This is a genomic window from Streptomyces sp. NPDC107550, from assembly GCF_055639095.1.
The window spans coordinates 1-54,983 of sequence record NZ_JBVKBC010000038.1 but is presented as its reverse complement, the minus strand read 5'-3'; the positions used below and the strand labels follow the sequence as shown (position 1 = coordinate 54,983).

The following is a 54,983-nucleotide window of genomic DNA, read 5'->3' as shown; positions in this document are numbered from 1 at the left end:
GACATCAGGGAGACGCAACCTCAGCCGGTGGGCACGACGGGACAAGGGGGACAGGGGCCTGGAAGGGGTGACCGGGTGGGACAGGCCCGAAACTGACGATGCGTGAGCCGGGCTACACGGCCATGCCGTACACGATGGTGAAGAGGGTGCCGAGGGAGCCGATGATGAAGACGCCGGTCAGACCCGCGATGATCAGGCCCTTGCCCTGCTCGGCGCTGAAGGTGTCGCGCAGGGCCGTCGCCCCGATCCGTTGTTTCGCGGCGCCCCAGATGGCGATGCCGAGGCAGAGGAGGATGGCCACGGCCATCACCACCTCGATCATCACGCGCGCCTCGTTGCCCAGGGTCCCGAACGGGCCCCAGTCCGGGGCGATCCCGCCGATGATGGTCGAGATGTCGCCCTTTTCCGCTGCCAGCAGCATGTGTAACTCACCGCCCCATGTGGGTAGTTCTGTCGCCCCCGCCGCAGCGCAGAGGTCAGGCTCATTCTTCCTCAGAACGGCGGCCGTGCCCGCACAGTTGGCGCCATTCCTTGGCCGAGTTCATTTGGTTACTCTGTGTATCACGGACAGTAACCGGGAGCAATGAGCCGCTCGACGGCTCTCGCGCGCCGTTCCGTCGTGTCTCGCGCGCCGTTCCGCCGTGGCGGTGTCGTCCGGCGTGCTCCCGCGCGGGCCCGCCCCGACCGTAAACTGCCCGGGGTTCTCCTCCGACGGGTGCGTGGCGAGAGGCGGTTGACGGTGCGTAAGGCGTGGATCGTCGCGGGTTCGGCCCTCGCGGGCGGCACCGGGTTCGTCATGCTGCTCGTGGTCGGTACGTACATGACGGCCGGGAGTATCGCGGGCGGCGTCGGCCAGGGCGCCGTAGGTCTGGCCAAGGGTGCGGTGCCCGCCGCCTACCAGCCGCTGGTCCAGAAGTGGGGCAACCTCTGCCCGGCGATCAACCCCGCGCTGCTCGCCGCCCAGCTCTACCAGGAGAGCGGCTTCAACCCGCGCGCGAAGTCCCCGGCCAAGGCGTACGGGATCGCGCAGTTCATCGCGGGCACCTGGGCGGCGAACGCGGTGGACGGCGACGGCGACGGCGACCGGGACATCTGGGACCCGAACGACGCGATCCCCTCGGCCGCCGCCTACGACTGCAAGCTCGCCTCGTACGTCAAGGACGTCCCCGGCGACGCCACGGCCAATATGCTGGCGTCGTACAACGCGGGCTCCTACGCCGTCATCAAGTACGGCGGCGTCCCCCCGTACCGCGAGACGCAGAACTACGTGAAGACCATCAAGACGCTCGCCAAGTCCTTCGCGCGGCCCGTAGGCCGGGTGCAGCCCTCGCAGCAGGCCGCCGCCGCGATCTACTACGCGCAGAAGAAGCTCGGCACCGAATATCTGTGGGGCGGGAACGGGACGGCGGAGCAGAACGGCCGGTTCGACTGTTCGGGGCTGACGAAGGCCGCGTACGAGACGGTCGGGGTGAAGCTGCCGCGTGTCGCCAACGACCAGTACAACGCGGGGCCGCACCCGAGGAGGGACGAGCTGCTCCCCGGTGACCTGGTGTTCTTCTCCGACGACCTGACCAACAGCCGGGCCATCCGGCACGTCGGCCTCTATGTCGGCGGCGGCTACATGATCGACGCGCCGCGCCCGGGCGCCGTGATCCGGTTCGACCCGATCGACACCCCGGACTACTTCGGGGCGACGCGGGTCACCGAAGATGGCGCGAAAGCGCTGCCGAGCACGTCGCCCGAGGTGTGATCTGGCTGGAACCCAGCGTGAGGCCCTGGCCCTGAGCTGCGGATTCGTGTCTCTCTTCGATAACGTCTGCGTGATCATTCGGTGGAGTACGGAACGGGGAGGGCGGCGCCGTGCGTTCCTCTTCTAGAACCGAATCACGTCCACGGGGGTGGCTGACGGCTGACGCGACGAAAGGGCCGCTGAACTATGGCTGGACTCCAGGCAGTCCAAGCGCTCGGGACTTCCGGGTCCAACCCCGACGTCACGCTGCTCTACGACATCAACGGGCTGTCGCAGGACGCCCCCGGCTGGTTCGACCGGACCATGGAGTTCGTCGGGGAGTACGGCATCCTCCTCGCGCTCGTGCTGCTGGTCCTGTGGGCGTGGTGGGGTGCGCGGCGCCGCGGCGCGCTCGATGACGCCGCCTCGTCCGTCGCCGCCGTCGTGTGGGCGCCGCTCGCCGCGGGCATCGCCGTCCTGGTCAACGTGCCGATCCGCGGCTTCGTGGAGCGCCCGCGCCCCTTCCGCGACCACGACGGTCTTAACGTGCTGGTCGCCGGGAAGACCGACTTCTCGTTCGTCAGCGACCACGCCACGCTCGCCATGGCCATGGGCGTCGCCCTCTTCGTCGCGCACCGCAAGCTCGGGCTCGTCGGCATCGGCCTCGCCGTCCTCGAAGGGTTCTGCCGCGTCTTCATGGGCGTGCACTACCCGACGGACGTCATCGGCGGCTTCGCCCTCGGCACCGCCGTCGCGCTGCTCCTGTCGCCGCTCGCCTCCGCGCTGCTGACCCCGCTGGCCCGTGCCGTCGCCCGCTCCCGCGCCGCCCGGCTCGTGTGGGCGCCCCGCGCGCTCGCCCCCGCGACCGACGCCGTCGAGCTGCCCGGCGGGCGCGGTGCCGCCGAGGAGCGCGACCTGGCCGCGTAGGGCCGCGAGGGGCGTCGGCGGCGTCAGAGGGACTGCGGGAAGCTGAAGAAGCCGGTCGGGTCGTACTGGCGCTTCACCGCCGTCAGACGGCTCGCGGCCGGCCCGTAGTAGGCCCGCTTCCAGTCGGTCAGCGTCGGGTCAGTGTAATTCTGGTACGCCGCTCCCGACGCGTACGGGCCCATCGCGGTGTGCGCCCGCTTCAGCCACGCCCGCTCGGCCGTCCCCGAGGTGCCCGCCCGCCACGACACGAGGTACTGGGCGAGCATCCGCGAGCGGCGGTGCACGAACGCGGTCGCCGTCGGGTCCACCCGGTTGACCGCGCCGCCCAGGGCCGTCAGCGCCACCGAGCCCGCGCCCGCCGCGACCGTCTCCACCTGCCGCAGCAGCGCCCGCACGCCCGCGTCCGACAGATTCCGGTCGAAGAAGTCGGAGTGCGCGGCGTACGTCTCACGGTGCAGCGCGCCCGAGGGGGCCCGGCCCGGGGTGGTGCCCGGCAGATGACACTGGGCGTCCGTGGCGAACGACGAGCAGCCCGCGTACACCTCCATCGACTCCTCGTACGAGCGGCGCCGCAGCGACACCGACGAGGCCGGGCCCGGGCCGCCCGCCCCGTCGGCGAGCCGGTCGACCGCGTGCTGCAACTCGCCGTACGTGCCCAGCGAGAACACGGCGACGGAGACCGTGGGGCGGCCGCCCGGCACGTTCGCCAAGTGCAGCGAGGACCAGATCTCGTCGGGCTGCGCGGGCCCCCACTTCTGCCACGCCTTCAGCACCTTCGCCGCCTTCGCCCACGGCCACGTCATGTACGCGGACACCGCCTGCGGCGCCGGATGGGTACGGAACTGAAGCTCCGTCACCACCCCGAACTGGCCGTTGCCCGCGCCCCGCAGCGCCCAGAACAGGTCCGGGTGGGTGCGGGCGTCGGCGGTGAGCTGCTTGCCGTCGGCGGTGATCAGGGTGGCCCGGGTGAGGCTGTCGCAGGTCAGCCCGTACGCGCGGGAGACCACGCCGTGGCCGCCGCCCAGGGTGAGGCCCGATATGCCGACCGTGGGACAGGAGCCCGCCGGTATGGTCACGCCCCGGGCGGCGAGCGCGCGGTAGACGTCGATGAGTTTGGCGCCGCCGCCGATGACCGCCGTGCCCCCGGAGACGCGGACCGAGCGCAGCCGCGACACGTCGACGACGAGCCGCCCGTCACCGGAGGACCAGCCCGCGTACGAGTGGCCGCCGTTGCGTATCGCCACGGGGACGCGGCGGGCGCGGGCGTAGGCCAGGGTCGTGCGTATGTCGTCGGCGTGGGAGACGTACGCGACGGCCGAGGGACGCAGGCTGTCGTAGCGGGTGTTGTACAGCTGGCGGGCGCTCGCCCAGGCCGCCTGGCCGGGGCGGACCAGCGTGCCGTCGAGGTCGCGGGCGAGGCCGGCGAGGTCGGCGGCGGCGCGGGCCGTGCCGATCGGCACCGAGGCACCGGCGCGGGCCGAACGGACGGGGAACGAGGTGCGGGCGGTGCCCGAGGTGCCGCCGCCCGTCGAACAGGCGCTCGCGCCGAGTGCGGCGACCGAGGCCGCCATGAACGTACGCCGCTGCATGCCGTACCTCCCCTGTGCGCCGGACCGCCCGTCGCCTCCCGCTCAACGAGACGGGATGTACGGGGCCCGGGTTCCCGGGGCCGGGGATCGCCGGGGCGAGTGAGCGCGGGGGCACGGTATCGCCGGGGCGCGGGTCAGGGCGCCTCGCGGTGTTCGTCGGCGTCGGTGCGGGCCTTGCTGCGGGCGCGGCGGGCGGGCCCGCGCCAGCCGCAGGTGCAGCGGGCGAGGCAGAAGCGGCCCTGTTCCACGATCGACGTCGTGTGCGCGTGCTGTTCCTGTGCCACATGGTCACGGTAGCGGGCCCATGTAAACCCCCCGTTCGCGTGACGGGCGTCCCTACTCGTCGTTAACCGGACGACAAGGGGCCGCACACCCACGGACGGGCTTGGGGGTAGACAAGCGATGGTGGTGCAGCAGCACGGGCGCCCGGTGGCTTCGGCCGGGCAGGCGAGACGCGGGGCCGCCGCCGCGGGCGTCGTGGCCCTGCTCGCGCTCGTCAGCGGGTGCGGGGGCGGCGCCGAGGCCGGGGACCGGGGGCCCGATCCGGCCGTCGCGGTGCGTGGGGCGGCCGACCGGCTGATCCGCGAGGGCAGCTCCCAGGCCCGTACGTCCATGGAGATGGCGAGCGGCGGGACCCGCGTGACCATCCGCGGCACCGGTGTCTACGACTACCGGGCGGGGCTCGGCGAGCTGACGCTGCGGCTGCCGCGCGACCCGGCCGGCCAGGCGGAGCACCGGCCCATCACGGAACTGCTCGCGCCGGGCGCGCTGTTCATGAAGAACCGGGGCGCGGGCGTGCCCGCCGACAAGTGGGTGCGGGTGGACACGGCCGCGCTGCGCGACGGGAACCTGGTGACGGGCGGCGCCACCGACCCGCTCGCCGCCGCCGAACTGCTGCGCGGGGCGCGGGAAGTGACGTACGTCGGGGAGAGCGAGGTGGGCGGGGTGCGGACGCGGCACTACCGGGGCAGCCTCGACCTGGCCGCCGCGGCGCAGGCGGCGTCGGCGGCGAGCCGGGGGCCGCTGGGCGCGGCGGCGAAAGGGTTCGGCAGCCGGGCGGTGCCGTTCGACGCGTACCTCGACGAGGGCGGGCTGCTGCGTGAGGTACGTCACCGCTTCACCTACCGGGCCGGGCGCGAGGCGAAGCAGGTGGTCTCCGTCACGCGCTGGTACGGGTTCGGGCGGCGGGCCTCGGTGCGGCTGCCGGACAAGGGCGACATCTACGCCGGGAAGGTGGCCGGGAACTAGCGTGTCCTGACCCCCGGAAATGGTTCTTCCGTGCCATGTGCGCCCCCGTGTGCGCTCCCTACGCTGGAAGCCGCAGGCGGCTTCGAGGCGGAGGAAGGGGTGGAGGAACGTGGCTCCGGTGGGCACGGCGGTGCACGACCACGTCGCCCTCGCCGAGATCGAGCTGTGCGGTGAGCTGATCATCGCGGCGTCCGCCGTCTCGGGGGAGCGGCTGAGCGCCGACCGGATCGACGAGGTGCTGCGGGTCGCGGAGACGGCCCGCCCCGGCGACCGCGACGAGCGGCGCTGACCCGGGGCGGACGGCGCTGACCTGGGACTGACGGCGGGAGGGCGGGCCCGGGCCGGTCAGGTGCGGAGCATGCGGGCGATGGCCTTGGTGGCCTCCTCGACCTTCTCGTCGATCTCCGCGCCGCCCTTGAGGGCCGCGTCGGCGACGCAGTGCCGCAGGTGCTCCTCCAGGAGCTGGAGCGCGAAGGACTGGAGCGCCTTCGTGGAGGCGGACACCTGCGTGAGTATGTCGATGCAGTAGACGTCCTCGTCGACCATCCGCTGCAGGCCCCTGATCTGGCCCTCGATGCGGCGCAGACGCTTGAGGTGCTCGTCCTTCTGGTGGTGGTAGCCGTGGATGCCGCGGTCGTGGTCGGTCACGATCTCGGCCGTGGGCTCCGCCGGCGTGGCGTCCGTGGTCTCGGTGGTCATCGTGCCCGGCCTCCCGTTGTCATCTGTATACCCCCTGTGGGTATATGGTACCGGATTTCCCTCGGTAACAGGCGGTTCGCGGGACCCAGTGCTGATCACTGTGCCTGATGGGCGACACTGGGGGAACGCCGGTTAGCCGTGGCCGGATGATGCGCCTAGCATCAGCCTGACCGAATCCAAAGCACCCCGAGGACCCCACGTGCGCTTTCGTCTGACCCCCAGGGAGACGAGCTTCTACGACATGTTCGCCGCGTCCGCGGACAACATCGTCACGGGCTCGAAGCTCCTGATGGAACTGCTCGGGGCGGATTCCTCCGCCCGGGCCGAGATCGCGGAGCGGATGCGGGCAGCCGAACACGCCGGTGACGACGCCACCCACGCGATCTTCCACCAGCTCAACTCCTCGTTCATCACGCCCTTCGACCGCGAGGACATCTACAACCTCGCCTCGTCCCTCGACGACATCATGGACTTCATGGAGGAGGCCGTCGACCTCGTCGTCCTCTATCAGGTCGAGGAACTCCCCAAGGGCGTCGAGCAGCAGATCGAGGTCCTGGCCCGGGCGGCCGAGCTGACCGCCGAGGCCATGCCGAACCTGCGCACGATGGACAACCTCACCGAGTACTGGATCGAGGTCAACCGCCTGGAGAACCAGGCCGACCAGATCCACCGCAAGCTGCTCGCGACGCTCTTCAACGGCAAGTACGACGCCATCGAGGTGCTGAAGCTCAAGCAGATCGTCGATGTGCTGGAAGAGGCGGCCGACGCCTTCGAGCACGTGGCCAACACGGTGGAGACCATCGCCGTGAAGGAGTCCTGAGGCCGGCTCATGGACACCTTCACCCTGATCGTGACGATCGCCGTCGCGCTCGGATTCACGTACACGAACGGCTTCCACGACTCCGCGAACGCCATCGCCACCTCGGTCTCGACGCGGGCGCTGACCCCGCGGGCCGCGCTCGCCATGGCCGCCGTGATGAACCTCGCCGGTGCCTTCCTCGGCAGCGGCGTCGCCAAGACCGTCAGTGAGGGCATCATCGCGACGCCCGAGGGCGACAAGGGCATGGGCATCCTGTTCGCCGCCCTCGCAGGCGCGATCGTGTGGAACCTCATCACCTGGTATTTCGGGCTGCCCTCGTCGTCCTCGCACGCCTTGTTCGGCGGCATGGTCGGCGCGGCGCTCGCCGGTGGCACGACCGTGTACTGGTCCGGCGTCCTCGACAAGATCGTCATCCCGATGTTCACGTCGCCGGTGATCGGTCTCGTCGTCGGTTACCTCGTGATGACGCTCATCATGTGGCTGTTCCGGCGTTCCAACCCGCACAAGGCCAAGCGCGGTTTCCGTATCGCGCAGACCGTCTCGGCGGCCGGCATGGCGCTCGGCCACGGCCTCCAGGACGCGCAGAAGACGATGGGTATCGTCGTGATGGCGCTGGTCATCGGCGGTCACGAGACCTACAACGACCCGATCCCCGTCTGGGTCAAGATCGTGTGCGCGGTCATGCTCTCGCTCGGTACGTACGCGGGTGGCTGGCGGATCATGCGGACGCTCGGGCGCAAGATCATCGAGCTGGATCCGCCGCAGGGGTTCGCGGCGGAGACGACGGGGGCGTCGATCATGTTCGGGTCGGCGTTCCTGTTCCACGCGCCCATCTCCACGACGCATGTGATCACCTCGGCGATCATGGGTGTGGGGGCCACCAAGCGGGTGAACGCTGTCCGCTGGGGGGTCGCCAAGAACATCATCCTCGGGTGGTTCATCACGATGCCTGCGGCTGCGGTGGTCGCTGCGGCGTCCTACGGGGTTGTGTGGCTGGCGTTCGGGTGAGCGGCCTTTCCTTGACCTGAGGGTCGTCCTTGTCGCGGTCGCGTCTGCGGGGTTCCGCGTGGCGCGGCCGCGGCTTTTGTTGTGGCTGGTCGCGCAGTTCCCCGCGCCCCTTCGGGCGCTCAGTTAGCCGGGGCTGGGGGTGTGGAAAGGCCCGCCCCTTTTGGGGGCGGGCCTTTTGCCTCGTGGTGGCACCGCCATGCAGCACCACGAGGGGTCGGGGTCAGCCGAAGCGGCCGGAGATGTAGTCCTCCGTGGCCTGGACCGACGGGTTGGAGAAGATGCGTTCCGTCTCGTCGATCTCCACGAGCTTGCCGGGCTGGCCGACCGCCGCGAGGTTGAAGAACGCGGTGCGGTCGGAGACGCGGGCCGCCTGCTGCATGTTGTGCGTCACGATGACGATCGTGAAGCGTTCCTTCAGCTCGCCGATCAGGTCCTCGATGGCGAGGGTCGAGATCGGGTCGAGCGCGGAGCAGGGCTCGTCCATGAGCAGGACGTCCGGCTCGACCGCGATGGCGCGGGCGATGCACAGGCGCTGCTGCTGGCCGCCGGAGAGGCCCGAGCCGGGCTTGTTCAGGCGGTCCTTGACCTCGTTCCAGAGGTTGGCGCCCTTGAGGGACTTCTCGACGACGTCGTTCAGTTCGGACTTCTTGTACTTGCCGTTGAGCCGCAGGCCCGCCGCCACGTTGTCGAAGATCGACATGGTGGGGAAGGGGTTCGGGCGCTGGAAGACCATGCCGACCGTGCGGCGCACCGCGACGGGGTCGACGTGGGAGCCGTACAGGTCCTCGTCGTCGAGCAGGACCTTGCCCTCGACGCGGCCGCCGGGGGTGACCTCGTGCATGCGGTTGAGGGTGCGCAGGAACGTCGACTTGCCGCAGCCCGAGGGGCCGATGAAGGCCGTCACCGAGCGGGGCTCGACGGTCATGGAGATGTCGTCGATCGCCTTGTGGGACCCGTAGTAGGCGGTGAGTCCGCTTACGTCGATTCGCTTGGCCATAACTAGTTCACTACTTCCGGGGTCGAGTCGCTGATGCTTCTGGTTTGCCGCGTCAGCGGCTCGTCTTCGGAGCCTTCCAGCGGGCTATGCCGCGGGCCACGAGGTTGAGGATCATGATGAAGGCGATGAGGACCAGGGCCGCGGCCCAGGCGCGGTCGTACGCCGCCTGGCTGCCGCCGCTTCCCGCGTACTGCTGGTAGATGTACAGCGGCAGCGACGCCTGCGGGTCCTGGAACGGGTTGCCGTTGATCAGCGGGTTGCCGAAGACCAGCAGCAGCACCGGGGCGGTCTCGCCGGCGATGCGGGCGACGGCGAGCATGACGCCGGTCGTGATGCCGCCGATCGAGGTCGGCAGGACCACCTTGAGGATCGTGCGCCACTTCGGGACGCCGAGGGCGAGGGAGGCCTCGCGCAGCTCGTTCGGGACGAGCTTGAGCATCTCCTCGGTGGAGCGGACCACGACCGGGATCATCAGGATGGACAGCGCCATCGCGCCGGCGAAGCCGGAGTAGCCGAAGCCGAGGATGAGGATCCAGAAGGACAGGACGAACAGGCCCGCGACGATGGACGGGATGCCCGTCATGACGTCGACGAAGAAGGTGACGGCCTTGGCGAGCCGGCCCCGGCCGTACTCCACGAGGTAGATCGCGGTGAGCAGGCCGATCGGGACCGAGATCAGCGTGGCGAGGCCGACCTGCTCCAGCGTGCCGAGGATGGCGTGGTAGATGCCGCCGCCGGGCTCGTAACTGGTGACGAAGCCCATCGAGTGCGTCAGGAAGTACGGGTCGAGGACCTTGATGCCGCGCTGGACGGTCTCGTACACGAGGGACGCGAGCGGGACCACGGCGAGGATGAACGCGACCCAGACGACGCTGGTCGCCACGCGGTCCTTGGCCTGGCGTGTGCCCTCGACCTTCGCGGCGAGCGCGAAGGTGCCGGCGACGAACAGGAGCGCGGCCAGCAGGCCCCACTGGATCTTGCTGTGCAGGCCGGCGCCGAGGCCGATCGCGCAGCCGGCGGCGACCGAGCCGAGGGCGATGGCCCACGGGGACCAGCGCGGCAGGCGGGCGGCGCTCAGCGAGGAGGGGCGCTTGACGGGGGAGGCGTTCACGGCGTGGCTCATGCGTTGGCCCCCGAGTACTCCTTGCGGCGGGCGATGATCAGCCGGGCGGCGCCGTTGACCAGCAGGGTGATGACGAAGAGGACCAGACCCGAGGCGATCAGGGCGTCCCGGCCCTGGTCGTTGGCCTCGGAGAACTTCGCGGCGATGTTCTGCGCGAACGTGCCGCCGCCCGGGTCGAGCAGGCTCGTGTGGATCAGGAAGTCGGGGGAGAGGACCGTGGCGACGGCCATCGTCTCGCCGAGGGCGCGGCCGAGGCCGAGCATCGACGCGGAGATCACGCCCGAGCGGCCGAAGGGGATCACCGACATGCGGATGACCTCCCAGCGGGTGGCTCCGAGGGCGAGGGCCGCCTCCTGGTGCATCAGGGGGGCCTGCTTGAAGACCTCGCGGGAGACGTTCGTGATGATCGGCAGGATCATGATGGCCAGCAGCACGCCGACCGTGAGCAGGGTGCGCGGGGCGCCGCCCTGGTAGGAGAAGATCCCGGTCCAGCCGAAGTAGTCGTCGAGCCAGCTGAACAGGCCCTCCATGTGCGGCACCAGGAAGAGGGCGCCCCACAGGCCGTACACGATGGACGGTACGGCGGCCAGCAGGTCGATGACGTACGCGATGAGGCCGCCGAGCTTCTTCGGCGCGTAGTGCGTGAGGAACAGGGCGATGCCGACGGCGACCGGGACCGCGATGGCCATGGCGATGACCGAGGTGACGACCGTGCCGAAGGCGAGGACGGCGATGCCGAAGACGGGCGGGGTCGCGGTCGCGTTCCACTCGAAGGTGGTGAGGAAGTCGCCCTGGTTCTTGGAGAGGACCAGCGAGGCGCGGTAGGTGAGGAAGACCGCGATGGCGGCCATGATCACCAGGAGCAGGATGCCGGAGCCGCGCGACAGACCGAGGAAGATCCGGTCGCCGGGGCGGGTGGCGCCGCGCGCGGCGCGCTTGCTCTGAGCGGGCGTCGGGCGGTCCGTGGGCGCCGGTGGCGCGGGTGATTGCGTGGTTATGTCCATGAGGTTCTCCGGTCTGCGAAGCCCCCTGCCGGTCGGGCGTACGGGCTTCTGGCGGCGGTGCACCGGACGGTGCGGGCCACCCCGGCTCGGGGTGGCCCGCACACTGGGCTAGCTGATGCTGGCGACGGTCTCGCGGACCTTGCTGTTGATCTCGGTGGGGATCGGGGCGTAGCCGAGCTCGGCGAGCGCGGCCTGGCCCTCCTGCGAGGCGGTGTACGTCAGGAAGGACTTGGTGGCGGCCAGGGTGTCGGCCTTGTTGCCCTTGTCGCAGACGATCTCGTACGTGACGAGGGTGATCGGGTAGGCGCCGTCGGCCTTGGTGGCGTAGTTCAGCTCGAGGGCGAGGTCCTTGCCCGAGCCGACGATCTTGGCGTCGGCGATGGCCTTGGACGCGTTGTCCGTGGTGGCCTTGACCGGGGCGGAGGCGCCGGTGTCGATGTCGACCGTCTTCAGGCCGTCCTTGGCGTAGGACAGCTCGACGTACGTGATCGAGCCGGAGGTCTGCTTGACCTGCTGGGCGAGGCCGGAGGAGCCCTGCGCGGACTGGCCGCCCTTGGCCTGCCACGCCTTACCGCCCTCGTACTTCCAGTCCGCCGGGGCGGTGGCCTTGAGGTACTTGGTGAAGTTGTCGGTGGTGCCCGACTCGTCCGAGCGGTGGAACGCCTGGATCTTCGTGGACGGCAGCTTCGCGTCCGGGTTCAGCTTCTTGATCGCCGGGTCGTTCCACTTGGTGATCTTCGAGTCGAAGATCTGGGCCAGCGTCTTGCCGTCCAGGACGAGGTTGTCGACGCCCTCGACGTTGTACGCGACGGCGATCGGGCCGCCGACCATCGGCAGGTCGATGCCCTGGCCGCCCTTGCAGACCTTCTTGGAGGCGGTGACCTCTTCGGGCTTGAGCGCCGAGTCGGAGCCGGCGAAGGCGACCTGGCCCTGGTTGAACGCGGTGACACCGGCGCCGGAACCGTCGGGCTTGTAGTTGATCTGGACGCCCGAGCAGGCCTGCGAGTACGCCTTGCGCCAGGCCTCGATGGCGTTGGCCTGGGCGGAGGAACCGATGCCGAGGAGCTGGCCCTTGGCGTCGTCGCACTTGATGTTCTTGGCGTTCGCCGAGGCGGAGGCGTTGTTGCCGCTGCCGTTGTCGCCCGTGTTGTCGGAGCCGCACGCCGTGAGGGCCAGGGCGCCGGAGACGGCGAGAGCGCCGAGGGAGAGGGCGCGGAGCCGGTTCTTGCGCTGAAGCTTCACCTTCGGATGTTCCTTCCAGGAGCCGCCGGCCTCTTCGTCTTCTGTGGCGGCGTGCGAAGTCTGCGGATGTATCGGGTGAACGGAGAGGCTCGTCGCCGGGGGGTTTCCCGGGGCCGGGGCTCACCGCGTAAGGCCGAAATTAGGCAGATCAGGTGAAGCGGCCGATGGGCATGAGTGAACGGAGGGTGAACCTCAGCGGGCGGTGCGGTGAGGTCACGGAGCGGTCACGTGACGTCGCGTTCGGGAGGCGCCCGCGGGGGCTTCGGCAGGGGCTTGGCAGAGGCTTCGGCAGGGGCGTGATCAGGCCGGGCGCAGGGCGTCGAGCAGCGCGTCGACGAGCTCCCGGTCGCGGGGCCGGGTCAGGCGGGCGCGGGCCCGGTCGGGCGACAGCCACAGCAGGCGGTCCACCTCGTGGTTCGGGGTGAAGGCGCCCGCGCCGGCCTGGGCGGCCCAGTACTCCACCTGCTTGAGCCGCCCGCCGGTGACATAGCGGACGGTCGGCAGGGCCGTGCCGGGCAGGCAGGTGTGGCCGGTCTCCTCGCGGACCTCGCGCAGCGCGCCGGACAGCGCGTCCTCGCCGCGCTTCAGCTTGCCCTTGGGGTGCGACCAGTCGTCGTACTTGGGCCTGTGCACGAGGCAGACCTCGATGCCGCCGCCGGCCGCGCGGCGCCACAGCACGCAGCCCGCCGCGCGGACGAGGTGGTCGTCGGCCCGCTCGTCGGCCCGGTGGCCGGCCTGGTCGTCGGCCCGGCTCATGGCGCGGGCACCGCCTCCCGCTGCCAGGCCGCCGTGAACGCCTCGCGGGCCGCCTGCACCTGGTGGCGCTGGTCGGCGTGGAGGACGCCGAGCGCGTACGCCGTGGCGGGCGCGATGCGCGGGGTGCGGGCCGCGTGGGCGGCGGCGGAGGCGGCCTCGGCGGCGTCCCGGTGCGCGTTCAGGGCGTGCGCGGCCTCCGTCAGGCGCAGGCCGTCGGCGGGCGGGCCGTCGGCGGCGACCTCCTGCGCGTACCGGTGCAGCCGCAGCAGCAGCCGTACGTGGTGCCAGGGCGTGTCCGCGTCCGCGTTGTACGGGTGGCCGGGGGTGTGGCGCAGGGCGGCCACCGCCTCGTCCAGCCGCGCCGCGGCGGCCGCGGCGAGCTTGGCCGGAGCCACGTCCGCGGGCGCCAGCGGGACCTCGCTGGCCAGCACGGCGACCTGGTCGGCGACCGCGTGGAACCGGCCGCTGCCCAGCGCCTGGAGCGCCGTGCTGTGCGCCCGCGTCTTGGCGAGCGTGAGCTGCCGCTCCAGCAGGGCCGCGGCCTTGGCGGCGCCGAGCGCGAGGCCCGCCGCGCCGGGCGCCTGCTGCGGCAGCCGGCCCGTGCCGCGCCCGGCGGGGGCGGCCGTCAGCCGCTGGAGCGCGTCCGCGAGCCGCTCCAGCCGGTCCCCGTACGCGTGTTCCTGCGCGAGCGTGCCGGACAGCCAGGCCAGCTCGGGGCGGAGCGCGTCCGACCACTCCGCGTCCAGCAGCGGGCGGAACGTGTGCAGGGTGCCGCTGATGCGGCGGCTGGCCCGGCGCAGGGCGCGGGCCGCCGCCGCGGTCTCGGCGACGTCGGTGCCGGCGCCGCTCTCGCGGTGCCGGCGCAGCGAGCGCAGGAAGTCGGTCGCCTGGGCCCGCAGATAGGACCCGAGCACGTCGTGCCGCTCGGCGGTGGTCTCAAGGTGTCGCTGTGCCACGCCGGCGCCTCCGGGCGTCAATGAGCATCTCCTGAACGTTGCGCAGGGGGCGCCCGTCCGCGTCCGCGGCGTGCCGGGTCCAGTTGCCGTCCGGGCCCAGGTGCCAGGACGAGGTGGAGTCGGACATCCCCGTTTCGAGCAGCCGGTTCAGGGCCGCCCGGTGGGCCGGGTCCTCGACGCGGACCAGGGCCTCGATCCGGCGGTCGAGGTTGCGGTGCATCATGTCGGCGCTGCCGATCCACACCTCCGGCTCGCCGCCGTTGCCGAAGGCGAAGACCCGGGAGTGTTCGAGGAAGCGGCCGAGGACCGAACGGACCCGGATGTTCTCCGACAGGCCCGTGACGCCCGGCCGTACGGCGCAGATCCCGCGCACCCACACATCCACCGGCACGCCCGCCCGCGACGCCCGGTACAGGGCGTCGATGACGGCCTCGTCGACCATCGAGTTCACCTTGATACGGACGTAGGCGGGGCGGCCCGCGCGGTGGTGCTGGACCTCCTTCTCGATCCGCGTCACGAGGCCCGTACGCAGGGACTTCGGCGCGACGAGGAGGCGGCGGTAGGTCTCGCGGCGGCTGTACCCCGACAGCCGGTTGAACAGGTCGGACAGGTCGGCGCCGACCTCCTGGTTCGCGGTCAGCAGGCCGAGGTCCTCGTACAGCCGGGCCGTCTTCGGGTGGTAGTTGCCGGTGCCGACGTGGCTGTAGCGGACCAGGGCGTCGCCCTCCTGGCGCACCACCAGCGACAGCTTGCAGTGCGTCTTCAGGCCGACCAGGCCGTACACGACGTGGCAGCCGGCCTCCTCCAGCTTGCGGGCCCACTTGATGTTGGCCTGCTCGTCGAAGCGGGCCTTGATCTCGACGAGGACCAGGACCTGCTTGCCGGCCTCCGCCGCCTCTATCAGCGCGTCCACGATCGGGGAGTCGCCCGAGGTGCGGTACAGCGTCTGCTTGATCGCCAGGACGTCCGGGTCCTGCGCCGCCTGCTCCAGGAACGCCTGGACGGACGTGGAGAACGAGTCGTACGGGTGGTGCAGCAGCACGTCGTGATTGCGCAGCGCGGCGAAGATGTCGGGCGCCGACGCGGACTCCACCTCGGCGAGGTCGCGGTGGGTGCCCGCCACGAACTTGGGGTACTTCAGCTCCGGCCGGTCGAGACCCGCTATGGCGAACAGGCCGGTCAGGTCCAGCGGGCCGGGCAGCGGATAGACCTCCGCCTCGCTGACCTTCAGCTCCCGTACGAGAAGGCTGAGGACCTCCGAGTCGATGGTCTCCTCGACCTCCAGGCGCACCGGCGGGCCGAAGCGGCGCCGCATCAGCTCCTTCTCCAGCGCCTTCAGGAGGTTCTCCGCGTCGTCCTCCTCTACCTCCAGGTCCTCGTTGCGCGTGACGCGGAACATGTGGTGTTCCTCGATCGTCATGCCCGGGAACAGCTCGCCCAGGTGCCGGGGCGCGGAGATCACGTCCTCGATCGGCACATAGCGCTGCGGGGACGCCTCCAGGAAGCGGGAGAGCAGTGGCGGGACCTTCACCCGGGCGAAGTGGCGGTGGCCGCTGACCGGGTTGCTGACGACGACCGCGAGGTTCAGGGACAGGCCCGAGATGTACGGGAAGGGGTGCGCGGGGTCGACGGCCAGCGGGGTCAGCACCGGGAAGATCTGCTGCATGAACAGCGTGTACAGCCGGGCCTGCTCCTTGTCGGTCAGCTCGTTCCAGCGCACGACGTGGATGCCCTCGTCGGCGAGTCCGGGGGCGACCTCGTCCTGGTAGCAGGCGGCGTGCCGGGCCATCAGCTCGCGCGAGCGGTTCCAGATCAGCTCCAGGACCTCGCGGGGCTGGAGGCCTGAGGCCGAACGGGTGGCGACGCCGGTGGCGATGCGGCGCTTGAGGCCGGCGACGCGGACCATGAAGAACTCGTCCAGGTTCGACGCGAAGATCGCCAGGAAGTTCGCGCGCTCCAGGAGCGGGGTGTCCGGGTCCTCGGCCAGCTCCAGGACCCGCTCGTTGAACGCCAGCCAGCTTCGCTCGCGGTCCAGGAAGCGGCCCTGCGGCAGCTCCGCGCCGTCCTCGAGCGGGTCGTAGCCGTCCTCGTAGTCGTCCGGGTCGGCGTCGATGTCCGCGACGATGCCGCCGAGCTTGCTGCCGAAGTCCGCGGGGGCCACCGGGTGCGGGCGGTGCGCCGTGAGCGAGCCGACGGAGGGCTGCGGCGCGGGGTTGTCCTGGGCCGGCTTGTCCTGGGCGGGCCTGTCCTGGGCCGGCTTGCCCTGAGTCGGCTTGTCCGGGGTGGTGGCGGGGGTGGCCTGCGTGGGCTCGGCGGCGGCTGCGGCTGCGTTCGGCTGGCTCATGACCCCATTGTTCCGTGAGGGGGCGGGGCGGGGCGCGCCGACGCGGGCCGCGGCCGCTGCCGCTCGGGGCTGGGGGTCGGGCGCGGGGGGGTGCATTCCGTGAGGGTGGCAAGGTCGTCTGAATCCGTGGTTACGGGTACATGACGTGCCGGTGGCCTCCGGCTTGGGGCGGGATTTTTGGTTCCGGGGTTGGTCGGGGCCCCTGGGGGCGGGTTCTTCGTCTGACGGTCGCGTCGTGGCTGGTCGCGCAGTTCCTCGCGCCCCTGGGGGGTTCTCCGGGTGAGGTCCGCTGACCTGAACGTTGCGCAGTTCCCCGCGCCCCTGGGGAGTTTTCCGGGTGAGGTCCGCTGGCCTGGACGTTGCGCAGTTCCCCGCGCCCCTGAGGAGCGGGGCTGCGCCCCAGCTCCCCAGGGGAGGAGGTGGCGACGCAGTCGCCCCTCCAGGGGCGCGGGGAACTGCGCGACCAGCCCCCACCGGCCGGTGGATGGTCGACTGCCTAGGGGCGCGGGGAACTGCGCGAGACGCCCCACCGGGCCGCAGGTGGTCGACTGCCCAGGGGCGCGGGGAACTGCGTGATCGGGGCGTCTCGTGGTCAGCGGGCGGCTTTGCGGCCCAGGACGCGGAACGCCAGGAGCGTGATGGCGCCCGTCACTCCGAGGAGGAGCGCCGTTTCGGCCAGTTGGAGGGGCCAGAAGTGGGAGAGGGGGTGGTACTCGCGGTAGTAGCCCGTGATGTTGTCCTCGGTGAGGCAGGCTCGGTCCCCGGCACAGATCGGGTCCGAGACATGCGCACCGGAGCCGGTCACCGCCCCCTCGTCGAGGAGCGCGCCGGTGAAGCCGGGATAGCCCTCCTTGAGGCTGCCGAGGACGGTCTTCGTGGGCCACAGGCGCAGGTGGACGGCGTCGATGAACCCCGTGAGGACGACCATCGCGCCGAGCGAGACACCCGCGCTCGCCAGCGGACGGCGCACGAGGAACGCCGTGAGCGTGCCCACCGCGAGCCCGAGCAGCGGCAGCGCGATCAGCACCGGGCCGAGCCGGTCGAAGGTGCCGGAGCCGAGGAACCACTGGTTGACGGGGAGCTGCGGGGTCCGCGCGGCGACGGCCCGGCGCAGCAGGAGCAGCACGGCCGTACCGGCGGTGAGCGCGAGCGCGGGCAGGGCCAGCTTGGTGGCGAGCCAGCGCGCGGGGGAGACGGACTGGGTCCAGGCGAGATGCGCGGTGCCGCGATCGAGTTCGCCGCCGATGAGCGTGCCGGCGGCGAACACCGCGACGGCGGCCGGCAGCAGCGCCAGGAAGGTGTCGGCGCTCATCAGCACGTAGTGGTACGTGCCCGCGCCCGGGCCGTCCGCCGTGCAGGAGTTGACGACCCCGGGCACGCAGTGGCCGGTGATGTGCAGGGCGGAGGCGCCCGGCCCCCAGGCCCACAGGAGCACGCCCGAGACGAGGACCACGTACGCGGTCCACAGCCACAGGGCGCCCCGGTGCAGACGCAGGACCGAGCGGGTCAGGCCCGCCGTGGGGGAAAGGGTGAGCGTGGCCATGGTTCAGGCTCCCTTGACGGGCTGGTGACGGCGGATCACCAGGTACGCGGCGACGACGGCGAGCGCGGTGAGGCCGAGCAGGACGCCGGTCTCGGTGAGCTGGCGGGGCCAGAAGTCGGGGGAGGGCAGGTAGTGCCGGTCGAAGCCGGTGATGTCGTGCCGGTCGAGGCAGCGCCGGGTCAGGCACTCCGGGTCGGTGATCTCGGCGCCGGTGGAGGTGACGGCCTTGCTGTGCACCGGGAGTTCGGGCTGCTGGTACAGGCCCTGGAACGGCCAGGAGTTGGCGCGGAAGAGGCCGATGAGGGCCTGGACGCCCCCGGCGAGGACGACGGCGGGCAGCGTGCGCCGGATCAGGAGCGCGGCGAGGACGCCGAAGGCGAGCCCGAACAGGGCGTCGGCCACGGTCGCCGGGCCGATGGAGAAGACGAAGTCGCGCGGTCCGATGCCGGCCACGAGGAGATGGCCGCGGGCGTGGAACACCGCCCAGTACAGGGTGACGACGAGGGCCGAGCCGACGGCGACGCACAGCGCGGGCAGCGCCAGCTTGGCGGTGAGCCAGCGGGTCGGCGTCACCGACTGCGTCCAGGCCAGCTTGACCGTGCCCAGTTCGAACTCACGGGAGATCAGCGGCCCGGCGGCGAACACGGCGACGGCGACGGCGATGATCCGGGTCAGCGTCAGCGGCTCGTAGAAGAGGGTGTCGAAGGAGCTGCCGACGAACGGCAGGAACGCGGCGGCGCCCCGGTAGGCGTCGTCGTGGGCGCCGTAGTAGCCGAAGGAGGCGAACGCGGCGCGGGCCGACGAGGAGCCGGGGCCCCACAGCCACAGCAGCAGGCCCGCGCTGAGCGCCACGTACGCCACCCAGATCCACAGGGCGGTGCGGTGCAGGCGCAGGACGGTCCACACGAGGCCGTCGGCGCCGGGCAGGGTGCGGCGCACCGGGGTCGTCGCGGGGGTCTTGTCGAGGGTCGGGGCGCTCACGCGGTCACCGCCGTCCGGTCGGCGCGGACGGCCGTGCTCGGGGTGAGCAGGGCGGGCGCGTCGGGGGAGCGCAGATGGGCCAGGAGCAGTTCCTCCAGGGAGGGTTCCTGGACCTGCCAGCCCTCGCCGACCGGCCCGTCGCGGCGGATCAGGGCGGTGACCCCGCGGCCGGAGGCGCGGGACTCGACGACGGTGTGCCCGGCGAGGTCGCCGCGCCCGGTGACGAGGCTGTGCGCGCCGATCAGGTCGTCGATGCCGCCGCCGAGGCGGATGCGGCCGTCGCCGAGGAGCAGCAGGTGGTCGCAGGCGTCGGCCAGCTCGGCGACGATGTGCGAGGACATCAGGACGGTCGTGCCGTGCTCGGCGGCGTCGGCCATCAGGGTGCCCATCAGCTCGTGCCGGGCGAGCGGGTCGAGGTCGGCCATCGGCTCGTCCAGGAGCATCAGCTCGGGCCGCTTGCCGAGGGCGAGGGCGAGCGCGACGCGGGTGCGCTGCCCGCCGGAGAGCGCCCGGACGCGGGTCTTCGGGTCGAGGGAGCCCTGCTCCACGATGCCCGCCGCGTACGCCGCGTCCCAGCGGCCGGGGTTCAGCTCGGCGCCCATGCGCAGGGTGTCCGCGATGGTCAACTGCGGGTACAGCGGCTTGTCCTGGGAGAGGTAGGACACCTTGGCGCGGTGGACGCCGGGGGCGGCGCCGAGCACCTCGACGCGGCCGGTGCCGGGCCGCAGCAGGCCCGCCGCGATCGACAGCAGCGTCGACTTGCCGGCGCCGTTGGGCCCGACGAGCGCGCTGATCCGGCCCGCGGGCAGCCGGAAGGAGCAGCCGTCGAGGGCCGCCGTGCCGTGCCGTCCGTAGCGCTTGCCGAGGCCGGTCGCCTCGATGGCCGTGCTCATGCGTTCCCCTTGGTGGTGGTGCTGTAGTGGGCTTCCAGGGCGCCCGCGAACAGGGCGGCGACGTCCTCGCGGTCGAGGCCGGCCTCCCGCGCGCGGCGCGCCCAGTCGTCCAGTTCGATGCTCAGTGGCGAGCCGGCGGCGGCGGAGCCGAGCGTCTTGCGCACGAAGGTGCCAAGCCCCCGGCGGGCCTCGACGAGCCCGGAGCGCTCCAGCTCGCGGTACGCCTTGAGCACCGTGTTCGGGTTGATGGCGGTGGCCTCGACGACCTCGCGGGCCGTCGGCAGCTTGTCGCCGGGCTCCAGCAGACCCAGGCGCAGGGCCTGCTCGGTCTGGTGGACGATCTGGACGTAGGTGGCGACGCCGCTGTGGCGGTCGATACGGAACTCGATCACCGGCTCATGCTCGGCCACAGGCTCACCCCCCTTTCACTAATCAAGTAGTGAAAGGGTGATGCAAGAGAGGGGGTCACGTCAAGCGACGCGACCCCCTCCTGGAGAAAACGCAGGTCAGACCGGGTGCGGTCAGGACTCCGTGCGGTACATCAGGTCCGTCTCGTACGTGGTGAAACCCATCCGCTCGTACACGCTGACCGCCGCCTTGTTGTCGGCGTCCACGTAGAGCATCGCCGTCGGCAGGCCGGCCGCCGCCAGATGGCGCAGGCCCGTCGCCGTGAGCGCCTTGCCGAGCCCGCCGCCCTGCCGGCCCGGGGCGACACCGACCACGTACACCTCGCCGATCCGCTCCTGCGCGTGCACCTTCGTCCAGTGGAAGCCGACCAGCTCCTCGCCCCGGAACGCGAGGAAGAAGCCCGCCGGGTCGAACCACGGCTCCGCCCTGCGGTCGTCCAGGTCGCGCTGGGTCAGCGCGCCCTGCTCGGGGTGGTGCGCGAACGCCGCCGCGTTGACCGCGAGCCACGCCGCGTCGTCCTGCCCCGGCACGAACGTCCGTACGCGCACGCCCTCGGGCAGCACCGGCTCCGGCAGCGGCGGCCCGTCCAGCGGGCGGCGCATCTGGCGCAGCTCACGAAAGAGCGTCAGACCGAGGACCTGCGCGAGATGGCGCGCCGCGCTGTGCCCGCCGTGCGCCCACACCCGCAGCCGCTTGCCCGACGCCGCGAGCAGCGCCGCGCCGAGCGCCCGCCCGTGCCCCCGCCCGCGCAGCCCGGGCCGCACGACCAGCTCGGCGGCCGGCGCCTCCACCGGGTCGGTGTCCTCCAACTGCGCGTACCCGGCCAGTTCCCCGTCGACGCTCAGCAGCAGATGCGTGATGCCCTCGCGCTCGCCGCCGCGCAACTGGAGCCTGCCCTGCTCCGAGACGGCCTGCTGGCCGTCCGTCCGGGCGGCCTCGGACAGCAGCGCGAGCACCTCGGCGGACTGCTCGGCGGACAGGGCGCTCAGGGTGTCGATCCGGCGGCCCGGGGCGGTCGGGCCGGTGGCGGTGGCGGGGTCCGTGGTCATGGCTACGAGGGTACGGCGCGGCCCCCGCCCCGGGACGGCAACCAGCTCGTAACCACCGAACCCCTGTCGCGCTACGCGCGTTGACCTTAGGCTTCCCGCGTCACCGCAGCCCGCAGCGACCTCCTAGGGGACACCCATGCCCGTACGCAAGAACCGACCCGGACGCCGGCTCAGAGCCGCCCTCGCCGCCGCGGCGACCCTGACCACCGCGGGCGCGCTCGTCGCCGCCCTGCCGGCCGGGGCCGCGCCCGCCAAGGACCAGAGCCACGGCCGGTACCAGGACGTGCAGTTGCTGTCCTTCAACGACTTCCACGGCAACCTGGAGCCCCCGGCCGGTTCCTCCGGGCAGGTCACCGAGGTTCAGCCGGACGGTACGCAGAAGAAGATCGACGCCGGCGGTGTCGAGTACCTGGCGACCTCCCTGCGCAACGCGCGCGCGGGTCACGCGTACAGCGTGACGGCCGCCGCCGGTGACCTCGTCGGCGCGAGCCCGCTGCTGTCGGGCCTCTTCCACGACGAGCCGACCGTGGAGGCGATGAACAAGCTGGACCTGGACGTCACCTCCGTCGGCAACCACGAGTTCGACGAGGGCGCCAAGGAGCTGGCCCGCCTGCAGAACGGCGGCTGCCACCCCACCGACGGCTGCTACGACAAGAGCCGCGGCTTCCAGGGCGCCGACTACCCCTACCTCGCGGCCAACGTGACGGACGAGAAGACCGGCAAGCCGATCCTCAAGCCGTACTGGGTGTGGGAGCACAAGGGCGTCAAGATCGGCTTCATCGGCGTCACGCTCGAAGGCACCCCGGACATCGTCTCCGCGGACGGCGTCAAGGGCCTGAAGTTCCACGACGAGATCGAGACGGTCAACAAGTACGCGGACATCCTCGACAAGCAGGGCGTGAAGTCCATCGTCACGCTCATCCACGAGGGCGGCCTGCCCGCGTCCGGCGCCTACAACTACGACTGCGACGCGAACGGCGGCGGCTCCGGCGTCTCCGGCCCGATCGTCGACATCGCCAAGGGCATCACGCCGAAGGTCGACGCGCTCGTCACCGGCCACACGCACAACGCGTACGTGTGCACGATCCCCGACCCGTCCGGCAAGCCCCGCATGGTCACCTCGGCGTCCTCGTACGGGAAGCTGTTCACGGACACCTCGCTGACGTACGACCGCGCCACCAAGGACATCGTCCGCACCTCGGTGAAGTCCGCGAACCATGTCGTGTCGCGCACGCAGCCCAAGGCCGCCGACATGACGGACCTCATCGGCCGCTGGAACAAGCTGGCCGCGCCGGTGGCGAACCAGCCCGTCGGCTACATCTCCGGTGACATCCCCGGCCGCGGCGCCGGTACGCCCGAGGAGCCGCTCGGCGACCTCATCGCCGACGCCCAGCTCGCGCACGGCAAGTCCCTCGACCCGAAGACCAGCCTCGCCCTGATGAACCCGGGCGGGGTCCGCTCCGACCTCGTGTACAAGGCGAGCGGCAGCGAGGGCGACGGCGTCGTCACCTACGGCGAGGCGTTCGCCGTGCAGCCCTTCAGCAACACCGTCAACCTCGTGGACCTGACCGGCGCCCAGCTCATCCAGGGTCTCCAGCAGCAGGTCAGCGGCCCCAACGCGGCGTCCCCGAAGATCCTCCAGCCCTCGCAGGGCCTCACGTACACGCTCGACATGACGAAGTCCGGCGCGGCCCGCGTCCTCGTCGACACGATCCGCCTGAACGGCGCGCCCCTCGACCCGGCCGCCACCTACCGCGTCGCCATGAACGTCTTCCTCGCGGGCGGCGGCGACGGCTTCACGGCGCTCGGGCAGGGCAAGAACCCGCTGGTCGGCGCCGACGACCTCAAGGCGTTCAACGACTACCTGACCGCCAACTCCTCGGCGCAGAACCCGATCGCGCCGCCGAAGGCGGACCGCATCACGATCGTGAAGTGACCCGCGCGCCCACCGGCGTGAAGTAGCGCACGTGCGCCGCGCCCCGGGGCGCGGCGGGCGGTGGCCTACGGTTGGACTCCGGTCCAGCCGTGGGCCACTTGTCGTTCACCTAGTCGTTCACCGGGTGAACAGCGGTGCCGCTGTGGCCAGTTGTGAAGGTTGTTTGCCTGAAGGGTGGGGGTGTGTGGTGGAATCACCCGATGCGTACCCCCCACCGCATAGCCAACGACCGCATACCGTCTGATGGTTGGCCGCCGGAATCGGTTCCACCACCCGCGCCCGGCCGCCCCAGCCCCTACGACGAACTGGCCGCCCTCGCCGGCAACCCCCTGGACGACGTGCTGCGCGAGGACCCCGGCGGGCCCGAGCCGGAGGAGGACTGGGCACCGCCCAACCACCGGCGCGGCAGCCGCCGCCGCAACCGCTTCGCCGGGCTGTCCGTGCTCGCCAAGGGCGTCGTCGCCCTCCTCGTCCTCGCCGCGTTCCTCACCCTCGGCGACCGCTGGGCCGTCCTGTACGCCGAACACCGCACCGCCCAGCAGCTCAAGAAGCAGTTGAAGCTGACGGCCGCGCCCGAGGTGGAGATCGCCGGGTTCCCGTTCCTGACGCAGCTCGCGGACCGGCGCGTGGACGAGATGCGGATCACCGTGCCGGACGTCGCCGCCGACCGCGTCACCCTCGCCAAGATCCAGGCCACCGCCCGCGACGTCCGTATCCACGGCTCGGGCCCCACCGACGTCACCGGCGCCTCCGCGACCCGGATGGACGGCGAGGTGCTGCTCAGCTTCGCCGACATGAACCGCGAACTCGGCGCCTCCCAGGTCACGTTCACCGGCCACGGCCGTGACCGGGTCCTCGCGCGCGGCACGCTGCCCGTCGCCGGGCACGACGTGAAGGTCCGCGCCGACGCCACCATCCGGCGACTCGGCGCGACCGGTGTCGCCACCGACATCGACGGCATGCGCCTGGACATCGGCGACCTCGCCACCTACCGCCCCGGCACGGGACCCCGCGACGGCCTCCACCTCACCCGCAAGTCCGTCGCCCGGCTGACCGCCGAGGCGGACAAGGCCCGCCGTCTGCTCTCCGTCCCCGCGCTCGTCCACCGCGCCGGAGTACCCGACAGCGCCGTACGGCAGGCGCTGCGCAGCGACGCGCGGCTCAGCGAGGTCACCGGGGCGCCCCGGTTCGTGAAGTCGCTCATGGGCATGAACCTCGTGGACATCGCCCTCGACCACCCCTGGCTCCTGAAGCGGCTCGGCCTCGACCCGGCGCTCCTGTCGGGCCTGACCCGGCTCACCCGCCCCCAGCTCGCCGACCGCCTCTCCCTCTCGTTCCGCCTGCCGAAGCTCCCCGGCGACAGCGGGTACGTACGGCTGCGGGACGTGCGCGTCGAGAAGGACGGCATCCGCGTCGACCTCTCCGGCGCGGGCCTCGGCTTCGGCCGCTAGGGCCTGTACCGAAAGACAGACCCTAGGGCTGCTCCTCCTCCGGGCCGGGCGGGGTCGTCGCCGCCCCCGGGAGGTCCGGGGGCGGGGTCGGGGCGCCCGGCAGGGAGAGCGTGGCGAGGGTGCCGCCGCCGTCCGCCGCCGCGAGCGCCACCTCGCCGCCGTACGCGTGCACGGTCCGCGCCACGATCGACAGACCGAGCCCCGACCCCGGCAGCGCGCGGGCCGTCGGGGAGCGCCAGAACCGGTCGAAGACGTACGGCAGTTCGTCCTCGGCCACCCCCGGCCCGTGGTCCCGTACCGTCAGCGTGCCGCGCATCAGCGCGACCTCGACCGTGCCGCGCGGCGGGCTGAACTTCACCGCGTTGTCCAGCAGGTTCACGATCGCCCGCTCCAGCGCCGCCGGCTCGGCCCGCACGTACCAGGGCGCCAGATCGGCCTCGATCGTCAGCTCCGGGCCGCGCAGCCGGGCCCGCTCCACCGCGCTGCGGACCGTGTCGTGCAGCGCGACCACCTTCAGCGGGCCCTCGCTGCCGGTCAGGCCCGGCCGGGACAGCTCCTGGAGGTCGCCGATGAGCGCCGCCAGCTCCGTCATCTGCGCTTTCAGGGACGCCATCAGCGCCTTGCGGTCCTCCGGCGGGATCGCGCGGCCGGTCTCCTCGCTGCGGGTGAGCAGTTCGATGTTGGTGCGCAGCGAGGTCAGCGGCGTACGCAGCTCATGGCCCGCGTCCGCGATGAGCTGCTGCTGGAGGTCGCGGGAGGAGGCCAGCGAGGCGGTCATGGTGTTGAACGACGCGGACAGCCGCGCGATCTCGTCGTCGCCGGCCACCGGGATGCGCACGGTCAGATCCTCGGTACGGGCGATGTGCTCGACGGCGTCGGTGAGTTCGTCGACGGGACGCAGCCCGGTCCGCGCGATCCACAGCCCGGCCGCGCCCGCGCCGACCACCCCGAGCCCGCCGACCAGCAGCAGCACCCACGCCAGGGACGTCAGCGGCTTGGTCACCTCCGTCAGCGGGCTGGCGATGGACACCGCGAGGGGCAGCCGGTTGCGGTGCTGGTCGAGCGCGGGCAGCGTCACCACGCGCATGGACGTGCCGTCCGCGTCGACGGTCGTGTGCTCGGCGCCGTCGCTCGTGCCGCCCGCCACCGTCACGTCCGAGGGCTGCACCGGGATACGGGCGTCGCCGGGGGAGGTGCACGCCCGGCCGTCCGTGTCGATGATCTGCACGGTCGGGCCGGGGAAGCCCTGCGCCCCTGCCCCGAGCACGGCACCGCAGTTGGCGCGGATGTAGTCGAGCTGCGCCGGAGTGATCGCCGACGCCTCGGTACGCAGCTTCTGGTCGAGCTGCGAGTAGAGCTGCGCCCGCGTCAGATACCAGCAGGTCACCGCGACCGCCGCGACCGCCGCCGCCACCGCGACCGCCACCAGCAGCGCGATCCGGGAGCGCAGCGGCAGGCCCCGCAGTCGGCGCAGCAGTCCGCGCGGGCCGCTCACTCCGCCCCGCCGGAGCGCAGCACGTACCCCACGCCCCGCACGGTGTGCACGAGCCGGGGCTCGCCGCCCGCCTCGGTCTTGCGGCGCAGATACATCACGTACACGTCCAGGGAGTTGGACGACGGCTCGAAGTCGAAGCCCCACACGGCCTTGAGGATCTGCTCGCGGGTGAGGACCTGGCGCGGGTGGGCGAGGAACATCTCCAGGAGCGTGAACTCGGTGCGGGTCAGCTCGACCGTGCGCGCGCCGCGCGTCACCTCGCGGGTCGCCAGGTTCATCCGCAGGTCCGCGAAGGCCAGCACGTCCGCGTCGTCGGCGGCCTCGCGCGCCGCCGCGTACGAGCTGCGCCGCAGCAGCGCCCGCACCCGGGCGAACAGCTCGTCCAGCTCGAACGGCTTCACGAGGTAGTCGTCGGCGCCCGCGTCGAGGCCGGTGACGCGGTCGCCGACCGTGTCGCGCGCGGTGAGCATCAGGATCGGCGTCGTCGAGCCCGTCGCCCGCATCCGGCGGGCCGCCGTCAGGCCGTCCATGCGCGGCATCTGGATGTCGAGGACGACGAGGTCGGGCCGGTGCGCGGCCACCTGCTCCAGCGCGTCCGCGCCGTCGACGGCGACCTCGGTGGCGTACCCCTCGAAGGCGAGGGAGCGCTGGAGCGCCTCCCGTACGGCGGGCTCGTCGTCGACGATGAGGATGCGGTGCCGGTCGTCGCGGTCGCTCTCGGCGGGGCTCATGGGCTGCGGTTCCTAGGAGTGAGGTGGGGCCGGGGGTCGCCTCTCAGCGTCGCACGGCGGGGCGGCGGGCGCGTGCGGCGGCGGCCGTGTCAGCTTCCGGTGCCGCCCGCGCGCAGCGTGGCGAGGTCGGCCTTGACGGTGTTCACCGGGATGGCGAAGCCGAGCCCGACGCTGCCCGCGTCCGACGAGGAGGACTGCGAACTGGACGAGTACATCGCGGAGTTGATCCCGATGATGTTGCCGTTCATGTCGATGAGGGCGCCGCCGGAGTTGCCCGGGTTGAGCGAGGCGTCGGTCTGGATGGCCTTGTACGTGGTCTTGGACGAGCCCGTGTCGCCGTTGAACTGCCGGCCGCCGAACTCGAACGGCCACAGCCCGTCGCCGCCGCCCTGCTGTTGCTGCTGCTGTCCCTGGTCGGTGGAGACGGTGACGTCGCGGTCGAGCGCGGAGACGATGCCGCTGGTGACGGTGCCGGTCAGGCCCTCGGGCGAGCCGATGGCGACGACCTGGTCACCGACCTTCACGCCGGAGGAGTCGCCGAGGGTGGCCGCCTTGAGGCCGGCGGCGCCGCGCAGCTTGAGCAGCGCCAGGTCCTTCTTGGCGTCGGTGCCGACGACCTCGGCGGAGTACGCCTTGCCGTCGCTCGTGCGGACCTTCACCGAGGAGGCGCCGGAGACCACGTGGTTGTTGGTGACGACCTCGCCGCCGCTGGTGACGATCACGCCCGAGCCGGTCGAGGCGCCGTCCGCGAGGGAGGCGTCCACCTGCACGATCGAGGGGCTGACGGCCTGGGCGACCCCGGCGATCGTGCCCTTCTTGCTGCTGGGCACGACATCGGTGCTGGTGGAGCTGGACGCCGTGGAGTGCTGCGACCCGGCCAGCTCCTGGATGCCGTACGCGGTGGCGCCGCCGACCGCCGCCGCGGCCACCGCGACCGCCGCGATCAGCCCGGCCGGCCCGCGCAGCCGCCGCCGCTTCGGCCCGTGGGCGGCCGGCCCCGGCTCGTAGGGCGGCGGGGGCGGGAAGGCACCGCCTCCGCTGTAAGAGGGCTGCGGGGCGGTGTCGGCGTGCGCGGGGTACGCGGCGGGCGCCGGGGACTCGGGGTACCCGGGGTGCGCCGGGTACGCGGGGTGCGCGGGGTGCTCGGGCTTGTCGCCGCCACGGCGGTGGGTCTCGGTCATGGCACCCAGCGTGTGTCGGGTACATGAGAACTGCCTGAGTGCCCGCTGAGAAGCCCGGCAGAAGCCTGTTTGCCCGATATAAAGACGCGACTGAAGACGCGGCCCGGCGCCTCGGGGGAGGCGACCGGGCGGTCCCGTACGGGAAAGGGGCGGCCATGCGGTCCCGTACGGGAAGGGCGGCGGAAGACGTCAGGCGCAGCCGCAGGACTGGCGGACCACCAGGCGCGAGGGGAACAGCTTGAGGCGCTCGCGCCGCGACCCCGCGACCCGCAGCCCGTCGTCCAGGACCAGATCGACGGCGGCCCGCGCCATCGCGGAGCGGTCCGAGGCGACCGTGGTGAGCGGCGGATCGGTCAGCCCCGCCTCCTTCACGTCGTCGAACCCGGCGACGGCCAGCTCGCCCGGCACGTCGATGCGCAGCTCCCGCGCGGCCCGCAGCACACCGATGGCCTGGTCGTCGGTCGAGCAGAAGATCGCGGGCGGCCGGTCAGGGCCCGCGAGCAGCCCGAGCGCCACCTGGTACGCGTCGTAGCGGTTGTACGGGGCTTCGAACAGGCGGCCCTCGGTGGACCTGCCGGCCTCCCGCATCGCGCGCCGCCAGCCCTCGACGTGGTCGGAGACGGGGTCGCCGACGGAGGGCGTCTCGGCGGTGCCGCCGAGGCAGGCCACGTACGCGTACCCGTGTTCCAGGAGGTGGCGGGTGGCGAGCTGGGCGCCGCCGAGGTCGTCGGTGACGACGGCGACGTCGTCGATGGCCTCGGGCCGCTCGTGCAGCAGCACGATCCGCGCGTCCCACGCCTCGATCTCACCGGCCGCGTGGTCGTTCAGGCCGTGCGAGACGAGGATCAGCCCGGAGACCCGCATGCCGAGGAACGCGCGCAGATAGTGCACCTCGCGGTCGGCCACGTAGTCCGAGTTGCCGACGAGGACCATCTTGCCGCGCTCGGACGCCGCCTGTTCCACCGCGTGCGCCATCTCCGCGAAGAACGGCTGCCGCGAGTCCGGCACGATCATGCCTATGAGGTCGGTGCGGCGGGACGCCATGGCCTGCGCGACCCGGTCCGGCCGGTACCCCAGCTCCTTGATCGCGGCGAGTACGCGCTCGCGCGTGGCCGGGGCGACCGGCCGGGGTCCGTTGTTGATCACGTAGGACACGACGGCGGTCGAAGTACCCGCCAGTCGCGCGACGTCATCCCGAGTCACCTTGGCCACGCGCGGAGTCTACGCGGATGGAACCGCTCGTGGGCAGGGTGTTCGTATCGTTACCGGCCCCGCGTCCGGCGCCCGCGCCAGGGTCTTTCCTTCGGATCAGGCCGCGACCCCGGCATGATCCGAAGGAGAGGCCCTACCGCTTCGCGGGGGCCGGCGCGTCGGCCTCCGCCCGCTCGGCGCCCTTGCCTTCGGCGGCCTTGCGCTCCGCCTGCTTCTCGGGCTTCTCGGGCTTCTCCGGGGTGACGAAGCGGTAGCCGACGTTGCGTACGGTGCCGATCAGCGACTCGTGCTCGGGGCCGAGCTTCGCGCGCAGCCGCCGTACGTGCACGTCCACGGTCCGGGTGCCGCCGAAGTAGTCGTAGCCCCACACCTCCTGGAGCAGCTGGGCGCGGGTGAACACGCGGCCCGGGTGCTGCGCCAGGTACTTCAGGAGCTCGAACTCCTTGAAGGTGAGGTCGAGGACGCGGCCCTTGAGCTTCGCGCTGTAGGTCGCCTCGTCCACCGACAGGTCGCCGTTGCGGATCTCCATCGGGGAGTCGTCGGCGACGATCTGCTGGCGGCCCATCGCCAGCCGCAGCCGCGCCTCCACCTCCGCGGGGCCCGCCGTGTCGAGCAGGACGTCGTCGATGCCCCAGTCGGCGGTGACGGCGGCGAGACCGCCCTCGGTGACGACGAGCACCAGCGGGGCGCCGAGGCCCGTCGAGCGCAGGAGCTGGCACAGGCTGCGCACCTGCGGCAGATCGCGGCGGCCGTCCACCAGGATCACGTCCGCGCCGGGGGTGTCGACGAGCGCGGGGCCTTCCGCGGGCGCCACCCGCACGTTGTGCAGGAGCAGGCCGAGCGCGGGAAGCACCTCCGCCGACGGCTGAAGAGCGTTGGTCAGGAGCAGCAGCGAGCTCATCGCGCACCACCTGCTCGCATCGTCCTGTGTCCGTGCACGTTTCGCTCGCCCATGACGTCCGGTTCCTCCTCGGTCCCTACGTGGGGCATCCCCCACGCCCCTGCCGGCCGTGGGGGAGTCTGCGGCACTGCTTCGTACGTACGACTACTGCTGTGGTCCTCGTCCGGGCCCGCGCCTCGGGCCCGGGTGCCGTCCGGCGCGCCGTTCGTACACGCGGTTCGTATACGACGCACCGGAAAGCACAAAAGGACCCGGGGGCTGCGTCGCCCGAGTCCTCTGCCCAGCAGAATAGCCGACATGACATCGGGTCCGGCAGGTGACGAGCGGCGATCTTCTGTGCGGCCGGTCACGGAACAGGGGCTGTCAAGCCCCGCGCGTGTGACGCTGCGCACCACCGACGGGGTCGCCATCGACGCGGCGTACACGCCGGGGCACGGCGGCCCTCACGCGCCCGCGCTGGTCCTCGCGCACGGCTTCACCGGCGATCTGGAACGCCCGCACGTCCGGCGCGCCGCGGGCGTGTTCGCGCACGCCGCGGCCGGGGTCGTGACGTTCTCCTTCCGCGGCCACGGGCGCTCCGGCGGGCGTTCGACGGTCGGCGACCGGGAGGTGCTCGATCTCGCGGAGGCGGTCGCCTGGGCCCGTTCGCTCGGCCACGCGCGCGTGGTCACCGTCGGCTTCTCGATGGGCGGCTCGGTCGTCCTGCGGCACGCGGCGTCGCACAGGGGGCGCACGGAAGCGCGGACGGACGCGGTGGTCTCGGTGAGCGCCCCGGCCCGCTGGTTCTACCGGGGCACGGCCCCGATGCGGCGCCTGCACTGGGTGGTGACCCGGCCCGCGGGACGCGTCGTCGGCCGGCTCGGGCTGCGCACCCGTATCCAGTCCACCGCCTGGGACCCGGTGCCGTTGTCGCCGGTGGAGTCGGTGCCGCTCATCGCGCCGACGCCGCTGCTCGTCGTGCACGGCGACCGCGACCCGTACTTCCCCGTCGACCACCCCCGGATGCTGGCCGCCGCCGCTGCCGGGGGCGCCGAACTGTGGCTGGAGCCGGGCATGGGGCACGCGGAGAACGCGGCGGACGACGCGCTGCTCGCCCGGATCGCGGAGTGGGCCGTGGCCGCCGGTGCCGCACAATAGGACGCCGCAGGACCGATCCGACCCACGAGGAGCCGAGAGCATGGCGCAGGGCACGATCCGCTTCTGGGCGGCTGCCAAGGCCGCCGCGGGCGTCGCGGAGGAACCGTACGACGCCGACACCCTGGCCGCCGCCCTCGACGGGGTCCGCGCGCGACACCCCGGCGAACTGCTCGGTGTGCTGCGGCGTTCCTCGTTCCTGGTCGACGGCGACCCCGTGGGCACCCGGGAACATGAGACGGTACGGCTGGCCGAGGGCGGCACGGTCGAGGTGCTCCCGCCGTTCGCAGGAGGGTGACCCCGATGAGCAACGACCAGCAGTACCCGCCCCAGGGGCGGCCCGACCGGCACGGGCAGACCTACGACCCGTACGCGGGCGGCTACGCGCAGCCGCAGGAGCCCGACGGGCCGCAGACGCAGCAGTGGCAGGCGCAGACCTGGGACACCCAGGTGCAGCCCGCCCCGCTCCCGCAGCAGGCGCCCCCGCCCCACCAGCACCGGTCGCAGCCGCAGCCGCAGCCCTCGTACGGGGACCAGCAGCAGTACGGTCAGCCGTCGTACGGTCAGCCGCAGTACGGTCAGCCGCAGTACGGGGACCAGCATCAGCAGGCTCCGTCGTCCGCGCCGCGGCAGGACTGGTCGGCGTACGACACGAACGGGCGGGAGCACGGCGCCGGTGCCTCAGGTCAGGCCGCCGCGCAGCCGCAGCCCGCGCTTCAGCCGCAGCCTGAGCACCAGCAGCACCAACAGCACCCGCAGCAGCAGGCGCACCAGCAGGCTCAGCAGTCCCAGGCGCACCAGCAGGCTCAGCCGCACCAGCAGTTCCAGGGGCACCAGCAGGCTGAGCAGTTCCAGGCGCACCAGCAGCCTGAGCAGTCCCAGACGCACCAGCAGTCCCCGTACGCCCCGCAGCCGCAGCCCGCCTCCGCCGCCCAGCCCGCGCCCCCCGCGCCGGAGGCCGTCGGGGCTGGGGAGGAGCCCGCGTACGGGCCCGCGACCACCACCGGCAACACCCGCGTCACCGACGCCCAGCGCGCCCGCGCCGAGGGGCGCTCGCCGGTCATCGAGCCCGGCATGCGGCCCGCCGCGCTGACCGCCGTGCTCGGGGTGCTCCTCGCGGGCGGCGCCGCCGTCGGCCCGTACGGGCTGCTCGTGCCGCTGCTGCTGCTCCAGGCGGTCACGGCGGCCGGCTGGTTCCGGCTCAACGGCATGTGGCCGGCCCGCCAGGGCATCGCCCTCGCGTTCCTGGGCGGTGTCGTCGCCGATATCGCGCTGCTCGCCGCCGGCCGCGAGCGCGGCCCGGCCGCGATCCTCGGCACGCTCGGCGTCTGGGTGCTGCTGACGCTCGTCCTGCAACTGCGTTCGCACGCGGCGCCGGACGAGCGCATGTACGGTCTGATGGCGACCGTCGCCTCCGCCGCCCTCGCCATCATGGCGGCCGGACACCTCGCCGCCGCCCCGCACGCCGTGACCGTCGGCGCGCTCGCCGTCGCCGCCGCGATGATCGCCCGCGCGCTGCCGCTGCCGACGCCCGCTTCCGTCGTCGTCGCCCTGCTCGCCGCCGCCGGCGCGGGCATCGCCGCCGGGGCCGCGACCGGGGTCGGCACCTCGGGCGCGCTGCTCGGGGCGGGCGCCGCCGTCTGCGCCCTCGTGGGGCACCGGGCCGCCTCGTACGACTATCCGTCCCGGTTCGTGCACATGACGGCGGGCGTCGCGCTGCCGCTGGCCGCCGCCGCTCCCGCGGTCTGGATCCTGGGGCGCGCGCTGGTCTGAGCGCGGCCCGTGCCCGGTGCACCGACCCTTCGACAACTTCGGAACAAAGGCCCCGCGCCCCGGTGACCCGGGCCGGGGCCGCCGTACGCTCGCGGAGGGAGACATCGAAGCCTGGGGAGCCACAGGAACATGCGCGCACTACGAATACTGCTGGTCATCGCCGTCGTCCTCGGCGTCCTCTTCGTGATCGCGGACCGGATCGCGGTCGCCTTCGCGGAGAACAAGGCGGCCGACGAGATCAAGTCGAGCGAGCACCTGGACACGGCGCCGGACGTGTCCATCAAGGGCTTCCCGTTCCTGACGCAGGTCGCGGACAGCACCCTGGACGACGTCGAGGTCGGCATCCACGACTACGAGGCCAAGAGCGGCACCGGCAGCATCCGTATCGCGGACCTCAAGGCCGAGATGCGGCACGTGAAGTTCGACAGCAGCTTCAGCTCCGCCAAGGCCGCCTCCGCGACCGGCACCGCCCGCATCGACTACGCGGAGCTGCTGAAGGCCGTCAAGAAGCAGGACCCGGCGCCGCTCGCCCCCGGCATCACCGCCGGCATCGACGGCCTCTCGTACGGCGGCGGCGACAAGATCAAGGTCGTGCTCGCGGTGCGGACGCCCCTCGGCACGCTGCACCCGACCGTGCTCAGCTCCGTCAAGGTCAGCGGCGGCAAGGTGTCGGCCCGCGCGGACAGCCTGCCCAGGATCGGGGCGTTCGAGCTGGCCGAGGGGCGGGTGCGCGGGGTGACCGACTTCCAGCAGGCCATCGACCGGCTGCCCGGCGGGATCTCCCTGGACAAGGTGCAGGCGGTGCCGGACGGCGTGGAGATCACGGTGCGCGGCAAGGACCTCGACCTCGTCGGCTGACCACGCGCGCGTCCCCGTACGAAGGTTCCCTGCGGCCTCCCAGAAGCCCTGACGTCCGTACTGCGAGACGGTACGTCCGGTCCGCAGGCGGAAACGGGTTTTTCGGCGCCCCCGAAGCCCGCGAACACAGCCCGCACCCGGCTCACGTCTCGCGTGTCGGACGTTCGCGTCTCAGAATCCGACACACCGGTGACACGGCCGCCGTCGCGTCCTTACGATCGGACGCATGCAGCGACAGGCGGACCTCACGAAGCGGCGGGCAGTAGACCTGTGCCGCGTCGCCGCCATGCTCTGTCGCCCTGTCTGAGCGGACCCCGGCCGACCAGCCCTCTCCCGCTCTCCCCGCGCCCCTCGAGTCGACTCGGGGCCACCCCTCGCGCGATGCCGCGCACCCGATTCCGACTTCCGCATGCCCCGCCGCACCTGCCCCGGAGGAACACAGCATGAGCCGCAGCGACGTCCTGGTCGACGCAGACTGGGTCGAGGCCAACCTCGACAACCCGAACGTGGCGATCGTCGAGGTCGACGAGGACACCTCGGCGTACGACAAGAACCACATCAAGAACGCGATCCGCATCGACTGGACCAAGGACCTCCAGGACCCGGTCCGCCGTGACTTCGTCGACCAGGAGGGCTTCGAGAAGCTCCTGTCGGCCAAGGGCATCGCCAACGACACCACGGTCGTCCTCTACGGCGGCAACAACAACTGGTTCGCGTCCTACGCCTACTGGTACTTCAAGCTCTACGGCCACCAGGACGTCAAGCTCCTCGACGGCGGCCGCAAGAAGTGGGAGCTGGACTCCCGCGACCTGGTCGACGGCTCCGAGGTCCCCAGCCGCCCGGCCACCCAGTACAAGGCCAAGCCGCAGGACACCTCCATCCGCGCCTTCCGCGACGACGTCGTCAACGCGATCGGCAGCCAGAACCTCGTCGACGTGCGCTCGCCCGACGAGTTCTCCGGCAAGCTGCTCGCCCCGGCCCACCTGCCGCAGGAGCAGTCGCAGCGCCCCGGCCACGTGCCGAGCGCCCGCAACATCCCGTGGTCGAAGAACGCCAACGACGACGGCACCTTCAAGTCGGACGAGGAGCTGAAGGCCCTCTACGCCGACGAGCAGGTCGACCTCGCCAAGGACTCCATCGCCTACTGCCGCATCGGCGAGCGCTCCGCGCTCACCTGGTTCGTCCTGCACGAGCTGCTCGGCGTCGAGAACGTCAAGAACTACGACGGCTCGTGGACCGAGTACGGCTCCCTCGTCGGCGTGCCGATCGAGCTCGGCGCCAACAAGTAACCGCCCCTCATCTACTAGGAGTTCAGCTATGTGCGGTGCGAAGGCCGGCGGCCCGGACGCCTCGACGATCAAGCCCGGCGAGACCACCATCCAGGGCCAGGTGACCCGCGACGGCGAGCCCGTGACGGGCTATGTGCGCCTGCTCGACTCGACCGGTGAGTTCACCGCGGAGGTCCCGACCTCCGCCACGGGCCAGTTCCGCTTCTACGCGGCCGAGGGCACGTGGACCGTGCGCGCCCTGGTGCCGGGCGGCACGGCCGACCGCACGGTCGTCGCCAGCACGGGCGGGCTCGCGGAGGTCGCCATCGCCGTCTGAGCGATGACCGGCCCGCCGTGACACCGGAGGACCGCACCCCAGGGGGTTGGACGCCACTGGAACGGGGTGCGGTCCTCCGGCTCGCGCCCGCACCGGCCCTCCTCTCCTCGCCGTACACCGGCACCGCTTCCGGCTTACGCTGGAGACATGTACGCGCGCCGCAAGCACGCCTACTTCGCCATGATGGGCGTCTGCATCGTCCTCTTCGTCCTGGCGTGGGGCGTCGTGCGGCTGTGGTCCGTGCCCGCCGCCGTCGCCATGTGCGTCGTCGCCATGGTCATCCCGCCCTTCGCCGCGATCGTCGCCAACCGGCGCGGCCCCGAGGACCGCTGGTGGGACGACCCCTCAGGCGACAAGAAGTCCGACGAGTGGTGGGACGAACTGGACGGCAAGAACCACCCCCGCTGACCCCGGGCCGGGCCGCGCCCCGCTCCGGCGCGCGGGAGGGGGCGCCGGCCCCGGATCGACCGCTCGGCTGACCTCGCCGAGAGAGCCGGGGGCCCTCCTACTACAGTGGGGTGCGGCTCTGTGTCCGTACCGTTCTTGAGAAAGCTCACCGAGGAGCACCCGTGCTTGAGGCCTTCTTCTCCGCTCTGCTCGTCCTGGTCTGCGTCGGCGTGCTCGCGTTCGCCGGTCTGACCGTGAAGAAGCTGTACCAGGGCCAGCGCTGACCCGTCCCCGAGCCGACCGGAATCCCAGATCATGATCCAGATCCCGTCCGACCTGCACCCCGACCTCGTGCCCCTGGCGTTCCTGCTGGGCGACTGGGCCGGCGCCGGTGTCACCGACTTCCCCGGCGCCGAGAAGGCCAACTTCGGCCAGGAGGTCTCCTTCACCCACGACGGGCGTGACTTCCTGGAGTACCACTCCCACACCTGGATCCTCGACGCCGAGGGCAACAAGGTGAAGCCGCTGGAGTCGGAGTCCGGCTTCTGGCGCGTGGACAAGGACCGCAAGGTCGAGGTCGTCATGGTCCGTGACGACGGTGTCGTCGAGGTCTGGTACGGCGAGCTGGCCGACAAGAAGCCGCAGATCGACCTGGCCACCGACGCCGTCGCCCGCACCGCGGCCTCCGGCCCCTACACCGGCGGCAAGCGTCTGTACGGGTACGTCAAGAGCGACCTGATGTGGGTCGGCGAGAAGCAGACCCCCGAGGTCCCGCTGCGCCCCTACATGTCGGCGCAGCTCAAGAAGGTCGTCTCGCCCGAGGAAGTCGCCGAGATGGCCCGCAACCTGCCGGACATGCCCGACGACGGGATCGCCTTCTTCAAGTAGTCATACACTCGGCGGTGTGGTGAGCACCGACTGGAAGAGCGATCTGCGGCAGCGCGGCTACCGGCTGACTCCGCAGCGCCAGCTTGTCCTGGAAGCCGTGGACACCCTGGAGCACGCGACCCCCGACGACATCCTGAGCGAAGTGCGCAGGACCGCGTCGGGGGTCAACATCTCGACGGTCTACCGGACTCTGGAGCTCCTGGAGGAGCTGGGCCTGGTCAGCCACGCCCATCTCGGGCACGGCGCCCCGACGTACCACCTGGCCGACCGGCACCACCACATCCACCTCGTCTGCCGCGACTGCACGCACGTGATCGAGGTCGACGTCGACGCGGCCCAGGACTTCACCGCGAAGCTGCGCGCCGAGCACGGCTTCGACACCGACCTCAAGCACTTCGCCATCTTCGGCCGCTGCCGCGACTGCGCGGCGAAGGCCGAGGCGGATCCGCAGGAATAAGCGCGTCCGGGCCGTCGTCGTAGTCTGTGTGACCATGCAGCGACTTTCACCGAGCAGCCCCCTGCTGACCCTGCCCGGAGCCGTCCCCGGCGAAGGCGTGGACGAAGGCGTCGCCGCGCACTACGGCGACCTCTTCCGCGAGCAGCGCTCTCTCGCCGACGGCACGGGCGTCGTCGACCTCTCGCACCGCGGCGTGCTCACCGTCACCGGCGAGGACCGCCTGAGCTGGCTGCACCTGCTCCTCACCCAGCACATGAGCGAGCTGCCCCCCGGCCAGGCCACGGAGGCGCTGATCCTCTCGGCCAACGGGCACATCGAGCACGCCCTCTACCTCGTCGACGACGGCACGACGACCTGGGCGCACGTCGAGCCCGGCACCGAGGAGGCGCTCCTCGCGTACCTGGAGTCGATGAAGTTCTTCTACCGCGTCGAGGTCGCCGACCGCACCGCCGACATCGCCGTCGTGCATCTGCCCGCCGGCTCCCTCGCGCCCGCGCCGGACGGGGTGGCGGTGCGCGAGACCGCGTACGGCCGCGACCTGTTCCTGCCGCGCGCGGACCTGGAGTCGTACGCCGGCGCCCACGGCCCGGCGATCGGGCTCCTCGCCTACGAGGCGCTGCGCGTCGAGCAGCACCGGCCGCGCCTCGGCCTGGAGACCGACCACCGCACGATCCCGCACGAGCTGGGCTGGATCGGCTCGGCCGTCCACCTCCAGAAGGGCTGCTACCGCGGCCAGGAGACCGTCGCCCGCGTGCAGAACCTCGGCAAGCCGCCGCGCCGCCTGGTCTTCCTGCACCTGGACGGCAGCGAGGTCCATCTGCCGCCGCACGGCGCCGAGGTCCGGCTCGCCGCCGACGGGCCCGAGGGCCGCAAGATCGGCTTCGTGACGACCTCCGTACGCCACCACGAGCTGGGACCCATCGCCCTCGCCCTGGTCAAGCGGAACGTGCCGGTGGACGCGCCGCTGCTCGCCGAGACCACCGCCGCCGCGCAGGAGATCGTGGTCGAGCCCTGACGCGGCCCCCGAGTCTCCCTCGCCTACATCTCCAGCAGGACGGTGAACGGGCCGTCGTTCGTCAGGGACACCCGCATCCGCGCCCCGAACCGGCCCGTCGCCACGGTCGCGCCCAGCGCCCTGAGCCGCGCCACGACCTCGTCCACGAGCGGCTCGGCGACATCGCCGGGCGCCGCCGCGTTCCACGTGGGCCTGCGGCCCTTGCGGGCGTCGCCGTAGAGCGTGAACTGGCTGATCACCAGGAGCGGCGCGCCGACGTCACTGCACGAACGCTCGTCGGACAGCATCCGGATCGACCAGAGTTTGCGGGCCAGTTGGGCCGCCTTCTCCTTCGTGTCCTCGTGCGTGACCCCGACGAGGACGCACAGGCCCTCACCTTTGATCTCGCCGACCGTCTCGTCCCCTACGACGACGCTCGCGCCGTCCACCCTCTGCACCACTGCACGCATACGGACCATCATGCCGTGCCTCCACACGAGTACCCGAACCCCCCATCCGGGGCCGATATGGGGCACTCGGGCACCAACCGGCCACTTCGAGTGGCACGATGCTCACACGCGGTACGCCGAGGGCGTGCCGCGTCGGTCCGGTCGAGGGGACGGTAAGCACGTCATGGACGCACACACCATGAGCCAGACATCCGGTACGGGGCAGCCCGCCCAGCCGGCGGTGGCGCGACCGCCGGTCCAGCGCACCGGCAGCCCCGAGCTGCCCGAGGCACCCGCGCCCGACCTGTCCCTGCTGCGGCTGCCCGAACTGCGTACGCTGCGGCGGGACTCCCAGCAGAACGAGGCGGACCTCAGTTACGTACGGCGGCTCCTCCAGGGGCGCATCGACATCCTGCGGGCGGAGCTGGCGCGGCGCCGCGACCCGGAGACTCCCGTCGTGGACCGGCTCTCGGAGATCCTGCGGGACCAGCCGACGCGGCAGCGGTCCTCGGCGCGGCACGTCACGGTGGGGCTGCCGCACAGCGAGGAGTTCCGGCGGCTGGCGGCGCAGATGCTGTCGGACGTGGAGCTGTCGGATCTGGGGGCGCGCACCGACGGCGAACTGCATGTGGCCATGGGGCGGCTCGTGCGGTATGAGCAGCAAGTGTCGCGGCGGCGGCAGGAGTTGCAGCGGGTTGCTGATGGGTGCAGTGCGGAGATCGCTCGCCGCTATCGGGAGGGGGAGGCTCGGGTGGCTGATCTTTTGGGGGGGTAGGGGGAGGGGGTTTGTGCGGGGGGTGTTCTTGGGTGCGGGGTGCTTGTCGTGCTGGTTGCGCAGTTCCCCGCGCCCCTGTCGGGGCGGTGGCCCCTGGGGTTGTCGGTTGGCCGTCCGCCGGTGGGGGTTCTCGCGCAGTTCCCCGCGCCCCTGTCGGGGCGGGGGAAACTCGGGGGACTTGGGTGGGGGGTGGGGGTTAGGTTGGGGGGATGGGTGATGTTGTTCGGGGCGTGCGGGAAGACGAGTTGGCGGAGTGGTGCCGCGCCCTGAACCGGGGGTTCCTGCGCCCGCCGACGGCCGGCCAGGAGACCGTCACCAAGCGGCTGGCCCACTTCGACCTGAGCCGCACCCGCGCCGCGTTCAGCGACACCCCCGCCGGCCCTCGCCAGACCGCCACGTTCCGTTCCTTCGCGCAGGAGCTGACCGTCCCCGGCGGCGCCACCGTCCCCACGGACGCCATCACGAACGTCACCGTCACCCCCACGCACCGCCGCCGCGGCCTGCTGACCCGCATGATGGCGGCCGACCTCGCCGACGCGAAGGACCGCGGTGACGTCGCGGCGACGCTGATCGCGGCGGAGTACCGGATCTACGGCCGCTACGGCTTCGGCCCGGCCGCGACGACGGCCCACTGGGAGATCGACGTGCCGCGCGCCGGCCTCGACGCGTCCTGGGCGGGCCCGGGCGACGGCGCCCGGATCGACCCCGCCGACCCCGAGGACGTCCGCAAGGCGGGCCCGGAGCTGCACGAGCGGCTGCGCCGCCGGGTCGCGGGCGTCGTGTCGCGCGGCCCGTTCTGGTGGGAGCACGCCACGGGGCTGTGGCCGACGCCCGAGGACCCCTGGACCGAGCCGTTCCACGTCCTGTACCGGGGCGCCTCCGGCGAGGTCGAGGGCCTGCTCGTCTACACCGTCGACGCCCACTGGGGCGAGGCCAAGATGCCGGGGAACACGGCGACCGTACGGCAGTTGCTCGCGCTGAACCCGGCCGCCGAGCGCGCGCTGTGGCACCACCTCTGCTCGGTGGACTGGGTGACGGCCGTGCGCTCCGGCGACCGCGCCCCCGACGACCTGCTGCCGCACCTGCTGCCCGACCCGCGCGCCGCCCGCCTGACCACCCAGGCGGACTTCCTGTGGGCCCGCGTCCTGGACGTCGTGGCGGCCCTGGAGGCACGGACGTACGAGACGGCAGGGGAGCTGGTGCTGGACGTGCGGGACGCCGCCGGGTTCGCCGCGGGGCGGTTCCGGCTGACGGCGGGGCCGGACGGCGCGTCCTGCGTGCCGAGCACCGCGTCCGCCGACATCACCCTGGACGTGGGCGAGCTGGGCGCCCTGTGGCTCGGGGACGCCTCCGCGGTGCGGCTCGCCGCGCTGGGGCGGATCGCGGAGGAGCGTACGGGCGCCGCGCTGCGCGCCGACGCCCTGTTCCGCACCGCCCGCAGGCCCTGGTGCCCCGACGTCTTCTGACGGGTGGTGCGGGACTAGGGCCTTTCCTTCGGGTCAGGCCGGATCAGGGAGCGGGCTCTGGTGCCGTGCATCGCAAGGCGGAGGAGGGCGTCATGGCGGAGCCATGGCAACCGACGACAACGCCGCGAGGTGCGGTGCCAGAGCCCGCGACCCCGGCATGATCCGAAGGAGAGGCCCTGACCGGGCTCCCGGCTCCCCTCCGGAAGGGAGCCCGGTCAGCCGCTCTGGGCCAGCAGCATGACGAGGACGACCGCCCCGATGCCGCTGATCACGGTGTTCTTGGCCTTGAGGCCGACGGACAGCACGATGAACGCGATGATGCCCATCGGCCCGTACCGCCACTGGATGAGCTGTTCGAAACCGATGGCGAGGGCGGCGACGAGGATGGCGAAGAGCGGCATGGTCTCTACCTCCTACGGGTCCTGAGGGCCTGATGGCCCGAGCGGCGACCAACTCCACTGACATAGCGGTGACGTAGACCAACCTGTGTGGTCGACGCCAACCCCCGAGGTTGTCCGACCATGTCCTTCAAGTTGGTCACCAACTCACTGGTACTTATCTCCGCTCTACGGCGACTCATAACCACCTTCTCCTCAACTCCCCAAAGATGGCGGGAAGTTGTAGCGTTGGTATGTGAACGCGGAGCATGCCGCCGTCAAGGGACGGCCCCGGCCGCGGGGGGCGCGGTGGACGTCCGAAGAGGTGGCCGACGAGCTGCGCGCCCGGATCCGCACCGGCCGGCTGCGGGCGGGCCAGCGGCTGCCGACGCAGGCGCGGCTCGCGGACGAGTTCGGCGTGGAGCGCTCCGTCGTACGCCAGGCGCTGCGGGTTCTGCGCTCCGAGCAGCTTCTCGCCAATGTCTCCAAGGGCAGTCCGGCCACCGTCGCCGAGGACACCGGGCCCGCGTTCCTCGGTCCCGGCGCGCCGCCGCGGCCCACGATGGCGGCGCTCGCGCCCCGGGTCGCCGCGGCCTTCGAGCGGCAGGACGTGGAGATCGACGCGCTCTGTCTGACGTCCGTGTCCCTCACCCTCGCCATGGGCGAACCGCTGCGCCGTATCCACGCCGGGCACATGAAACCGGCCAGAGTGCGCGTACGGGTCCTGCTGCCCAGCCGGAACATCGACCTCGCGTTCCCCGCGCCCGCGGGTTCCGGGGGCGGTGAGGCGGGCGACGGGCTCGGTGGCCGGGTGCGGCGGCACTGGCTCGCGCAGCGCAACGCGCAGGGCCAGGTGCTGCGGCACAATCTGCTGGCCCTGCGCGCGACGCACGGCGTCGACGTGTCGGTGGAGTTCCGGGCGCTGCCGTTCACGCCGCCGGTCAAGCTGTATCTGATCAACGGGACGGAAGCGCTGTTCGCGTACTACACGCTCGCGCGGCGCGGTGAGCTGATCGACCACGAGCGGGTGGACGTCTATGACGCGCAGGGGGTACGGCAGACGCTGTTCGCGTTCGACCAGGGTGCGGGACTGCGCGACACGACCTTCGTCGAGCAGTCCCACCTGTGGTTCGACAGCCTCTGGAACACCATCAGTTCGGACCTCACGCTGTCGGCGTAGGGCCTTTCCTCCAGGTCAGGGCGGTCGGTCGGGGCGGGTCAGCGCAGCGCGGGGCCGGCCACCATGAGGGCGAGCATGATGCCGCCGACGGAGCTGCACGTGGCGCTGCGGGCCTTGACGCCGACGGTCAGCAGGAGCAGACCGGCGATGCCCGCGGGGCCGTAGTGCCATTGGACGAGCTGCTCGAAGGTGATCACGAACACCGCGGAGAGGAGGCTCAGGACTGGCATGGCGGTTCCCCCTTCGTCGGGCTTCGGCGGGACGCACGTACCCGCCATACTCGCCAGCCTCAGCCATCTTCTGCCAAGTGGCGACCAACTACACTATGGTTGTCCCCACTTGGTTGGGGGAAATAAACGGGCACGCGACAACTCCCGCCAAATCCAGGGAAGTTATAGCGTTTGGTCGTGACCGGGGAGAGCGTGACGAGCATGACGGACAGCACGGACGCCACACTGAACGGCAGCAGAAGGCTCACGGCCCAGCAGATCGCCGACGATCTGCGTGAGCGCATCAGGTCCGGGCAGCTCAAGCCGGGCGAGCAGCTCCCGACGCAGGCCGCGCTCGCCGAGGAGTTCGGCGTGGAGCGCGGCACGGTCCGCCAGGCCCTCCAACTCCTGCAAGGCGACGGCCTGTTGAGCAATCGCAGCAAGGGGGCGCCGCCGCGTATCGCCCCCTCGGGCACCGCCCGGGACGAGCCGCAGCCCTCGATGGTCGCGCTCGCGCCCCGGCTCGTCGAGGCGTTCGCCTCCCCGCAGGTGCGCATCGACGCCGTGTGCATGACCTCCGAGACGCTGATGCTGGCGCTCGGCGAGCCGCTGCGCCTGATCCATGAGGGCCGGCTGTGCCCCGAGTCCGTCGACGTACGCATCCTGCTGCCCAGCCGCGACATCGACCTCGCGTTCCCCGTGCCGGTGGGGGAGGGCGCGGGCGGCGCGGGCCAGGACGAGGAGGCGGCCGTCCACGAGCGCTGGCTAGCCACGCGCAACGCCCAGGGCCAGGTCCTGCGGCACAACCTGCGCTCGCTGCGCTCCTCGCACGGCATCGACGTACGGGTGACGTTCCGGGCGCTGCCGTTCACCCCGCCGGTCAAGCTGTACCTGCTCAACGACTCCGAGGCGCTGCTCTCGTACTACATGGTCACGCGGCGCGAGGAGGAGATCGACAGCGGGACCACGCTGGAGATGTACGCGGCGACCGGCACGCAGGCCCTGCTGTTCTCCTTCGAGAAGCGGGCCGGGCACCGGGACCGGGCGTTCGTGGAGGAGTCGCGGAAGTGGTTCACCGCCCTCTGGGAAACCATCACGTCCGACCTGACACTCAGCTAGTGATGTCGCCGGTGACCTTCGCAGGTGACTTCCGCTAGTGACTTCCGACGTGAGGCAGGAGACTGGCCGGGTGGCTGAAGAGACGCACTCCTTCCGGGGACCGAGTGAGCTGTCCGCGCTGGTCAAGGGCGCGCGGGTCGTGCTCTTCGACTTCGACGGGCCGATCTGCCGGCTGTTCGCGGGGCGGCCCGCGCCGCTCATCGCGCGCGAACAGGTCGACTGGCTGGACGCGCAGGGCCTCGGCGACGTCCTCGACCCCCGCGAGCGCGAGGACGAGGACCCGCATGCCGCGCTGCGCAGCCTGGGGCTCAAGCGCCGGGGCAGCGACCTCGTCGTGGAGATGGAGAAACGTCTCACCGAGCAGGAGCTGCGCGCGGTGCGTTCCGCCTGGCCCACGCCCCACGCCGACCCCCTCATCCGCACCTGGAGCGCGGTCGGCGTCCGGCTCGCCGTCACCACCAACAACGCGCCGGAGGCCGCCCGCAGCTACCTCAGGTCCCGGGGCCTCGACGGCTGTTTCGAGCCGCACATCTACGGCCGCACCCAGGACCTCAGCCGCCTCAAGCCCGACCCGTACTGCCTGCTGCGCGCCCTGCGGGCGATGGGCGCGGCGCCCGCCGACGCCCTGATGATCGGGGACACGCCCACCGATCTGGCGGCGGCGCGGGCGGCCGGGGTGCCCTTCCTCGGGTACGCGCGCAACACCCGTAAGGAGGCGGTGCTGCGGACCGCCGGCGCGGCGCATGTGACGACGTCCATGGAGCCGCTGCTGACCCTCGTACGGGGCCGCTGAGCGGCGGCGCCCGGACCGCCCCGCCGGCCTGCATTCCCGTACGACAGGTGGAGTTGGCTGCCAACTGGCGTAGAGTTGCCAGAACTTGGCACGGCGGGACGGAGCACGTCGCGGTGAACGACGCGGAGAACGGCAGGCCCGGGGGCGGCCCCTCGGCGCGGACGACCGCCGAGGAGATGGCCGACACCCTGCGGGAGCGGATCAGGTCCGGTGAGCTGCGGGCCGGGGACCGGCTCCCGACGCAGGCGGCGCTCGCCGAGGAGTTCGGCGTGGAGCGCGGCACGGTCCGCCACGCCCTCCAGCGCCTCCAGGCCGACGGCCTGCTCACCAACGTCAGCAAGGGCAGCCCGCCGCAGGTCGCCGACGTGCCCGCCGAGCCGGTGCGCCGGCAGTCGGCGCGCAGCATCCTCGGCCCGCGGCTGGTCGAGGCGTTCGCGCGCGAGGACGTCCGCATCGACGTCGAGTGCCTGACCGCGGAGACCCTGATGCTGGCCCTCGGCGAGCCGCTGCGCCATGTGTACGAGGGGGTGAGCCGGCCCCGCTCGGTCCGCGTACGGGTGCTGCTGCCGAGCCTCGCCCAGGACCTCGACTACCCGGCGCCGCCCGGCGGGTGGGGGCAGGACGTGGCCCTGGACAAGGCGGTACGGGAGCGCAGCCGGGTCCAGCAGGAGGCCCAGATGACGGTCCTGCGCAGCAACCTGGCGGGCCTGCGCCGCACCGGCACCGACGCGGAGGTCGCGTTCCGCTTCCTGCGGGGGACGCCGTCGCGGAAGGTGTATCTGCTGAACCGGGCGGCGGTGCTGGTGGGGCACTACGTGCCGGGGGTCTTCGAGCGGGAGGTCGAGGAGTATCCGGGGGCGGCGGATGTGCGGTTGCTGGATGTCGTCGGCTTCGAGACGCAGATGTTCGTCTTCGACCAGCGCGAGGGGGCGCGGGACGCGGACTTCGTCGCAGCCGAGCAGGCCATGTTCGACGCCCGCTGGGACCACGTGTCCTTCGGACCTCAGGCCTGAACCAGCGCGATGGCGAAGAGTGCGGCGGCGACGGCGGCCCAGGCCGACGACCGGCGCTCCGCCGACAACAGCAGCAGGAAAGCGGCCATGAGCAGCATGCCGGGCAGCCCGTAGGCGGACTGGACGAACCGGTCGAGCGCGTAGCTCAGCAGGGGCGGTGCCAGGGGGAGAACGGTGTTCATGGGTTCATTCCTCACGAAGGGCCGGCTCGGGTCCGGCGCAGCGGTCTGGTCATCGTCAACTTCCGGTCCAATTGGACTGGTTGGACTGATGAGGTGTTCCCCTCCCTGACAGATCGTTAATCAACCTGCTTGTACAGCAGGGAAGTTGACTGGATCCGGCACGGAAGCGGTCCGCTGTGGGTACCTTCCGGGCATGGACAACGTGCGAGGCGACGCCCCCGGCGGCCGGGAACTCTTCCGCGTCGTGGAGGAGCTGCGCTCCCGGATGGCCGCGGGTGTCTATCAGCCGGGCGCTTTCCTGCCCGCCCAGCGCGCCCTCGCCGGCGAGCTGGGTGTCTCGCGGGACACCGTCCAGCGCGCCCTGACACAACTGGCCGGTGAGGGGCTCGTCGAGGCGCGGCAGGGCAGTGGCACCCGGGTCCTGAGCCCCCCGCGGGTGCAGTCCGTGACGGCGCCGGCCGCCAAGGGAGGGCGGGCCACGCTCCAGGACTGCTTCGACGAGGCGTTCCGCCGCGACGAGGTACGCGTCGACGCCTACTCGCTGACCGCGGAGAGCCTGGACATGCAGATACGCGGCCAGCTCCTGCGCATCAGGACGGGCGAGTCACCCGCCCCGCGCGGCATCGTCGTGCGGCTGCTGCTGCCCAGTCCGACGCTCGACGCGCCCTACCCCCGCGCCGTGGACGAGGAGCCGGGGGGCTCGGGCACCGCGCGGCTGCGGGCGCGGCTCGGGGAGATCACGGCGCGGCACACCCGGTCGCTGCGCATGGCGCTGTTGCAGATCGCGGCGGAGGGGCTGGTCGAGCGGGCGGAGTTCGAGGTCCGGTACGTGGCCCTGACACCGGTCTTCAAGCTGTATCTGATCGGTGGCGGCCAGGCCCTGCACGGCCCGTACCAGATGGTCCGGCGGCCCATCGTGCTCAGCGACGGGGACGTGCTGCAGGCCCTGGACGTCAAGGGTGTCGGCGCGCCGCTCACGCATTATGTCGCCGACGACGACTCCGCATCGCGCGGTTCGGTCTTCGTGCGGACGTGGCAGGACTGGTTCGACTCGGTCTGGAGCGAGCTGGCGCTCGACACGAGCGGCCCCGGATCGAACAGGGAAGGGCGGAACTGATTTTCGCCGCGTGCAGCGGTCGTGGCGCGCCCGCCCCGCCGGTACCGTGGGCTCGTCAGCGGCCCGTCGTGTGAGGCACCACCAGGAGCGGCCAGTGGGCGCACCTCTCGCCCCCAGTCCCGCCAGGCCGGAGACGGCCGAGGAACTCTGGGACAGCACCGCCGCGCCCCCCGGGAGCCCCGGCACCCGGCTCGGCGGCCACCACCACGTCAACCGGGTGGTCGAACTGGACGCGGCGTTCGCCGGCCGGCTCGGCAGGGACCCCGGCGAACGGGTCCTCCTGCGCCGCCGCCGCGCCGAGGCGGCCCCCGTGGTGCTGCGCGCCGTATCGGACGAATCGACGCTGCTGGCCGCCCTCGGCGACAGCCTGCCTCACGCGCCGCGCCTGCTGCTCCGCGGCGGCCGCACCGCCGTGCACACCTTCGTGCCCGGTGAGCCCCTCGCCGCCTTCAGCGCCCCGGGCAAACCCGTCGACGCCCTGGCGGTCGAGGTGCTCGCCGCCCTGCTCGCCTCCTTCGCCCGGGTGCCCGCCGAGCGCCTGCCGCTGGGGGCGGACACGCGGCGCCGCGACGGGGACGGCCGGGCCTTCCTGCGCTCCCTCGCCCTCGCCGCCGACGACCGGATCCGCCGCCCGAACTGGGCGGAGTACGGGGGCCTCTTCGTCGCCCTCGGCGTCCACGCCGACGCCCTGTGGCGCTTCGCCGACCGCGTCCCCGAGCTGCGCCCCCGCCCCTTCGGCCTGCTCCACGGCGATCTGCACCGCGAGAACGTGATCTGCGCGCCCGGCGCGGGCGTCCCGACCGCCTGCGTCGACTGGGAACTCGCCCTGTACGGCGACCCGCTGCACGACCTCGCCATCCATCTCGAACGCATGGACTACCCGCGCGAGCAGCGGGCCGATGTCGTCGAGCAGTGGCGGCGCGCGATGGCGAGGGTGCGGCCAGGCGCCGTCGCGGGCCTCGACCGGGACCTGCGGCACTTCATCGAGTTCGAGCGGGCCCAGTCCGTGTTCCCCGACGTCATCCGGGCGGTGCGCCTGCTGGGCCGGACGTTCAGCGAGGCCGCGCTGGAGCGGGCCGCCGCCGAGGTGCACCGGGCGCTGGTCGCGGCCGAGGGCCCGCTCAGGCTGCGCGGGGTGCCCGGCCCGGAGACCGTCGTACCGCTGCTGCACCGCTGGCGAGCCGCGCGTGACCTGCGCGAGCACGGCCGGGCCCGCACCTGGGCCGTCAACTGGGAGAGCGACGCGCGCGTGCCGACCCGCTCCGCCTTCCCGGCGGAGGCCGTCGAGCGGGCCCTGTGGACCGAGGGCGCCGCCCCCGCCCGGTGCGTCTTCAAGGGCACCGCCCACCTGGGCACCCTCGTACGGGTCGAGGGCCTCCCCGGCGCGGTCATGGTCCGCCGCAAGGTGGCCTCCGTGAGCCCGGTCGAGCCCCGCTTCCTCGACGAGCACGCGGTGCTGCGCGCCATCGAGGACTCGGGCGCGCCCGTCAGCGCGCCGCGCGTCCTCGCCCTCGGCACCAGCGACTTCGGGGACCGCTTCACCATCCACTCCTACGAGGGCCCGGACGACCTCGGACGCAGGCCGCGCCACCCTGTCCACGGGCTGCTGCCGGGCGAGGCGAACCATCTGGTCGACCAGTTGTGCGCCCTGGCACGCGTGGACGCGCGGCCTCTCGCTCAGGACATGGGGGGCGACGGCTTCTACGCCTGGCTCAGCGGCCGGCTCGTCGCCATGGTGGCCGGCTTCTCGGAGCGCTCGCGGCGGTTCGCGGCCCGGCTCGGTCTCCCCGACGCCGCCGACCTCGGCGAACGGCTGCTCGCCCACCGGGTCACCGAGCGCCCCCACGTGCTGCTGCACGCCGACCTCAACCCGTGGAACCTGGTGCGCCACGAGCGCGGCTTCGGCCTCACCCTCATCGACTGGGAGATGGCGATGGTGGGCGACCCGCTGTACGACCTCGTACGGCACATCCACCTCACGCCGACCACCCGGGAGGTCCGGGAGCGGATGTACGCGCGCTGGGCGGAGCGGATGCCGGAGCGCATGACCGGGGACTGGGAGCCGGACCGGCGCGTCTACCAGGGCTTCGAGCGGGTGCGCTCGGCGTACGTGGACCTGGACCGGCTGGTCACCGGCGCCGGCCTGGACGCGCCCAACGTGCGGCGGGCCGTCGGCTCGTTCGAGACCACCCTGCGCCGGGCGCTGACCTGGCTGGGGGCCGGCCAGGACGGGGTGACCCCGGGCAACCCCTATCTGGCGCTCGCCCTGTCCCGCGCGGGTGAGGAGACGCAGGCGCCCGCCGGGAGCCCCGTACCCTCCTCCCCATGACCACCCCCCACCCCCCGACCGCGGCGGCCCCGGCGGTTTCGTTGCGGGAGTTGAAGAAGGTGCGGACTCGGGAGAAGTTGTCCGAGACCGCCGTGCGGCTGTTCCTGGAGAAGGGGTACGAGAGCGTGTCCGTCGCCGAGGTGGCCGCCGCCGCCGAGGTGTCGAAGCCGACGCTGTTCCGGTACTTCCCGACCAAGGAGGACCTGGTCCTGCACCGGTTCGCCGACCACGAGGACGAGGCGGCCCGGGTCGTGCGGGCGGGCCGCGCGGCCGGTCAGGCGCCGCTCACCGCGTTGCGCCGCGCCTTCCTCGACGGCCTCGCGCGCCGCGACCCGGTCACCGGCCTGTGCGACCACCCGGCCGTCCTCGCGTATCTGCGCCTGCTGTACGGCACACCGTCGCTCGTCGCCCGCATGTACGGGTATCAGGAGCGGTCCGCGCGGGCGCTCGCCGCGGCCCTGGGCGGGCCCGCGAGTGAAGCCCCCTCGGCGAGCGATACCCCGCCCGCGACCGACATACCGCTCCCCGCCGTCGAGGCGCGGCTCGCCGCCGGGCAGATCGTCGCCGTGCAGCGCATCCTCGCCGAAGACAACGTCCGCCGGATCACGGGCGGCGAGCCGCTCGCCGCGGTGGAGGCGGACGCGGTGGCCGCCGCCGACGCCGGGTTCCGGCAGCTGGGGGAGGGCCTGGGACACCGGTACGGGTGACCAACCGGCTGACAATGCAGGCTGGCCAAACCCGGTCAATAATTTAACTCGGTTACGTTATCGTGGGGCGTATGACCGAGCCCCACCCCGCGCTGCGCGCCGAGCGCCGCTACCACGACACCTGCCGCGCCGCCCTCGCCGCCATGCTGGAGGGCGCCGACCAGCAGGTCGTCATCGGGGAGAACGCCTCCGCGTCCGGCGCCGACGCCGAAGTCCTCGGTTACGAACTGCGCACCCGCGCCAAGGGACTGCGCGAACTCCCGCGCGCGCCCGCCTTCTTCGGCCGCCTCGACTTCGCCGCCGACCCCGAGGCGGCCGGCGACCACGCGGGCCAGCGCTACCACATCGGCCGGCTGCGGATCAGCGAGCACCCGGCCGCGCCGCCGCTCGTCGTGGACTGGCGGGCGCCCGTGTCCCGGGCGTTCTACCAGGCGAGCGCCGCCGATCCCCAGGGTGTGGACGTGCGCCGCCGGTTCGGCTGGGCGCCCGGCGCGAGCGGCGACGACGCCGACGACCTCACCGCCCTGGAGGACGAGCACCTCACCGCCCCCCGCCCGGACGCCCCCGCGGACAGCCGCATCCTCACCGGGGAGATCGAACGCCCCCGCGTCGGCCCCATGCGCGACATCGCCGCGACCATCCAGCCCGACCAGGACGACCTCGTCCGTGCCCCCGCGACCGAGAGCGTCTGCGTGCAGGGCGCCCCCGGCACCGGCAAGACCGCCGTCGGCCTGCACCGCGCCGCGTACCTGCTGTACACGTACCCGAACAAGCTCCAGCGCGGCGGCCTGCTGATCCTCGGGCCCAACCGGACGTTCCTCACGTACATCTCGGCCGTGCTGCCCGCGCTCGGCGAGAGCGGGGTACGGCAGTGCACGGTCGAGGAGATGCTCGGGCGCGGCGAGGCGCGGGCCGCCGACGAACCGGCCGCCGCCCTCGTCAAGCACGACGCCCGCATGGCCCGCGTCCTGCGCCGCGCCCTGTACGCCCGCGTCCCCGCCCCCACGGACGCCCTCACGGATACCGACACCGGCACCGGCACCGGCACAGGCGCAGACACCGGCCCCGTGACCGAGCCGCTCGCCGTGAAGGACGACGGCGTCTGGTGGCGGGTGCCCGCCGACGAGCTGAACCGGATCGTGCGCGAGGTCCGCGCCCAGGACCTGCCCTACCTCACCGGCCGCGAACGCGTCCTCAGCCGTGCCGTACGGGCCCTGCGCGAGCGCGCCGAGCGGCGCGGCGCCACCGTGAACCGCGCCTGGGAGCAGCGCGTCGAACGCTCCCGGCCCGTCCGCGCCTACGCCGACGCGGTCTGGCCGCGCGTCCGCGCCGACGAGGTGCTGTTCTCCCTGCTCACCGACGCGGACGAACTGGCCCGCGCCGCCGCCGGCATCCTCGACCCGGCCGAGCAGGCGGCGCTGCTGGGTTCGCGCCCTGGCCGGTCCGTGCGGTCCGCCACGTGGACGCCCGCCGACCTCGTGCTCCTGGACGAGATCGGCGGGCTGCTCCAGCACCCCGAGGGCTACGGCCACATCGTCGTCGACGAGGCGCAGGACCTCTCCCCGATGCAGGCGCGGGCCATCGCGCGGCGCGCGGAGTTCGGCTCGCTGACCGTGCTCGGCGACCTCGCGCAGGGCACCGAGCCGTGGGCGGCCCGCGACTGGCCCGCGCTCCTCGCCCACCTCGGCCGGCCGGACGCCCCCGTCGTGCCGCTCACCCTCGGCTTCCGCGTCCCGGCGGCCGTCCTCGCCCTCGCCGAACGCGTCCGTGCCCGCCTCGAGGTCGACGTGCCGCCCGCCCGTTCCCTGCGCCGCGACGGCGACGTCACCCTCACCCGGGTCGGCGCGGTCGGCGAGGGCGTCGCGGACGCGGTGCGCCGGGCGTGCGCCACCGAGGGCTCCGTCGGCGTGCTCGCCGCCGACGCGCACGTCCCCCTCGTACGGGACCTGCTCGCGGCGGCGGGCATCGAGGCGGGCGGCGCGCGCGACCTCGGGGCACGGGTCGCGGTGGTCGGCGCGAGCGAGGTCAAGGGCCTGGAGTACGACCACGTCGTCTTGGTCGAGCCCGCCGCCGTCGCCGCGGGCGAGCCCCGGGGCCTGTCCCGCCTCTACGTCGCCCTGACCCGGGCCGTCACCTCGCTCACGGTCCTGCACACGGCCCCCGAACCGTTCTGACCCGGGCCGGTTCGGCCCCAACCCCGGCCGCCGGCCTTCCCGTACGGCGGCAACGCCCTGTCGTACGTCACTTCCCCACGTACTCCGCCAGATGCTCGGCCGTCAGCGTGGAGCGGGCGGCGATCAGGTCGGCCGGGGTGCCCTCGAAGACGACCCGGCCGCCGTCGTGGCCCGCGCCGGGGCCCAGGTCGATGATCCAGTCCGCGTGCGCCATGACCGCCTGGTGGTGCTCGACGACGATGACGGACTTGCCGGAGTCGACCAGCCGGTCGAGCAGGGCGAGCAACTGCTCGACGTCCGCGAGGTGCAGGCCCGTCGTCGGCTCGTCCAGGATGTAGACGCCGCCCTTGTCGCCCATGTGCGTGGCGAGCTTCAGCCGCTGCCGCTCACCGCCGGACAGCGTCGTCAGCGGCTGCCCGAGCGTGAGGTAGCCGAGGCCCACGTCCGCCATCCGCTCAAGGATCTTGTGCGCGGCCGGGGTCCGCGCCTCACCCGCGCCGAAGAACTCCGCCGCCTGCGCGACCGGCATCGCCAGGACCTGCGCGATGTCCTTGCCGCCGAAGGTGTACTCCAGCACGGACGCCTGGAACCGCTTGCCCTCGCACTCCTCGCAGGGCGTCGCCACCCCCGCCATCATCGCCAGGTCGGTGTAGACGACACCGGCGCCGTTGCAGTTCGGGCAGGCGCCCTCGGAGTTGGCGCTGAACAGGGCCGGCTTGACCCCGTTGGCCTTGGCGAACGCCTTGCGGATCGGGTCGAGCAGACCCGTGTACGTGGCCGGGTTGCTGCGCCGCGAACCCCGGATCGGCGCCTGGTCCACCCGTACGACACCCTCCTCGTCCGGGATCGAGCCGTGCACCAGCGAACTCTTGCCGGACCCGGCGACGCCGGTGATCACGGTCAGCACGCCGAGCGGGATGTCGACGTCCACGTCCTTGAGGTTGTGCGTGCTCGCGCCCCGGATCTCCAGCGCGCCGGACGGCTCGCGCACACTGTCCTTGACCGACGCGCGGTCGTCGAGGTGGCGGCCGGTGACCGTGTCGGCGGCGCGCAGCCCCGCGACCGTGCCCTCGAAGCAGACCGTGCCGCCGGCCGTGCCCGCGCCGGGCCCGAGGTCGACGACGTGGTCGGCGATGGCGATGGCCTCCGGCTTGTGCTCCACGACGAGGACCGTGTTGCCCTTGTCGCGCAGCCGGAGCAGCAGGTTGTTCATCCGCTGGATGTCGTGCGGGTGCAGCCCGACGGTCGGCTCGTCGAACACGTACGTCACATCGGTGAGCGACGAACCGAGGTGGCGGATCATCTTCGTGCGCTGCGCCTCGCCGCCGGACAGGGTGCCCGAGGGGCGGTCGAGGGAGAGATAGCCGAGGCCGATCTCCACGAACGAGTCGAGCGTGTCGCCGAGAGCGCCCAGCAGCGGCGCCACCCCCGGCTCGTCCAGCCCGCGTACCCACCCCGCGAGGTCGCTGATCTGCATGGCGCAGGCGTCCGCGATGCTGACCCCGCCGATGGTGGAGGTGCGCGCGCCCTCGTTCAGCCGGGTCCCCTCGCACTCGGGGCAGACGCTGAAGGTGACGGCGCGCTCCACGAACGCCCGGATGTGCGGCTGGAGCGCGTCCACGTCCTTGGACAGCATGGACTTCTGGATGCGCGGGATCAGGCCCTCGTACGTGAGGTTGACACCGTCCACCTTGATCTTGGTGGGCTCCTTGTACAGCAGGTCGTGCAGCTGCTTCTTCGTGTACTTGGCGATCGGCTTGTCCGGGTCGAAGAAGCCGCAGCCGCGGAAGATCCGCCCGTACCAGCCGTCGACGCTGTAGCCGGGGACGGTCAGGGCGCCCTCGTTCAGCGACTTGGAGGCGTCGTAGAGCTGGGTCAGGTCGAAGTCCTGGACGCGGCCCCGGCCCTCGCAGCGCGGACACATGCCGCCCACGATGCTGAACGAGCGCCTCTCCTTGACCTCCTCGCCGCCCTTGCGGACGGTGACCGCGCCGGCGCCGCTGATCGAGGCCACGTTGAACGAGTACGCCTTCGGGGAGCCGAGGTGCGGGGTGGCGAGGCGGCTGAAGAGGATGCGCAGCATCGCGTTGGCGTCGGTGGCGGTGCCGACCGTGGAGCGCGAATCGCCGCCCATGCGCTGCTGGTCGACGATGATCGCGGTGGTCAGCCCGTCGAGGACGTCCACCTCGGGCCGGGCGAGCGCCGGCATGAAGCCCTGCACGAACGCGCTGTACGTCTCGTTGATCAGGCGCTGCGACTCGGCCGCGATCGTGTCGAACACCAGCGAGCTCTTGCCGGAGCCCGAGACGCCGGTGAACACGGTCAGGCGGCGCTTGGGGATCTCGATGTCGATGCCCTTGAGGTTGTTCTCGCGGGCGCCGTGCACACGGATCAGGTCGTGGCTGTCGGCGGGGTGGTCGGCCGGGTGGTTCGCCGGGCGGTCAGCCGAGCGGCCCGTCGGGTGGTCGGCCGGGTGGTCCGCCGTGGCGGGTGTCTTGCGTGGAGCCTTGCTCATCGTCTCTCCGTTGGCGCTTGCGTCAGCCGGTACGGCCCTCCGATCGTTCCCTTCGGGCCGGTACGCGGGCACGGGCTCGGGCTCGAACTCCGACTCGCTGACGCAGTATCCCCGCCCGGCGCCCCGCCGGTCGGCAGCCCGGGCCCCCGGCTGCCTCCCCACCGTAGGGCCTGTCCTTCGGATCATGCCGGGGTCGCGGGCTCTGGCACCGCACCTCGCGGCGTTGTCGTCGGTTGCCATGGCTCCGCCATGACGCCCT

General features: G+C 72.4%; 55 protein-coding genes. 29 read left to right on the top strand and 26 right to left on the bottom strand.

Annotated features, from left to right (window positions below; translation table 11 throughout):
• Positions 1–112: 112 nt before the first annotated feature.
• Positions 113–421, bottom strand: coding sequence for a hypothetical protein (locus ACZ7LY_RS30985; protein ID WP_326019448.1), 309 nt, complete (start codon positions 419–421; stop codon positions 113–115).
• Between the two features lie 312 nt (positions 422–733).
• On the opposite strand from ACZ7LY_RS30985, the gene ACZ7LY_RS30980 reads away from it, so the two are divergent.
• Both ACZ7LY_RS30980 and ACZ7LY_RS30975 read left to right on the top strand, forming a co-directional pair.
• The gene (locus ACZ7LY_RS30980) at positions 734–1,750 is read left to right on the top strand and encodes an NlpC/P60 family protein (protein WP_471628069.1); all 1,017 of its coding nucleotides are present in this window, start codon (positions 734–736) and stop codon (positions 1,748–1,750) included.
• Positions 1,751–1,936: 186 nt separating this feature from the next.
• Positions 1,937–2,656 carry a phosphatase PAP2 family protein gene (locus ACZ7LY_RS30975; RefSeq protein ID WP_471628062.1) on the top strand — a complete coding sequence of 240 codons (720 nt, stop codon included), beginning with the start codon at positions 1,937–1,939 and terminating at the stop codon, positions 2,654–2,656.
• Between the two features lie 23 nt (positions 2,657–2,679).
• Here ACZ7LY_RS30975 and ACZ7LY_RS30970 read toward each other — a convergent pair whose 3' ends face one another.
• A complete protein-coding gene (locus ACZ7LY_RS30970) occupies positions 2,680–4,245 on the bottom strand; it encodes an FAD-binding oxidoreductase (RefSeq protein WP_471628061.1) in 1,566 nt (521 codons plus the stop codon).
• A 134-nt stretch (positions 4,246–4,379) separates the two neighbouring features.
• The gene (locus tag ACZ7LY_RS30965; protein ID WP_471628060.1) at positions 4,380–4,529 is read right to left on the bottom strand and encodes a hypothetical protein; all 150 of its coding nucleotides are present in this window, start codon (positions 4,527–4,529) and stop codon (positions 4,380–4,382) included.
• A gap of 118 nt (positions 4,530–4,647) precedes the next feature.
• On the opposite strand from ACZ7LY_RS30965, the gene ACZ7LY_RS30960 reads away from it, so the two are divergent.
• Together ACZ7LY_RS30960 and ACZ7LY_RS30955 are read left to right on the top strand one after the other, a co-directional pair.
• Positions 4,648–5,493 carry an SCO4651 family lipoprotein gene (locus ACZ7LY_RS30960; protein ID WP_471628059.1) on the top strand — a complete coding sequence of 282 codons (846 nt, stop codon included), beginning with the start codon at positions 4,648–4,650 and terminating at the stop codon, positions 5,491–5,493.
• 109 nt (positions 5,494–5,602) lie between these two features.
• Positions 5,603–5,782 carry a hypothetical protein gene (locus ACZ7LY_RS30955; RefSeq protein WP_471628058.1) on the top strand — a complete coding sequence of 60 codons (180 nt, stop codon included), beginning with the start codon at positions 5,603–5,605 and terminating at the stop codon, positions 5,780–5,782.
• Positions 5,783–5,838: 56 nt separating this feature from the next.
• On the opposite strand, the gene ACZ7LY_RS30950 is transcribed toward ACZ7LY_RS30955, so the two are convergent.
• Positions 5,839–6,192: a metal-sensitive transcriptional regulator gene (locus ACZ7LY_RS30950; protein ID WP_471628057.1), complete on the bottom strand. Its 354-nt coding sequence runs from the start codon at positions 6,190–6,192 to the stop codon at positions 5,839–5,841.
• A gap of 199 nt (positions 6,193–6,391) precedes the next feature.
• Here ACZ7LY_RS30950 and ACZ7LY_RS30945 point away from each other — a divergent pair, with 199 nt between their 5' ends.
• Together ACZ7LY_RS30945 and ACZ7LY_RS30940 are read left to right on the top strand one after the other, a co-directional pair.
• The gene (locus tag ACZ7LY_RS30945) at positions 6,392–7,012 is read left to right on the top strand and encodes a DUF47 domain-containing protein (protein ID WP_111665497.1); all 621 of its coding nucleotides are present in this window, start codon (positions 6,392–6,394) and stop codon (positions 7,010–7,012) included.
• Between the two features lie 9 nt (positions 7,013–7,021).
• A complete protein-coding gene (locus ACZ7LY_RS30940; protein ID WP_471628056.1) occupies positions 7,022–8,020 on the top strand; it encodes an inorganic phosphate transporter in 999 nt (332 codons plus the stop codon).
• A 220-nt stretch (positions 8,021–8,240) separates the two neighbouring features.
• On the opposite strand, the gene pstB is transcribed toward ACZ7LY_RS30940, so the two are convergent.
• The 12 genes from pstB to mshD all read right to left on the bottom strand — a co-directional run bounded on the left by pstB (position 8,241) and on the right by mshD (position 21,316).
• Entirely contained in the window at positions 8,241–9,017 is a 777-nt protein-coding gene (pstB, locus tag ACZ7LY_RS30935) for a phosphate ABC transporter ATP-binding protein PstB (RefSeq protein ID WP_471628055.1), read from the bottom strand.
• 52 nt (positions 9,018–9,069) lie between these two features.
• Entirely contained in the window at positions 9,070–10,140 is a 1,071-nt protein-coding gene (gene pstA / locus ACZ7LY_RS30930; protein WP_471628054.1) for a phosphate ABC transporter permease PstA, read from the bottom strand.
• Complete coding sequence (pstC, locus tag ACZ7LY_RS30925) at positions 10,137–11,144, bottom strand: phosphate ABC transporter permease subunit PstC (protein ID WP_471628053.1); 1,008 nt, start codon at positions 11,142–11,144, stop codon at positions 10,137–10,139. Before pstC ends, pstA begins: the two co-directional genes overlap by 4 nt.
• 108 nt (positions 11,145–11,252) lie before the next feature.
• On the bottom strand, positions 11,253–12,386 hold the full coding sequence (gene pstS / locus ACZ7LY_RS30920) for a phosphate ABC transporter substrate-binding protein PstS (RefSeq protein WP_471628052.1): 1,134 nt from the start codon (positions 12,384–12,386) through the stop codon (positions 11,253–11,255).
• Positions 12,387–12,686: 300 nt separating this feature from the next.
• Complete coding sequence (locus tag ACZ7LY_RS30915) at positions 12,687–13,142, bottom strand: NUDIX hydrolase (protein WP_471628051.1); 456 nt, start codon at positions 13,140–13,142, stop codon at positions 12,687–12,689.
• Positions 13,139–14,098 (bottom strand): CHAD domain-containing protein, encoded by a 960-nt coding sequence (locus tag ACZ7LY_RS30910; RefSeq protein WP_471628050.1) that lies wholly within the window; start codon positions 14,096–14,098, stop codon positions 13,139–13,141. Before ACZ7LY_RS30910 ends, ACZ7LY_RS30915 begins: the two co-directional genes overlap by 4 nt.
• Positions 14,079–16,442 (bottom strand): RNA degradosome polyphosphate kinase, encoded by a 2,364-nt coding sequence (locus ACZ7LY_RS30905; protein ID WP_471628049.1) that lies wholly within the window; start codon positions 16,440–16,442, stop codon positions 14,079–14,081. The genes ACZ7LY_RS30910 and ACZ7LY_RS30905 overlap by 20 nt, the downstream gene beginning before the upstream one ends.
• A gap of 592 nt (positions 16,443–17,034) precedes the next feature.
• Positions 17,035–17,985 carry a hypothetical protein gene (locus ACZ7LY_RS30900; protein WP_471628048.1) on the bottom strand — a complete coding sequence of 317 codons (951 nt, stop codon included), beginning with the start codon at positions 17,983–17,985 and terminating at the stop codon, positions 17,035–17,037.
• Between the two features lie 3 nt (positions 17,986–17,988).
• Positions 17,989–18,966 carry a hypothetical protein gene (locus ACZ7LY_RS30895; protein WP_471628047.1) on the bottom strand — a complete coding sequence of 326 codons (978 nt, stop codon included), beginning with the start codon at positions 18,964–18,966 and terminating at the stop codon, positions 17,989–17,991.
• On the bottom strand, positions 18,963–19,859 hold the full coding sequence (locus ACZ7LY_RS30890; RefSeq protein WP_471628046.1) for an ABC transporter ATP-binding protein: 897 nt from the start codon (positions 19,857–19,859) through the stop codon (positions 18,963–18,965). The genes ACZ7LY_RS30895 and ACZ7LY_RS30890 overlap by 4 nt, the downstream gene beginning before the upstream one ends.
• Positions 19,856–20,251, bottom strand: coding sequence for a GntR family transcriptional regulator (locus ACZ7LY_RS30885; protein ID WP_471628068.1), 396 nt, complete (start codon positions 20,249–20,251; stop codon positions 19,856–19,858). The genes ACZ7LY_RS30890 and ACZ7LY_RS30885 overlap by 4 nt, the downstream gene beginning before the upstream one ends.
• Before the next feature lie 129 nt (positions 20,252–20,380).
• Positions 20,381–21,316 carry a mycothiol synthase gene (gene mshD, locus ACZ7LY_RS30880; protein ID WP_471628045.1) on the bottom strand — a complete coding sequence of 312 codons (936 nt, stop codon included), beginning with the start codon at positions 21,314–21,316 and terminating at the stop codon, positions 20,381–20,383.
• Between the two features lie 136 nt (positions 21,317–21,452).
• On the opposite strand from mshD, the gene ACZ7LY_RS30875 reads away from it, so the two are divergent.
• Both ACZ7LY_RS30875 and ACZ7LY_RS30870 read left to right on the top strand, forming a co-directional pair.
• Complete coding sequence (locus tag ACZ7LY_RS30875) at positions 21,453–23,252, top strand: bifunctional metallophosphatase/5'-nucleotidase (RefSeq protein WP_471628044.1); 1,800 nt, start codon at positions 21,453–21,455, stop codon at positions 23,250–23,252.
• A 200-nt stretch (positions 23,253–23,452) separates the two neighbouring features.
• Positions 23,453–24,703, top strand: a complete 1,251-nt coding sequence (locus tag ACZ7LY_RS30870) for an LmeA family phospholipid-binding protein (RefSeq protein ID WP_471628043.1) — start codon at positions 23,453–23,455, stop codon at positions 24,701–24,703.
• Positions 24,704–24,725: 22 nt separating this feature from the next.
• Here ACZ7LY_RS30870 and ACZ7LY_RS30865 read toward each other — a convergent pair whose 3' ends face one another.
• The 5 genes from ACZ7LY_RS30865 to ACZ7LY_RS30845 form a co-directional block, all read right to left on the bottom strand.
• Entirely contained in the window at positions 24,726–26,198 is a 1,473-nt protein-coding gene (locus ACZ7LY_RS30865; RefSeq protein ID WP_471628042.1) for a sensor histidine kinase, read from the bottom strand.
• Positions 26,195–26,929, bottom strand: coding sequence for a response regulator transcription factor (locus ACZ7LY_RS30860; RefSeq protein ID WP_471628041.1), 735 nt, complete (start codon positions 26,927–26,929; stop codon positions 26,195–26,197). The genes ACZ7LY_RS30865 and ACZ7LY_RS30860 overlap by 4 nt, the downstream gene beginning before the upstream one ends.
• A gap of 89 nt (positions 26,930–27,018) precedes the next feature.
• Positions 27,019–28,110, bottom strand: coding sequence for a S1C family serine protease (locus ACZ7LY_RS30855; protein ID WP_471628040.1), 1,092 nt, complete (start codon positions 28,108–28,110; stop codon positions 27,019–27,021).
• Between the two features lie 189 nt (positions 28,111–28,299).
• Positions 28,300–29,322, bottom strand: coding sequence for a LacI family DNA-binding transcriptional regulator (locus ACZ7LY_RS30850; RefSeq protein WP_471628039.1), 1,023 nt, complete (start codon positions 29,320–29,322; stop codon positions 28,300–28,302).
• 133 nt (positions 29,323–29,455) lie between these two features.
• Positions 29,456–30,223, bottom strand: a complete 768-nt coding sequence (locus ACZ7LY_RS30845) for a winged helix-turn-helix transcriptional regulator (protein WP_471628038.1) — start codon at positions 30,221–30,223, stop codon at positions 29,456–29,458.
• A gap of 297 nt (positions 30,224–30,520) precedes the next feature.
• On the opposite strand from ACZ7LY_RS30845, the gene ACZ7LY_RS30840 reads away from it, so the two are divergent.
• The 11 genes from ACZ7LY_RS30840 (at position 30,521) to ygfZ (ending at position 38,340) form a co-directional block, all read left to right on the top strand.
• A complete protein-coding gene (locus tag ACZ7LY_RS30840; RefSeq protein ID WP_471628037.1) occupies positions 30,521–31,360 on the top strand; it encodes an alpha/beta hydrolase in 840 nt (279 codons plus the stop codon).
• Between the two features lie 40 nt (positions 31,361–31,400).
• Positions 31,401–31,655 carry a MoaD/ThiS family protein gene (locus tag ACZ7LY_RS30835; RefSeq protein ID WP_471628036.1) on the top strand — a complete coding sequence of 85 codons (255 nt, stop codon included), beginning with the start codon at positions 31,401–31,403 and terminating at the stop codon, positions 31,653–31,655.
• A gap of 5 nt (positions 31,656–31,660) precedes the next feature.
• The gene (locus ACZ7LY_RS30830; protein WP_471628035.1) at positions 31,661–33,130 is read left to right on the top strand and encodes a hypothetical protein; all 1,470 of its coding nucleotides are present in this window, start codon (positions 31,661–31,663) and stop codon (positions 33,128–33,130) included.
• Positions 33,131–33,259: 129 nt separating this feature from the next.
• Complete coding sequence (locus ACZ7LY_RS30825; RefSeq protein ID WP_471628034.1) at positions 33,260–33,988, top strand: LmeA family phospholipid-binding protein; 729 nt, start codon at positions 33,260–33,262, stop codon at positions 33,986–33,988.
• 226 nt (positions 33,989–34,214) lie between these two features.
• Positions 34,215–34,295: an Ms5788A family Cys-rich leader peptide gene (locus ACZ7LY_RS30820; RefSeq protein WP_359001348.1), complete on the top strand. Its 81-nt coding sequence runs from the start codon at positions 34,215–34,217 to the stop codon at positions 34,293–34,295.
• A 136-nt stretch (positions 34,296–34,431) separates the two neighbouring features.
• Positions 34,432–35,277, top strand: coding sequence for a sulfurtransferase (locus ACZ7LY_RS30815; RefSeq protein WP_471628033.1), 846 nt, complete (start codon positions 34,432–34,434; stop codon positions 35,275–35,277).
• A gap of 28 nt (positions 35,278–35,305) precedes the next feature.
• On the top strand, positions 35,306–35,593 hold the full coding sequence (locus ACZ7LY_RS30810) for a DUF1416 domain-containing protein (protein WP_401405108.1): 288 nt from the start codon (positions 35,306–35,308) through the stop codon (positions 35,591–35,593).
• Positions 35,594–35,740: 147 nt separating this feature from the next.
• On the top strand, positions 35,741–36,001 hold the full coding sequence (locus ACZ7LY_RS30805; protein ID WP_471628032.1) for a DUF3099 domain-containing protein: 261 nt from the start codon (positions 35,741–35,743) through the stop codon (positions 35,999–36,001).
• A 294-nt stretch (positions 36,002–36,295) separates the two neighbouring features.
• On the top strand, positions 36,296–36,868 hold the full coding sequence (locus ACZ7LY_RS30800; protein WP_471628031.1) for a heme-binding beta-barrel domain-containing protein: 573 nt from the start codon (positions 36,296–36,298) through the stop codon (positions 36,866–36,868).
• 16 nt (positions 36,869–36,884) lie between these two features.
• The gene (locus ACZ7LY_RS30795; RefSeq protein WP_471628030.1) at positions 36,885–37,325 is read left to right on the top strand and encodes a Fur family transcriptional regulator; all 441 of its coding nucleotides are present in this window, start codon (positions 36,885–36,887) and stop codon (positions 37,323–37,325) included.
• A gap of 34 nt (positions 37,326–37,359) precedes the next feature.
• Positions 37,360–38,340 (top strand): CAF17-like 4Fe-4S cluster assembly/insertion protein YgfZ, encoded by a 981-nt coding sequence (gene ygfZ, locus ACZ7LY_RS30790; protein WP_471628029.1) that lies wholly within the window; start codon positions 37,360–37,362, stop codon positions 38,338–38,340.
• A gap of 23 nt (positions 38,341–38,363) precedes the next feature.
• Here ygfZ and dtd read toward each other — a convergent pair whose 3' ends face one another.
• Entirely contained in the window at positions 38,364–38,789 is a 426-nt protein-coding gene (gene dtd / locus ACZ7LY_RS30785) for a D-aminoacyl-tRNA deacylase (protein WP_471628028.1), read from the bottom strand.
• A 178-nt stretch (positions 38,790–38,967) separates the two neighbouring features.
• On the opposite strand from dtd, the gene ACZ7LY_RS30780 reads away from it, so the two are divergent.
• Positions 38,968–39,543, top strand: a complete 576-nt coding sequence (locus ACZ7LY_RS30780; RefSeq protein WP_471628027.1) for an RsiG family protein — start codon at positions 38,968–38,970, stop codon at positions 39,541–39,543.
• Between the two features lie 209 nt (positions 39,544–39,752).
• Complete coding sequence (locus tag ACZ7LY_RS30775; RefSeq protein ID WP_471628026.1) at positions 39,753–41,009, top strand: GNAT family N-acetyltransferase; 1,257 nt, start codon at positions 39,753–39,755, stop codon at positions 41,007–41,009.
• Positions 41,010–41,224: 215 nt separating this feature from the next.
• Here the strand turns inward: ACZ7LY_RS30775 and ACZ7LY_RS30770 are convergent, their stop codons facing one another.
• Positions 41,225–41,410, bottom strand: coding sequence for a hypothetical protein (locus tag ACZ7LY_RS30770; RefSeq protein ID WP_471628025.1), 186 nt, complete (start codon positions 41,408–41,410; stop codon positions 41,225–41,227).
• Positions 41,411–41,642: 232 nt separating this feature from the next.
• Here ACZ7LY_RS30770 and ACZ7LY_RS30765 point away from each other — a divergent pair, with 232 nt between their 5' ends.
• A complete protein-coding gene (locus ACZ7LY_RS30765; protein WP_471628024.1) occupies positions 41,643–42,566 on the top strand; it encodes a winged helix-turn-helix domain-containing protein in 924 nt (307 codons plus the stop codon).
• Between the two features lie 38 nt (positions 42,567–42,604).
• On the opposite strand, the gene ACZ7LY_RS30760 is transcribed toward ACZ7LY_RS30765, so the two are convergent.
• Positions 42,605–42,796, bottom strand: coding sequence for a hypothetical protein (locus tag ACZ7LY_RS30760; protein WP_471628023.1), 192 nt, complete (start codon positions 42,794–42,796; stop codon positions 42,605–42,607).
• Between the two features lie 201 nt (positions 42,797–42,997).
• Here ACZ7LY_RS30760 and ACZ7LY_RS30755 point away from each other — a divergent pair, with 201 nt between their 5' ends.
• The 3 genes from ACZ7LY_RS30755 (at position 42,998) to ACZ7LY_RS30745 (ending at position 45,700) form a co-directional block, all read left to right on the top strand.
• On the top strand, positions 42,998–43,894 hold the full coding sequence (locus tag ACZ7LY_RS30755; protein WP_471628022.1) for a winged helix-turn-helix domain-containing protein: 897 nt from the start codon (positions 42,998–43,000) through the stop codon (positions 43,892–43,894).
• 70 nt (positions 43,895–43,964) lie between these two features.
• Complete coding sequence (locus ACZ7LY_RS30750) at positions 43,965–44,687, top strand: HAD family hydrolase (protein WP_471628021.1); 723 nt, start codon at positions 43,965–43,967, stop codon at positions 44,685–44,687.
• A 113-nt stretch (positions 44,688–44,800) separates the two neighbouring features.
• Entirely contained in the window at positions 44,801–45,700 is a 900-nt protein-coding gene (locus ACZ7LY_RS30745; protein ID WP_471628020.1) for a GntR family transcriptional regulator, read from the top strand.
• Here the strand turns inward: ACZ7LY_RS30745 and ACZ7LY_RS30740 are convergent.
• The gene (locus tag ACZ7LY_RS30740; RefSeq protein ID WP_471628019.1) at positions 45,691–45,882 is read right to left on the bottom strand and encodes a hypothetical protein; all 192 of its coding nucleotides are present in this window, start codon (positions 45,880–45,882) and stop codon (positions 45,691–45,693) included. The genes ACZ7LY_RS30745 and ACZ7LY_RS30740 overlap by 10 nt on opposite strands.
• 193 nt (positions 45,883–46,075) lie before the next feature.
• On the opposite strand from ACZ7LY_RS30740, the gene ACZ7LY_RS30735 reads away from it, so the two are divergent.
• The 4 genes from ACZ7LY_RS30735 (at position 46,076) to ACZ7LY_RS30720 (ending at position 52,209) form a co-directional block, all read left to right on the top strand.
• Positions 46,076–46,999, top strand: a complete 924-nt coding sequence (locus ACZ7LY_RS30735; protein WP_471628018.1) for a winged helix-turn-helix domain-containing protein — start codon at positions 46,076–46,078, stop codon at positions 46,997–46,999.
• Positions 47,000–47,093: 94 nt separating this feature from the next.
• Positions 47,094–49,328, top strand: a complete 2,235-nt coding sequence (locus ACZ7LY_RS30730; RefSeq protein WP_471628017.1) for a phosphotransferase — start codon at positions 47,094–47,096, stop codon at positions 49,326–49,328.
• Complete coding sequence (locus ACZ7LY_RS30725) at positions 49,325–50,035, top strand: TetR/AcrR family transcriptional regulator (protein WP_471628016.1); 711 nt, start codon at positions 49,325–49,327, stop codon at positions 50,033–50,035. Before ACZ7LY_RS30730 ends, ACZ7LY_RS30725 begins: the two co-directional genes overlap by 4 nt.
• Positions 50,036–50,106: 71 nt before the next feature.
• Complete coding sequence (locus ACZ7LY_RS30720; RefSeq protein ID WP_471628015.1) at positions 50,107–52,209, top strand: HelD family protein; 2,103 nt, start codon at positions 50,107–50,109, stop codon at positions 52,207–52,209.
• A gap of 67 nt (positions 52,210–52,276) precedes the next feature.
• Here ACZ7LY_RS30720 and ACZ7LY_RS30715 read toward each other — a convergent pair whose 3' ends face one another.
• Positions 52,277–54,724, bottom strand: coding sequence for an ATP-binding cassette domain-containing protein (locus ACZ7LY_RS30715; RefSeq protein ID WP_471628014.1), 2,448 nt, complete (start codon positions 54,722–54,724; stop codon positions 52,277–52,279).
• Between the last annotated feature and the right edge of the window lie 259 nt (positions 54,725–54,983).

Coding starts and splice junctions, on each gene's coding strand:
- ACZ7LY_RS30985 (WP_326019448.1), bottom strand. CDS start 421: ATGCTGCTGGCAGCGGAAAAGGGCGACATCTCGACCATCATCGGCGGG.
- ACZ7LY_RS30975 (WP_471628062.1), top strand. CDS start 1,937: ATGGCTGGACTCCAGGCAGTCCAAGCGCTCGGGACTTCCGGGTCCAAC.
- ACZ7LY_RS30970 (WP_471628061.1), bottom strand. CDS start 4,245: ATGCAGCGGCGTACGTTCATGGCGGCCTCGGTCGCCGCACTCGGCGCG.
- ACZ7LY_RS30960 (WP_471628059.1), top strand. CDS start 4,648: ATGGTGGTGCAGCAGCACGGGCGCCCGGTGGCTTCGGCCGGGCAGGCG.
- ACZ7LY_RS30950 (WP_471628057.1), bottom strand. CDS start 6,192: ATGACCACCGAGACCACGGACGCCACGCCGGCGGAGCCCACGGCCGAG.
- ACZ7LY_RS30940 (WP_471628056.1), top strand. CDS start 7,022: ATGGACACCTTCACCCTGATCGTGACGATCGCCGTCGCGCTCGGATTC.
- pstB (WP_471628055.1), bottom strand. CDS start 9,017: ATGGCCAAGCGAATCGACGTAAGCGGACTCACCGCCTACTACGGGTCC.
- pstA (WP_471628054.1), bottom strand. CDS start 10,140: ATGAGCCACGCCGTGAACGCCTCCCCCGTCAAGCGCCCCTCCTCGCTG.
- pstC (WP_471628053.1), bottom strand. CDS start 11,144: ATGGACATAACCACGCAATCACCCGCGCCACCGGCGCCCACGGACCGC.
- ACZ7LY_RS30915 (WP_471628051.1), bottom strand. CDS start 13,142: ATGAGCCGGGCCGACGACCAGGCCGGCCACCGGGCCGACGAGCGGGCC.
- ACZ7LY_RS30905 (WP_471628049.1), bottom strand. CDS start 16,442: ATGAGCCAGCCGAACGCAGCCGCAGCCGCCGCCGAGCCCACGCAGGCC.
- ACZ7LY_RS30900 (WP_471628048.1), bottom strand. CDS start 17,985: ATGGCCACGCTCACCCTTTCCCCCACGGCGGGCCTGACCCGCTCGGTC.
- ACZ7LY_RS30890 (WP_471628046.1), bottom strand. CDS start 19,859: ATGAGCACGGCCATCGAGGCGACCGGCCTCGGCAAGCGCTACGGACGG.
- mshD (WP_471628045.1), bottom strand. CDS start 21,316: ATGACCACGGACCCCGCCACCGCCACCGGCCCGACCGCCCCGGGCCGC.
- ACZ7LY_RS30875 (WP_471628044.1), top strand. CDS start 21,453: ATGCCCGTACGCAAGAACCGACCCGGACGCCGGCTCAGAGCCGCCCTC.
- ACZ7LY_RS30870 (WP_471628043.1), top strand. CDS start 23,453: ATGCGTACCCCCCACCGCATAGCCAACGACCGCATACCGTCTGATGGT.
- ACZ7LY_RS30860 (WP_471628041.1), bottom strand. CDS start 26,929: ATGAGCCCCGCCGAGAGCGACCGCGACGACCGGCACCGCATCCTCATC.
- ACZ7LY_RS30855 (WP_471628040.1), bottom strand. CDS start 28,110: ATGACCGAGACCCACCGCCGTGGCGGCGACAAGCCCGAGCACCCCGCG.
- ACZ7LY_RS30845 (WP_471628038.1), bottom strand. CDS start 30,223: ATGAGCTCGCTGCTGCTCCTGACCAACGCTCTTCAGCCGTCGGCGGAG.
- ACZ7LY_RS30840 (WP_471628037.1), top strand. CDS start 30,521: ATGACATCGGGTCCGGCAGGTGACGAGCGGCGATCTTCTGTGCGGCCG.
- ACZ7LY_RS30835 (WP_471628036.1), top strand. CDS start 31,401: ATGGCGCAGGGCACGATCCGCTTCTGGGCGGCTGCCAAGGCCGCCGCG.
- ACZ7LY_RS30830 (WP_471628035.1), top strand. CDS start 31,661: ATGAGCAACGACCAGCAGTACCCGCCCCAGGGGCGGCCCGACCGGCAC.
- ACZ7LY_RS30825 (WP_471628034.1), top strand. CDS start 33,260: ATGCGCGCACTACGAATACTGCTGGTCATCGCCGTCGTCCTCGGCGTC.
- ACZ7LY_RS30820 (WP_359001348.1), top strand. CDS start 34,215: ATGCAGCGACAGGCGGACCTCACGAAGCGGCGGGCAGTAGACCTGTGC.
- ACZ7LY_RS30815 (WP_471628033.1), top strand. CDS start 34,432: ATGAGCCGCAGCGACGTCCTGGTCGACGCAGACTGGGTCGAGGCCAAC.
- ACZ7LY_RS30810 (WP_401405108.1), top strand. CDS start 35,306: ATGTGCGGTGCGAAGGCCGGCGGCCCGGACGCCTCGACGATCAAGCCC.
- ACZ7LY_RS30805 (WP_471628032.1), top strand. CDS start 35,741: ATGTACGCGCGCCGCAAGCACGCCTACTTCGCCATGATGGGCGTCTGC.
- ACZ7LY_RS30800 (WP_471628031.1), top strand. CDS start 36,296: ATGATCCAGATCCCGTCCGACCTGCACCCCGACCTCGTGCCCCTGGCG.
- ygfZ (WP_471628029.1), top strand. CDS start 37,360: ATGCAGCGACTTTCACCGAGCAGCCCCCTGCTGACCCTGCCCGGAGCC.
- dtd (WP_471628028.1), bottom strand. CDS start 38,789: ATGCGTGCAGTGGTGCAGAGGGTGGACGGCGCGAGCGTCGTCGTAGGG.
- ACZ7LY_RS30780 (WP_471628027.1), top strand. CDS start 38,968: ATGAGCCAGACATCCGGTACGGGGCAGCCCGCCCAGCCGGCGGTGGCG.
- ACZ7LY_RS30775 (WP_471628026.1), top strand. CDS start 39,753: ATGGGTGATGTTGTTCGGGGCGTGCGGGAAGACGAGTTGGCGGAGTGG.
- ACZ7LY_RS30770 (WP_471628025.1), bottom strand. CDS start 41,410: ATGCCGCTCTTCGCCATCCTCGTCGCCGCCCTCGCCATCGGTTTCGAA.
- ACZ7LY_RS30760 (WP_471628023.1), bottom strand. CDS start 42,796: ATGCCAGTCCTGAGCCTCCTCTCCGCGGTGTTCGTGATCACCTTCGAG.
- ACZ7LY_RS30755 (WP_471628022.1), top strand. CDS start 42,998: ATGACGGACAGCACGGACGCCACACTGAACGGCAGCAGAAGGCTCACG.
- ACZ7LY_RS30740 (WP_471628019.1), bottom strand. CDS start 45,882: ATGAACACCGTTCTCCCCCTGGCACCGCCCCTGCTGAGCTACGCGCTC.
- ACZ7LY_RS30735 (WP_471628018.1), top strand. CDS start 46,076: ATGGACAACGTGCGAGGCGACGCCCCCGGCGGCCGGGAACTCTTCCGC.
- ACZ7LY_RS30725 (WP_471628016.1), top strand. CDS start 49,325: ATGACCACCCCCCACCCCCCGACCGCGGCGGCCCCGGCGGTTTCGTTG.
- ACZ7LY_RS30720 (WP_471628015.1), top strand. CDS start 50,107: ATGACCGAGCCCCACCCCGCGCTGCGCGCCGAGCGCCGCTACCACGAC.
- ACZ7LY_RS30715 (WP_471628014.1), bottom strand. CDS start 54,724: ATGAGCAAGGCTCCACGCAAGACACCCGCCACGGCGGACCACCCGGCC.